Raw genomic sequence first — 57671 nt, forward strand, 5'->3', positions numbered from 1 at the left:
GTGATAACTACCAAATCAAAGTTTGGTAACCACTCTCTTTTTTTTAACAGCCTTGGCTTTAACAAACAATGCCATCGACTCTAAATGCCCCGTCTGTGGAAACATATCTAACATTCCAAGACGTTCCAACTGATAACCTTTTTTCAGTAATACCTGACTATCTCGTGCGAGCGTAGCCGGGTTACATGATACATATACTACCCTTTCAGGCTTAAGCTTCACTACGTGCTCCATCACACCTGCAGCACCTGCACGTGCGGGATCCAATAATATTTTATTGAACGGTTCTCGAGCCCATGCAAGCTTTGTAACGTCTTCATCTAGATTCGCTTGATAAAACGCAGCATTACTCTGCTTGTTGCACATGGCGTTCTCTGATGCACGATGAACCATTTCATCGATGCCTTCAACTCCAACCACTGCTTTTGCGTGTTTTGCGAGCGGTAAACTAAAATTACCTAGCCCACAAAATAAATCCAACACACGGTCGTTAGGCTGAAGATCGAGCCAATCTGTCGCTTGTTCTACCATTTTCTTATTCACATCACGATTGACTTGAATAAAGTCTTTCGGTGAAAAATATAATGTTAAATCATCTAAGCGATAGTACGGGGTTTCGCCATGAATCAACTCAGCGTCATCTGAGGTTGGCGCTAAGAATAGGATAACATTTTGCTCTTGGGCAAAATTAAGAATCAGCGTCATATCTTTGTCAGAAAAAGGCTTTAGATGTCGAATCAATACAACACGGCCATTATCGGCTTCAATAAGCTCAATATGACCAAGATGCCTTTGTCCTTTCAATGTAGATAACAGACTACGTAAAGGGGGTAAAAGTTCATTCAATGACTCGGCAAGCACTGGGCACTGCTTCACATCAACAATGTCTTTGCTCTGTTTTTTACGAAAGCCAAATTGTAACTGGCCGTCTTTACCTAGCAGAACACTAAATCGAGCGCAGCGACGATAATGATGCTCAGCCGCTATAATAGGAGTAACTTGCTCGACAGCCGTCGTTTGTTGGTCACCAGCAAATTTTACCATCAGGTCGCTTAATGCCTGCTGTTTAGCAAGTACTTGACCTTGATGCGATAAATGTTGCAAGTTACAACCGCCACACTGGTCATAGATCGGACAATGCGGTTTAATACGCGCTGGACTGTCGATAAGCCGTTTTATGACTTTAGCACGCGCATACTGCTTTTTATCATCAGTGACCTGAACCAATGCTTTTTCACCCGGCAACAAACCGTCAACGAAAATAGATTTATTGTTTAGATGACCAATACCAGCACCCAGATGATCTAATCGATTAATAACGATTTCTTTGTGCTTAGTATCAGTAATTTTACGTTTTTGAGGCTTAAAAAAGCGTGCCATAGTGTTTTGACTCACGAAAAGACATTGGTTTATTGTCGAATAGCCCTAGTTTCTTTAAGCTAGGGCCACAAATGGACCACAATTCTCCCACAGAATCGCATTCTTGTAATTAAGAGAACAATGAGCAGATACGGACTTCGTGCCAGGGTCTTCACCCTGACATTAGCACCAACACTAATTATAGGCCTATTATTGAGTGCCTTCTTCACGATGAGCCGCTATCGAGATCTTGAGCACCAGCTGATTTCTACGGGTTCTAGTATCATCGAACCTTTAGCTATTTCATCTGAATATGGGATGACAGACAAGAACCGTGAAGCAGTGCGCCGTCTGATCAGCTACACCCACAGAAAGAACTCTCAAATAATTCGAAGCATTGCGGTTTTTGATGCAGATAATCAGTTATTTGTGACCTCTAATTTTCATCGTAATTTTGAAGCCTTGATGTACCCCACGGGTCAACCTATTCCATTATTACTTGAAACACGATTAAGTGATAACTCACTGATATTAAGAGCTCCGATATTAGCCGAAGGGCAGTTTGGCAGTAACAACTCGATCAGCTACCAAGGTAAAGCATTGGGCTATATCGCCCTAGAGTTAGACCTTAGCGCCTTGCGCCTACAACAGTATCAAGAAGTCTTCACGGCTTTGATGGTATTACTATTTGGACTTACGCTGTCTTCATTATTTGCGTACCGCTTGATGCAAGATGTGACCCGCCCTATTTCGCATATGGTGAGTGTCGTCGATAGAATTCGACGAGGGCATCTCGACATTCGAATTGAAGGGCAACTGCTTGGTGAGCTGGATACGCTTAAAAATGGTATCAATGCCATGGCTATCTCGCTGTCTGAGTACCATATCGAAATGCAACAAAGCATCGATCAGGCCACTTCTGATTTACGAGAAACGCTTGAACAGTTGGAAATTCAAAACGTTGAACTGGATATTGCAAAAAAACGCGCTCAAGAAGCAGCACGTGTAAAATCGGAATTTTTAGCCAATATGTCGCACGAATTACGAACACCACTCAACGGTGTTATTGGTTTTACCCGTCAGATGCTAAAAACGCGATTGAGTTCAAGCCAGCACGACTATTTGCTCACCATTGAAAAATCGGCCAATAACCTCTTAACCATCATTAATGACATCCTCGACTTCTCTAAATTGGAAGCGGGCAAGTTATTACTTGAAAATATTCCATTCGACTTCACTGAATCACTTGATGAGGTAATGCGTTTACTGGCACCAAGCGCACACGAAAAAGGGCTTGAGCTAACACTTAAAGTTGATCATCGTATTCCTGCTGGCTTAATTGGCGATCCGTTGCGTATTCAGCAAGTTGTCACAAATTTGATCGGTAATGCAGTGAAATTTACCGAACGAGGCAACATTGATGTGTCGGTTGAATTAAAAGCCAGTAAAGATGAAAACATCGAGCTGCAGTTTACCGTTCGCGATACTGGTATTGGTATTTCAGAGCGCCAACAAGCCCAGTTATTCCAAGCCTTTAGCCAAGCAGATGCCAGTATATCCCGCCGCTATGGCGGTACAGGTTTAGGGCTTGTTATTACCCAGAAATTAGTCACGCAGATGGGCGGAGAAATCAGCCTAACCAGTCGCTTACACCAAGGATCAACATTCTGGTTCTCGTTAAAAATGCTAAAAACCGATCTTCCGGTCTCTCAACCAATCGATACTACCTCGTTGGTAGGTCAGAAGGTATTGTTGATCGAACCAAACATGCAGGCGGCATCAGTAGTACAACAACGCCTTATTAGAGCTGGTATGTTTGTGACTTATCGTTCCACGATGCCTGAAGAGGTAGAGCATCATCACTTTGCCTTAATTTGTCTACCTCCCGGTCAACAGCCACCGATCGCGATACTCTTGGATCGCGTATTCAAAGCAGAACAAGTTACTGATAAAGTTATCGTCAGCCTGCCAACGACTGAATTAGCCTTATCTGAACGCCTGATCAATGCTGGGGTATCAGCTTGTTTAGGTAAGCCTCTTTCACACCGTAAACTGTTTGAAGTGCTGAATAATGAGCCTGATGACATCTTAGAACCTGAGTTATTATCATTACCAGAACCTGCTCAAAAAATTGAGCCTCTCACTGTAATGGCCGTTGATGATAACCCTGCTAACTTGAAGCTAATCTCAGCATTATTAAGTGAACGAGTCGAAACGGTTATTACCGCAACAGGTGGTAGAAAAGCGGTTGAATACGCGCATCAAAAAGCATTTGATCTGATCTTCATGGATATTCAAATGCCTGAAATGGACGGTGTAACGGCATGTGAAGCGATTCACAAAACGGAGTTAAACCATTCAACACCCGTCATAGCGGTAACAGCACATGCTATGCCTGGCGAGCGTGAGCGCTTAATTAATGCAGGTATGGATGATTACTTAACCAAACCTATCGAAGAGCATATTCTTCAGCAAATTTTGGCGAAGTGGAATCAACATCCAGAGAATGAATATAACCAAAATACGATTATTGATATTGAACCCGAAGTGGTTTCAATGCAGCAACAGCCGGCTCAAAACAGCAAAGATATCAGCTGGGATTGGGATTTAGCACTGAAGCAAGCTGCAGGAAAAGAAGATCTCGCCAAAGATATGCTGCAAATGCTGCTCGATTTCATGCCAGAGGTTGAAATGCTGGTCAATGAAGCACTGGATGGAAAAGATATTGAGTTATGGCCACCGATTCACAAACTACATGGTAGCTGTGCATACAGTGGTGTACCTCGATTGAAGAGCTTATGTTATACCATCGAAACACAGCTTAAGGCCAATGCAACAGTCGAAGATATCGAACCTGAGCTCTTTGAGTTAATGGATGAGATGAACCTCGTTGTAAAAGCCTCGAAGGCATTTAGAAACAAATAAAGCATTTGCTTAAACAGGTACTACATAAGATAAAAAAGCGCCGACGGTAATGACCATCGGCGCTTTTTTAATAGAAGACTTTTACTTAGTCGGATTCTCGCAATTCAGCTAGCTTTCAAGAATAACAGTTGCAACGGCATACCGTTTTTCATCGGCTAAAGTCAGGTGCACATGTTTCACACCCATGCTCTCTGCCAGTTCTGCTGCCTTGCCCGATAAGGAGAGTAAAGGCTTACCGCGTTCATCATTACTGACGATAAAATCTTGAAAGGATACGCCACACGCAATGCCAGTGCCCAAGGCTTTCGACGCCGCTTCTTTGACCGCAAATCGCTTGGCTAAGTAACGGGCTTTCAACTTGAGGCTGTGGTAAATCTCCAACTCGGAGGGCGCAAGAATACGTTCAGCAAAAGTATCACCAGAACGGGCAAAAACTCTCTCTACCCGTTCAATATCAGCAATGTCTGTACCCAATCCGATAATCGCCATTAACGACGCGCGTCCAGCACTTCTACTTTCATGTCTGCTACAGCTTTGTTCAAGCCATCGAAAGCTGCACGGCCAATGATCGAATGACCAATATTCAATTCGTACAGTTCAGGCAGTGCCGCTATTGGCTTCACATTGTGGTACGTCAGGCCATGACCCGCGTTCACTTTGATACCTAAACCATGTGCGTAAGTCGCTGCTGAAGCAATTTTGTCTAGCTCAGCTTGCTGGGCTTCTTCTGTTTCAGCATCGGCATAATGACCAGTATGCAGCTCAACAAATGGGGCGCCACACGCCAAAGTTGCGTCAATTTGCGCGCGGTCTGCATCGATGAACAACGACACCTTAATACCTGCAGCAGTCAGCTTTTGCGTTGCCGCTTTAATTTTTTCTAACTGACCAGCAACGTCTAAACCACCTTCAGTGGTCAACTCTTCACGTTTTTCTGGCACTAAACATACGAATTCTGGCTTAGTGTCTAATGCGATGCTTACCATCTCATCAGTCACTGCCATTTCTAAATTCATACGCGTTTGAATAGTTTCTTTCAGAATACGAACGTCACGATCATTGATATGACGACGGTCTTCACGTAGATGAACCGTAATACCATCTGCACCTGCACGTTCTGCAACTTCAGCTGCATGCACAGGATCAGGGTAACGCGTACCACGAGCATTACGTAATGTTGCAATATGATCGATATTGACGCCAAGAAGTATGTTGTTCATTTTCCGCTATTCCTTGTTCGAGGGATAAACAACTCCCTACTTTTTAATGGTTTCCCGCCAAGATACGGCTTTAAGGCTATCCGTGTAAAGCGTTTTGCAGCCCTGAGCTGATCTGGAGTTTCAAAGCGTCGAGCAGCAATTGCCAATAATTGATTACCGGTAAAAGTGAGGTGCCCAGTCATCATTGATGCGATGAAGCCTTTTTGCTCTCGATAGTTATACGTCATAAGATCATCAACGGGTAAACCACTACCTGCACAATGAAGAAAATCAATGCCGTAACCTAGGTGATGCAATAAGGCTAATTCGAAACGTCGTAATGCAGGCTCTGGGTTATCCGCTTGCACTAACTCACGTAATGCATTCAAATAATCCATAAACAGCACAGGATAAGGGGTGTCGTTTTCAAGTACTCGGGCCAATACTTCGTTAAGGTAAAATGCCGAATAGAGAATGTAGCCGCGCATGGGCAGACTAATACTGATAGGCTCGGCGTGGGTCAATGTTTTCATTGAGCCACGGCCGGTCCATTTCATAAACAGAGGGGTAAAAGGCTGAAGGGTGCCTTTTAGATTGGAACGCTTTCGTCGTGCACCTTTCGACAAAATAGTAAGACGGCCATAATCCTCGCTGAAAACATCAAGGATCAGACTCGTCTCACTATATGGACGAGAGTGAAGGACAAAACAACGCTGTAGCCCCTCCATTGTGTTCCTTATAGGTCGTCGATGTAACCTAGGCTGCGCAATGCACGTTCGTCATCTGCCCATCCTGATTTCACTTTAACCCATAGCTCTAGGTACACTTTACGTTCAAACAAGTCTTCCATATCAATACGGGCTTCACGACCGATGACTTTCATCTTCTCGCCGTTTTTACCAATAACCATTTTCTTCTGGCCTTTACGCTCAACCAAAATCAAACCGTTGATATCAAAACCATCCATCTTAGGGTTGTAATCAAAACGCTCGATTTCAACCGTAACAGAATAAGGAAGTTCTTCGCCTAAGAAACGCATTAGTTTTTCACGAATGATTTCAGATGCCATAAAGCGTTGTGAACGGTCTGTCACATAATCTTCAGGGAAGTAATATTCACCTTCAGGAATGTGAGCACGTACAATCTTTTCTACCGCATCAACATTAGTACCGCTTTTCGCAGAAATTGGCACAACATCCACAAAGTCCATCTTCTTCGATAGAGCATCTAAATGCGGAAATAAATCGCCTTTTTCTTTAACGTTATCAACTTTGTTGATCAACAATACTGTAGGTAGCCCACTTTTCTTAAGCTTATTCAGCACCATTTCGTCATCAGCAGTCCACACTGTACCGTCGACCAAGAACAATACTAGTTCAACATCAGTCAATGAGCTGCTTGCGGCACGGTTCATCAAACGGTTGATCGTACGTTTTTCTTCAATGTGAAGACCAGGAGTATCGATAAACACCGCTTGATAACCATCACGGGTATCTACACCCATAATACGGTGACGAGTGGTTTGTGGTTTACGTGAAGTGATCGAAAGCTTCTGCCCAACCAAACGGTTAAGTAGAGTTGATTTACCAACGTTAGGTCGGCCTACGATGGCTATAAAGCCGCAATGTTGCTTCTCTGTCATGATTCCAACTGCTTAAGCGCAAGTTCTGCTGCTGCCTGCTCTGCCTTGCGCCGACTGCTGCCTTTACCAATAACAGGCTTATCCAAGCCTGTCACTTCACATTGCACCGTGAACTCTTGATTATGAGCTTCACCATGCACCTTAGTTACAGTATATGCTGGAAGTGCTAAACGACGACCTTGTAAACACTCTTGCAGACGTGTTTTTGGATCTTTCTGGTTAATACCAGGCTGAATCGTTTCAAGACGAGACTGATACCAAGATAAAATAACCTTGCGTACCTGTTCCGTATCACTATCCAGATAAATTGCACCGATAATCGCTTCTACGCAATCTGCTAAAATTGAATCGCGACGGAATCCGCCACTTTTCAGCTCTCCTGGACCCAGTAATAAATAATCACCAAGTTCAAATTCACGGCCCAATTCAGCTAACGTTTTGCCACGAACAAGCGTTGCTCGCATACGGCTCATATCACCTTCATCCACATGAGGAAAACGGTGATATAAGTCATCGGCAATAACAAAGCTTAAGATCGAATCGCCTAAAAACTCTAAGCGTTCGTTATGCGTTCCATTAGCACTGCGGTGTGTCAGTGATAATGTCATCAACTCAGTACTATTAAATTGATACCCCAGCTTACGCTGGAGTCTATTCGCAGGAGATGTCATTTTATCTCAATCAGTTTATGCTACCAATGCGGTTAAAACGCACATCAGTAGGAATCCAAGATGGTAGTACGCTATCAGTACTTCGTTCAAACTCAAAGCTGATCCAGATCGCGACCGCCTTTCCGACTAAATTCGCTTCTGGAACAAAACCCCAGTAACGACTGTCTGCACTATTATCGCGATTATCACCCATCATAAAATATTCACCTTCAGGCACAACCCACTCAGTGATTCCCGGACGAGGCTGGTAAGCCAATGTACGGTCACGTTTTAATGGATTCACTAAAATTTGATGATCTACATCACCCAACTTTTCATTAAATCTCACTAAACGTGTCATATTTTGAGTGAATTCACTGTCAGTCATATTGCTTAACGGCACGACCTTACAATCTGTAGTGCCTTTCGGCGCAATACAAATTTGCTTATCGGCGCTGTAACGAACAGTGTCGCCAGGCATACCAACTACACGTTTTATGTAATCAATATTCGGTTGAGGTGGGTATTTAAATACCACAACATCGCCACGTTCAGGTTCACTTGTTTCAATCAACTTATGACGGAAAACAGGATCGCGCAAACCGTATGCGAATTTCTCAACCAAGATGAAATCACCAATAAGTAGCGTTGGCATCATCGAGCCGGATGGGATCTGGAACGGCTCATAAATAAATGAGCGAAATACCATTATAAGCGCAATCACCGGAAACATAGAGCTAGTTGATTCTATCCAGCTCGGTTGCGGTGCTACGGTTTCTAGGGTTTTAACATCTACTTGATCGCCAGCATTTGCAGCTGCCGCATCAATTTTCAATTGACGCTTTGGCGCCCAGACAAACCTATCTAGAGCCCAAATGAGCCCGGTAAATAATGTCGCAAGTACCAAAATTAACGAAAAAGTATTAGCCATTGTATTCCCTAATCAATGTAACAGTTCAGCTTTATATCGCTGATCTACTCAAAAATATGTTTACGCATTAAATGAAAATGCTGATTTAATTATTATAAATCAGCATTTAAGGTATTAATATAAACACACAGGTAAATAAGCTATCTACTTATTTTTTACCTACATGCAAAATAGCTAAGAACGCTTCTTGAGGCAGCTCGACATTACCGATTTGCTTCATACGTTTTTTACCATCTTTCTGCTTCTGTAGCAGTTTCTTCTTACGACTGATATCGCCACCGTAACACTTAGCAATAACGTTTTTACGTAACTGCTTAACGGTTGCACGGGCAATGATCATACCGCCAATCGCCGCTTGAATCGCAATATCAAACATCTGACGAGGAATGAATTCCTTCATCTTGTCGACTAAATCACGACCGCGACCATTCGCATTATCTTTGTGCGTAATGATAGCAAGTGCATCAACACGATCGCCGTTAATCATTACATCAACACGTACCATGTTTGATGGTTGGTAACGCTGGAAGTTATAATCTAGCGATGCGTAACCACGTGATGTCGATTTCAAACGGTCGAAGAAATCCAAGACCACTTCTGACATCGGAATATCATATGTCAGCGCAACTTGGTTACCGTGATAAACCATATCGACTTGCATACCACGTTTTTCGATACACAAGGTAATTACATTACCTAGGTATTCTGATGGTACCAAGATATTACAACGTGCAATTGGCTCACCAATAACGGCAATATCATTCACTGCTGGTAACTTTGATGGGCTATCAACATAAATGGTGTCGCCACGTGTAGTTTCAACTTCATAAACTACGGTTGGTGCCGTGGTAATAAGCGCCAGATCGTATTCACGTTCCAAGCGTTCTTGAATGATTTCCATGTGCAGCATGCCAAGGAAACCACAACGGAAACCAAAACCAAGTGCAGAAGAACTTTCTGGTTCATAGAACAAAGATGCATCATTTAGGCTTAATTTACCCAGTGCATCACGGAAGTTCTCGTAATCATCAGAAGATACAGGGAACAGACCGGCATAAACCTGAGGTTTCACTTTCTGGAAACCAGGTAATGGTGATTCACAACCATCTTTAGCTGTAGTGATCGTATCACCAACAGGTGCACCTAAGATGTCTTTAATACCACAAACAACCCAACCTACTTCACCAGTGTTCAGCTCTGTCGTGTCGATTTGCTTCGGTGTAAAGATACCTAAACGGTCAATATTCCAAACCTGACCAGTACTCATCATCTTAATTTTTGCATTTTTCTTTAGTGAGCCATTTTTAACTCGAACCAAAGATACTATGCCTAAATAATTATCGAACCATGAGTCAATGATCAAGGCTTGTAACGGACCTTCAGGATCACCTTCTGGTGGTGGAATAGCAGCAACAATGTTTTCAAGAACATCATCAACGCCTAAACCTGTTTTAGCAGAACAACGTGTTGCATCTACTGCATCGATACCTACGATGTCTTCTATTTCTTCCGCTACACGCTCTGGATCAGCAGCTGGTAAGTCGATTTTATTCAAAATCGGCACCACTTCTAGGTCCATTTCCATCGCTGTATAACAGTTGGCTAATGTCTGAGCTTCTACGCCCTGACCGGCATCAACCACCAGCAAAGCCCCTTCACAGGCTGCTAATGAACGCGATACTTCGTATGAGAAGTCAACGTGTCCTGGTGTATCGATGAAATTAAGCTGATAAGTTTCACCATCTTTAGCCGTATAGTCGAGTGTTACACTCTGGGCTTTGATAGTGATACCGCGTTCGCGTTCAAGATCCATGGAATCTAAAACCTGCGCAGACATTTCACGGTTGGAAAGGCCACCACAGACTTGAATTAGACGGTCGGATAAGGTCGACTTACCATGGTCGATATGTGCAATAATCGAAAAGTTACGAATGTGCTTCATGAATGGCGTGACTAGCTCGTGATTTAAATGAATGGGATCTTTTGATCAAGTTGACGGATTCTACCGAATTTCAGGGCTACTCGCTATCTTTCGATGCAGCATTTATCATCTTATCTGATGATAATGGTTGCCCCAACACTCGAATCAGGCTCGGTTCATAGTCCGAATTGCCGTCTAAACGCTTAGCATATTGCCGCGCAAGTAGCAGCCCAATGGCTGCACTGATCATAGATGTAATAATAACGCCGAGTTCACTAGAGCCTGCTAAATCAACAAACCACCACTGCCCTACCACTGCACCCGCAACTAAAAATAGCAGCGGAACAATGTACACCAGCAGTGCAGAACTCAGCATACTTTTTTCTGATAATCCAATTTCAACAACTTCACCAATCTTTAGCGACTTGTCCGTCGCTAACATCACTTGGTGTGCTCGCCCAGGTATTGCTTTGGTCACAATACCTGTTCCACAGTTATCACGTGACGCACAATGACCACAACTGGTTTGTTGCTGACAACTAACAGTGACATTACCTTGCTCTACGGCGATTACCGTTGCCAGCGTACGCATCATGGTTTTGTACCCTCAACAGCCGGACTAACAGCAGGAGAATCCACAAAAGAAATAGACTCAGCAATACGTCGTGCAGTGGCTGGCGGAATATCACCAACGACAGTCACTTCTTTATCACCAAGTACATGGCTATGTAAAGTACGACGACCTTGCCTTACAAGCTGCTCACGTACAGTATAGTTGTCAGCATCAGAAACGTAGATAGAAAGGCTAAATAGCCCATCACTGTACATTTTACTTTCAACAGGGCGCTCTGTTAACACCAAGCGGTGGCGATTACGTGAAACAGACTCAAAACCTTGAGGTAACCAATTCACCGACCAGCCAAGATCAGCTTGAGGCTGTGGTGGTAGTTGTACAACAGCTGGCAAATCAACCGTACTTAAATTTTTAAGCACTTCACCGACTTTAGGGTTTACCACATAAGAAACGGCGCGATACTGCTCTAATGGTTCACCGTCACGATCCAGTAAATCAGCACGCATCACTAAATGGCTACGTGTATCTACCCACAATAAGTAGGAGTAACGTGTCCCATCTTTGGGAGCAACACGTATAACATCACAAGCCACACCGGCTTCACGTGCACGCCCCATCGATATGAAATCATAGAAATCCGACAATTCATGAATATTTGTTTTCATGACTGGAGGCAACGGTGCCACCATTTTATTGCTATCGATGGTGAACGGATCTAACCCCGGTTCAAAATAACTGACTTCACGACCACGCTGAATCACCTCACGTGGTGGACCACTAAGGTAAATAAGATGTGCATACGTTTTACCATCTTCTACAGCATGGCGATAACGCAACGGTTCAATACTATTTTTCTTAATTAGTATGTAAGAGAGCTCATAACTGAGGTCTCTACTAGCCTCATCCATTTGATGCAACAAAGCCTCTGCTGAAGCTATAGGTTCTTCAGCAGAGGCTTGTATTGGCATCAACAATAGGCTGACCAGTGTCACGGCACCGACCAGAATTTTTATCATTAATCCGCCACAGATGAATTTGCTTCTAATAATGTTCTATCAATACTGCCATCTTCAGCATTAAAGCGAAGTTGCAATTCATAATCTTGCAGCATCGCGTTAATACGGCGACGTTGCTCCATTAATTGCGCTTCACTTGGTGCACTATTGTGCGCACCAGTACGGACAGAATCACGCGTTAAGCTGACAGGTTCAGCTTTTCCTCCAAACGGAATGGTTTGAAGTACTGGTAATTGTGAATTCGTTGCATCTGCAACCAATGCATCATCACCGCCATTGTATTGTTGAACACCAACAATAACAGCTAATGATACTGACGCTGCAATCGCCACTTGACCAAACTGAGTCATCCAAGCAGGTAAAGTACGCTTAGCCTGACGCGGTGTAGGCTGAGATTCAGTTTTTTGTGCAGTTCTGATATCAATAACAGGGGTATCAACAACAGGAACAATTACATCAGGTTCTACACTAAAATCGGTTAACCCTACATGAGCAGGTTCATTATCCAACGCTAACGCAACGCTTCCAGCAATATTCCATTCTTTGCATTGCGGGGCGTCACCTCGGATAACATCACCAATAAGGTTGAAGTCATGCCAAGATTGTTCGCTTTCTTTGTCTACGGTCAGCGCATTAATAATACTCTGATCGAGCTCTTCGCCATCAACTAGCGCCGAAATCTTTTCTTTATCAGCCATTTCTCTTCACCGTTTGGCTTAACATTATCGCTGCATAAGAGGACGTATGCGTTTTTCAACCGCCTCTCGAGCACGGAATATGCGTGATCTTACAGTACCTACAGGGCAATCCATTATTTCTGCAATATCTTCATAGCTTAAACCATCCAGTTCGCGCAATGAGATCGCAGTTTTAAGATCTTCCGGCAATGATTCTATGGTACCAAAGACAACCCGCTTTAATTCTTCAGACAACATTTGGTTCTCAGGGTTCGAAATTTCTTTCAATGCACCGCCAGTTTCGTAATATTCTGCATCTTCTGCATCAACATCGGAAGCGGGTGGACGACGTCCCTGAGCCACTAAATAATTCTTCGCAGTATTAACAGCAATACGGTATAGCCATGTATAGAAAGCACTTTCACCACGAAATGTAGGTAAAGCTCTATACGCCTTAATAAAGGCTTCTTGTGCAACATCAGGGACATCGCCTGAGTTACTGACATACCGCGCAACGAGATTACAAACTTTATTTTGATATTTTATTACCAAAAGATTAAACGCTTGCTTATCTCCTCGTTGGACTCGCTCTATTAATACCTGATCAGTTTGCTGCTCGCTCATTCGAGCGTGTACTCCTATATCTGTCTTGCACTCGGATTCGTACTATTACAGGCCAATGTTACGTTAATAACTAATTTATGCCGTATTAACCACTTACCTGTTCAAGTGTTTTATGCAGACTAAGATTGCTAAAAAAACGTCTGTAAACACTCAGCTAAAACACAGTAGTATGAAAACATTTATGAGCGTGAGCACTATGTATGACTCGAGAAAAACGGCAAAGTTCCTAGCCGAAAGAAATAATTTCTTAGTAATAGTGCGCGATTTTTTTATCACTATGACGCATTATACAACGATAAGTGCTTCATATGTTACACCAACTGTGCATGCTAGCGAGACAAATCAATGTCAAAAAAATGCATTTATTTGATGGGGTCTTCGCTTTTAACTTTAATAAGTAAACCACACGAACACGATATAAAACAATAATGTGGATACTTCACTTTGCTAAAGTAATTATTTAACTTTTGCTGATGTACATACTCGATGACGAGCAATAAGGATTTGATGGTCACTATGACCATTCAGGATGGATTTTGGTAATATATGGCGGATTGCCACAGGGATATGATATCGATATGAACAAAAATCGTGAACATCATTGCGATGTTTTAGTCATTGGTAGCGGTGCTGCCGGTTTAACATTAGCACTTCGTTTAGCACCTTTAAGTAAAGTTGTTGTTGTCAGTAAAGGTACACGCAGTGAAGGAGCAACATACTACGCACAAGGTGGTATTGCTGCAGTTTTTGATGAATCAGACAGTATTGAATCACATATAGAAGACACCCAAATTGCAGGTGCACATTTATGTGATGATAATGTTGTTCGCTTTATTGCGGAGAATGCCAAAGAATCGGTTCAATGGCTGATTGATGGCGGTGTACCCTTTGATCGTGAAGAACAAGATAATGATGATGAAACCCCTCGTTATCATTTAACGCGTGAAGGTGGCCATAGTCACCGACGTATATTGCATGCCGCCGATGCCACAGGCATGGCAATGCAAAACTCACTGCAAGATAACGTTCATAACCACCCTAATATCGAAGTATTAGAGCGTCATAATGCGCTTGATCTTATTACTCATCAGAAACTAGGTAACGACGATACGCCAAACCGTGTATTAGGTGCTTATGTCTGGAACCGTAATAAAGAAGTGGTTGAAACAGTACATGCCAAATTTGTTGTACTCGCAACAGGTGGCGCTTCAAAGGTATACCAGTACACATCAAACCCAGATGTATCTTCTGGCGATGGTATTGCCATGGCATGGCGTGCAGGGTGTCGAGTAGCTAACCTTGAATTTAACCAATTTCACCCAACATGCTTGTTCCACCCTGACGCACGAAACTACCTCTTAACCGAAGCATTACGTGGTGAAGGGGCATATTTACGTCGCCCTGACGGTAGCCGTTTCATGAGCGATTTCGATGAACGCGGTGAGCTTGCGCCACGCGATGTCGTCGCCCGCGCTATCGACTTCGAGATGAAGCGTTTGGGGGCCGATTGTATGTTTCTGGATATCAGCCATAAGTCTGATGATTTTATTACGAAACATTTCCCAACAATTTATGAAAAACTATTAACGTTCAACATTGATATCACCCAAGAGCCAATCCCAATCGTGCCAGCTGCGCACTATACCTGTGGTGGTGTAATGGTCGATACCAAAGGTCAAACAGATTTAGACGGTTTATATGCGATAGGCGAAGTCAGTTACACTGGCTTGCACGGTGCAAACCGCATGGCTTCTAACTCATTATTAGAGTGTGTCGTATATGCAAGTTCAGCCGCTGAAAGCATCAGTTCGAAATTAGATAGCATCGGTATGCCTGATCCTCTTCCCCATTGGGATGAAAGCCAAGTTAACTGTTCAGATGAAGAAGTCGTCATCCAACACAACTGGCATGAACTGCGTCTGTTTATGTGGGATTACGTCGGCATTGTACGTTCAACCAAACGTTTAGAACGCGCAATGCGTCGAATTCAGCTGCTTAAACAAGAAATTGATGAATACTACGGTAACTTCCGCGTGTCTAACAACCTGCTTGAACTACGTAATTTAGTCCAAGTCGCAGAGCTAATTGTTCGATGTGCGCTAGAACGAAAAGAAAGCCGAGGTTTACACTTCACCTTAGATTACCCTGAGCTGAAAGAAAACTCAGGACCAACCATTCAAACGCCGGATCAGCCTTGTTAAGCTGCCAACGTTGTTAGCAATGCTATTTAATCTAAGTGTCTTTCTTAAAATCCCAGCTTTGGTTGGGATTTTTTTGATCATTATTCAATGAGCAACGTATCTCGTATGAATTCTGCATCACTCTACAATCTCGCCATATGACACAGCATTGCCAATGCTCGGTACTCTTCATCCTTGCAGGCATCATGACTAACACATACCCAACTTACCTCTTGTGCATGTTGCATTCGAAATAAGATAAACCAACGGGTAACAACTTTTATTTTATTAATTTGCCACTTCTGTTGTTGCCAATTAACCGCACCAGAAACCGTAATACTGAGGTTCCCTTGCTGATGACAATAATGTTGGTAGCGTTCAAGCCACTCAATCCATAAACATTCCAAAAGAAATATAACAACGATCTGCGGTAGCCATGACATAAAAAGAGATGCGAAAAGAGCAATTGCTACACCAAGATATAAAGTACTTAGTGCAGCAAGGATTTTTTGCGAAGGGTGTAGACGAAGATTAACGAAGCTTGCTGTTATTGTGAGCAACAATTTTGTCTACCATTGCAGCATGAGCAGGGTTTTCACTGCGACCATGGCCCATCATCCAAGTAAACAAATCTGGATCATCGCTGGTCAATAACGACACGAAATCACGTTGCTCTTGATCGGGTAAGTCGTCTAAGCACTCTTCAAAAAAAGGCATGATGATTACATCCAGTTCAAGCATACCACGTCGACATGCCCATTTTAGGCGTGCTCTTTCATCTGAACTCAACATATACAACCTCGTTATCTAATCTGAATATTCCTAGCGGTAGCAAAACATTATTGTACTACCCTAAAATTTGCCACCAATATTAGCAGCCACTTATTTCCTCTACCATGCGCAAAAACAAGCAAACACTGAAGATGAGACATATGATCAATAATAGTCTGATGTTTTACTCAAGTATTCACACGATAATCGGTTCGCAAAGCTGACAAATGGTAATAAGCAATTTAACATGGTGGTCAAACTTACCATTTATTTGTAATGGCTCACATAACGCGGTTAGTTAAACAATCGCAGTATTGTCTTTTGAGTCGTGGTTACAATGTTAACTATGGAATATCCAATGAGCATCGAGTTTAACGCACTGAATTTCAAAAAAGTCGCATTAACAGCACAAGATAAACTGCCTGAATTGGCACTCATCAACCTCGATGATTGGGGATTAATCACTCTAATTGGTGACGACAAGAAATCTTACCTACAAGGTCAAGTAACCTGTGATGTGGTATCACTGCCAGTCAACTCATCGACCTTAGGTGCTCATTGTGATGCCAAAGGTAAAATGCGCACCATTTTTCGCTTGTTTAATCACAATGAAGGCTATGGATTTTTACAGCGTAAAAGCGTTATGGACACACAATTACCTGAATTGAAAAAGTACGCTGTATTTTCAAAAGTCGACATCGATGCAAGCAATGATGTTTTACTGGGTCTTTCTGGTGAACAAGCACAAGCCGTTATTGATCAACACTTCCCTGGCAACGGTGATGTACGTGTCATTACCGCTGGCACCGCCATTAAAGTTAACGATGATCGTTGGTTGTTCGCCATTGCACCAGAACAAGCTGAACAACTCATTAATACCCTTGTAGAAACACACAATAGCATGCAGCTATCTGATAGCACATTATGGGATCTCTACGATGTACTGTATGCCATTCCCCGCGTGGATGCAGTAACCGCACTAGAGTTCATTCCTCAAGCTGTCAATCTACAAGCAGTTGACGGAATCAGCTTTAAAAAAGGCTGTTATACAGGACAAGAAACGGTAGCACGTGCGAAATACCGTGGTATCAACAAGCGTGCTATGTATATCGTTACTGGGGAAGCGACACAATGCCCACTTACTGGTGACGCATTAGAACGTAGCGTGGGTGATAACTGGCGTAAAGGTGGTACCTTATTAGCGAGCTACCTGTATGCCGATGATCAAGCTATTGCCTTGGTTGTATTACCGAACGATCTTGACGAAGGTACGCAATTTCGTCTTGCTGAACAGCCGGAAGCTATCTGGACACAACTTGATTTACCTTACTCGTTAGACGATAAATAAGATGCAAACCTCTGTTATACATTTTCTGGATAATGAGGGGGTCGATTACCGTCTACTCCCGCATTCAAAACCTGCAAAAACAATAGAAGAAGCAGCCAAAGAGCGAGGCGTTGCACCTGAACAAATGGTGAAATCGATCTTGCTCCGCGATATGAGTGGCTTTCATGTTTTAGCGTGTGTACCTGGGCCTGCACAAGTCGATCCAACCAAAGTACGCGCTATGTTTGGCTGTCGTCGTATGACCTGCGCAGACGCAGCCGATGTAGAAAAGATCACCGGATTAGTCATTGGTACGGTTGCCCCTGTCGGATTAAAGCAACCATTGCCGCTGATCTTTGATCATTCCATCAAAGCGCATGAAAGAGTCAATATTAGCAGTGGGGATCGGATGGCTGGCATTGAGCTGGAAACCGACGACCTTTTACTGCTTTGCGATCCTATGTTTGCCGATATTTGTCGCTAATATTGGAATAAAAATATAGCCACTATCAAGAATTAACATTCATCATTAAAACGTCCGAATAAAAGCGGCTTACTTAAGTCGTTTTTATTTCATTTGCTTAATTTGCATAATATATACATGCCGTTACATAAAAGCTGTGGCGTATTTAATAAATTTTCAGTAAACATCTTTTGCATAGTTTTTCATCAATGTAGAATGGTTTTTCAATAAATATTGTTTATTGAGAGAGAGTTTTGCAATGTCACACCCCCAAACACAGATAGCTTCATCACATTCCCACCACGCGATTTCATGCAACCACTGTGACTATCATGTCTCGAATATACAGCCTCAAGCTTATGTTATTGATCCTAATGGCAAGCGAATTAGCACTGACTCTATTAGCCAAAGCATGACAGCTTTATATGGTATTAATCAGCAGCTTGTTGAAGCTGTAATGACAGGGGAAAATGAAGATGATAATGCCAAAGCATTACATCAAATGGTACTGGCGCTCAGTGGAAAGCTCTATCGCCATAACTGCCAACAGTGTGCAAACCAATTTTCGCTCAACCCTCAAAAAGACAACCATGCTTGCCCACACTGCTGGTCTCAAAATATTGTGCAAATGAACGGTGGTGAACAATGTCCAAAGTGCCAACAAGGTGAATTAAATTAGATCATTGAACGAATAAATACATACTAAGGCGTAGCCAAAACTCAGCATTTTGGTTACCCAACTCCCTTTCCTTTATCACATCCCTTTCCCCGCCTTCTGCAGCAGTGTATAACAACTAACGAAGTGAGCTATGTGGGGTAAATAATGGAAAGTAAAAGCAAAGATATTAACTGGCGAGGCGTCGATCTCAACCTACTTGTTGCTTTTTCAGCACTAATGGAAACACGTAGCGTGACAAAAGCAGCCGCCAAATTATCGATTGGTCAATCAGCAATGAGTCACAATTTATCTCGGCTTCGTTTATTGCTGAACGACCCACTGTTTGAGCGCCAAGGGCATCAAATGATCGCGACTCAACGCGCGATTGAACTGTCATCAACCATTGAAAATATCCTCAACCTGGTAATGACACAGGTTTTACGACCAGATGACTTTGATTCGCAGCATTATCAAGGCACGTTTCGTATCGGCTTAACCGACTACGCTGAATTACTGTTTGCTCCAGCCCTGTTTGATGCCATTTCACGACTGGCACCTAAATGCCAGCTCAGCTTTTGCAATGTCGATAGGCATAACTACATCAACAGCTTCAACGATAAAAACCTCGATGTGGTGATTGGCTCCATGACTGATTTGCCCAAAGAACTTGAAAGCCAATATTTATACACCGAAGATCATGTGTGCTTATTCGATCAATCGGCTACAGGCTTAACAATACCTGTCAGCTTGGCACGCTACATCATTACACCGCAAGCATTGGTATCACCCGATGGAAAACTCGCAAGCCCTATTGATAACCAATTACAAGAACAAGGCTTTAAACGTCATATCGCATTAGGATCGAGTAATTTTATGACGATTAGACACCTTTTAAAAGATCGTAATCTATTGTGTGTGGTATCACGATTAATGGCCAAAATTGATATTTTTAATGACAGCCTAACCCAATGCAACCCCCCTGTTGATATTCCTGATTTTCATATCAATATGCTGTGGTTACGTCGAAATAGCACCCATCAAAGAATGGAATGGTTACGCCAGATTGTGAGTGAAACCGTGACTGAACGCGTCGCGTCCCTGCGAGGAAAAAGTGAAGCAAGATGACGCGGTGAGGTAAATACAATATAGATTGGGCAACTTGGCACAAGCTCAGTATTGAATAAGTTTAACAGCCAGAGAGGCGATATCAACAGTGCCTCTCTTCTGCTTGTATGTGCTTAAGAAACAACATTTACTTAAGCAGACATGCTAATTACTATTTAACACTCGGTTCTTGGATTTGATAAAGCTTATGTGTGTCGCAAGGCTCATCACAATCACATTCTTTATCTACACCCACGTTTGCTAAACCACCACAGCTTCCACTGATCGTTTTCTTTTTCACAACCCAGCCAATTGCCATTGCCGCGATCACTAATAAGAAAACAGCTATTGTTAATACAAATGTCATAACGTAAACCCTCCTATCTTAGTTAGACCTTGGATTGTCGACTTTCTATTCATCGTGGTGCCAATTTTTATCGGCACCGGTTTCTTCTTGCCAGCACATCCGCAGCCACAATCGCCTTTATCTCGCTTGCATGGCCGACCTTGTTCTGCTGTTGTCAGGGCTTCTTTTTCTACTTTCCCCGTCATAACAGCATCAATAGAGCTACGTTGAGGCACTTTTATGACACTGAAGCCCGCATTCAGTAAACGCCCTAAAGAGCGTTGACCAACATTGCCTAGCACAATTTCTTTAACACCTAATTCACTCAGTCGACGTTGAATAACTTTCTTATGCTTACAACCTAGCTCTTTACTGCCTGTATTTTCAATGCGCTCTATAAATTGTCCTTGCGAGTCATAAACCATAAAGGCAGCTGCCTTACCAAAGTGCCCTGCAACTTGAGAGCGAAGAGTGATTGCTATTGCGATACACATATCAGTGTTCCTCTGTTTCAGTCTCAACGATTTCTACGTTTTTAGGCTGAGTGATAGATGATGAAAAAACCGTCTTTGCCTGACGTTGAGCTTGAGGTAAATGGGTACCTTGCAAGTCGATTGCTTGCCCCGTCACTAAAGCTTGCGCCACTTTTTGACGAGCACGAGACACAATACTACCCAACGTCTGACGAGATACTCCTAACTCGTGAGCTGCCGCCAATTGCTGCATACCATTCATATCAACTAAACGCAGCGCTTCCAACTCATCATCGGCCAGCACTATTGAGGTCAATTCAGTCATTGGAATACCATTCGGCTTAAAACATGAATATGCGGGACGGCAATTAATCTTTCGCTGGATCTTTGGTCTACCCATAAACCCCTCACTTTGGTTAAAAATATATCAACACACATTATTGGCGTATGCCAAAAACCACGTATTGATCCAACACAGCTAAACACTAAAAAAATAATAGCGATTATTTGAACATTGAGTTTCAGAAGAAAATGCTGTGAACCATGACGAGGTGACTGCGGAATCACATAATAAAAAGACATACTGAAGAGGTATAGCGAATCAAGCTGGTCTCATAATATGCAGCAAAAAACGCATAAAACCATATAAAACAGCCACTAAAAACACCTAAACACTCAATTAGAGCGTCATTAAATTAAATCTAACAAGGTATATCCAGAAGTAACCATTAGCATATTATGCTAAAAGCAAATATTGGTGACTAATGATGGTCTGCTCAATTTAATTTAACATTATTATTATGCTGATAAAGTCACATCTTCGTAATGCAAATAGTTTTATAATACGCCCCGTTGAAAAGACGAAATCAAGGTTAAAATTTATATGCGCATGTTCAAACGCTACCTGCCCAAGCTTATCGCTAAGCATGTAAGCCGTTTATTTAGTGGAAGAATATATATTGATGGCCGAGGAGGCTATCAGTTCGACAAAGGAATGTTACTTGTGCCCGTAAAAGCCCAAGAGCGACATTATAAAACCGTGAACGAGGTTAATCTCGAAATCAAACGCTTAAAAGAAGTCTATTGACGACGCTGTTTATTATCTTATTCTAAAAAGCTCACCGAGTACTTATGAGTAATAAAGTACTTCGATGAGCTTTTTTACTTTTTAGTGCAGAGTCATTATGACTCTTATCGACTCAACTATTCAGTCTCATCGATGAGGCTTTGATAACCTTCAGGATCAAGCAAATCATCAAATTCACCGTCATCTTCTGCTTTAATTTGAAATAACCAGCCATCACCATATGGATCACTGTTTACCAGTTCTGGGGAATCACTCAGTTCTTCATTCACAGCAACCACAACTCCTGTAAGCGGCGCATAAATATCAGATGCTGCTTTCACCGATTCGGCAACAGCACAGTCTTCACCCACTTCGGTATCAGAATCAACGTCTGGTACATCAATAAAAACCATATCACCTAACAATGCCTGTGCATGGTCAGTAATACCGACAGTATAGATACCGTCACCTTCAGAACGTACCCATTCGTGGGTGTTAGAGAATCTCAATTCAGAGGGAACATAACTCATGGTGTAACTTCCTTATGAAATGACTGCTTTACTCGTGTTAGGTTCGATTGAAGCAGATGATGAAAACACATAAAACAATGTCAAATCAGATAGCTTGCATGAAATACGGGCTACCATTTTAGCGCTAACGCACACGACATTGATTTCTTGTATTTACTGTAGGAGAAAAAAACAATTTTGTGATCACTTTATGTTTTAAATTATCAAAAACAAAAAAAGGCCACCTCTATTGAGGTAGCCTTTTTATAATCACATCAGGTCTGTATGACGAAAAACAACAATATTTAGCGTTTAGCAAGATCCGGTAATTCACCCGATAATCCTAAAGCACGGCGCATGAATTCATCTTTCACACCCGGCGCTTTATCAGCAAATAACATGCCTAAGTCACGAACCAGTTTTTTAGCCGGATTACTGCCGTCGAACAAATCACGGAAACCCTGCATGGTAGTGATCATCTTCGCGGCTTCTGCTTTACGCCAACGTTCATAATGGCGAAGATTGCTCTTCTGACCAATATCTTGTTCTTGCAACCATAACGCTTTTAGCTCTTGCGCCAAGCTCGCTGCATCTAACAAACCCAGGTTGACTCCCTGACCAGCTAAGGGATGGATCGTATGAGCAGCATCACCGACTAACGCAACACGTTCACGCACAAAATCACGGGCATACCGCATCTTTAATGGGAATGCTTGACGCAACCCTTCCACCTTACATAAGCCTAATCGGTTATCAAATGCCGCTGTCAATGACTTATTAAATTCGCTATCAGACAACCCACATAGCTGTTCTGCTTCTTCTGGGGCTACCGACCATACGATAGAACACAAATCACTTTCAGCTAACGGCAAGAAAGCTAGCGGGCCTTGTGGACGAAAAACCTGACGAGCGGTTTTATCATGAGCCTCAGCACAGCGAATATTGGCCACAATAGCACTGTGCCCATAATCCCAATGCGTTAATGGGATATCTAATTGACGACGTACCCATGAGTTCGCACCATCAGCACCTACCACTAATTTTGCAGTTAAGCTCTTGCCTGATTCCATCGTTAACCATGCTTCGCTTTCACCAAAAGCAATGTTTTGGCATCGCTCTGGCGCCATTAGGGTGACGTTATTAAGCTGTTTAATACGATCGAGCAACGAAAGTTGAATAACACGATTTTCAACGATATGACCTAGATCTGGCTGCGATAACCTTTCGGCATCAAATTGAATCTTGGCAAAGCTATCTTGCTCCCATACTTCCATTCGGTTATACGGACTGAATCGGCGAGACTCGATGCCTTGCCAAGCGCCTACTCTACGTAAAATACGTTCACTCGCACGGCTTAAGGCTGACACTCGTACATCCGGTAATGAAGTCAATTCAGGATCAGGCAATTGTCCTTCAATAACAGCAACACGCAATTCCGTTTCAGCTAATGCAGCTGCAAGAGTTAAACCCACCATACCGCCACCAATAATGGCAACATCAACACTCTGCATCATGATTATCGTTCTACCTGTCCCATAGCACGCCTTAACAGCGGTGCTTTTAACGTATCAAAAAGATTCATAGCCATAAGCCCCGTGTTTCGACCAGCAACAAGAGGAAAACTATCATTCGCAAATACACTCACTAACCCTGCTGTCATCAATACGGTTGCTTGACGATCAGGCAGTCGACGTTGTCGATAACGGCTCAACACCGCCGCCTCACCAACATCTGCGTCTTGTTCAAAGCTATTAACCACTTCTTCGGCTAATGTCATTACATCACGTAAGCCTAAATTAAAGCCTTGGCCTGCAATCGGGTGTAACGTCTGTGCGGCATTACCCACCACAGCCACACGGTGTGATGTTAACGCTTCAGACTGACGAAGTAATAACGGGTACGCAACACGCTTACCTGTTTTCACTAACTCCCCCAGACGCCAACCAAATGTACTTTGTAATTCAGCTAAAAAGCGATCGTCATTCCAGCTCATCACCGTTGATTGGTACTCAGGTTTAATGCACCACACCAATGAACTCCGCCCTTCCGACATTGGCAATAACGCCACGGGACCATACGGCGTAAAACGTTCAAAAGCCCGGCCTTGATGCGCTTGTGCTGTGGTAATGTTGGCAATAATTGCGACTTGTTCAAAGTCATGCTCATGCCGCCCGATCCCTAAAAGATCACAGCAACTCGAGAGTGCACCGTCAGCAGTCACTAATAATTGCGTTTGGATTTGCTTGCCAGAATCAAGACAAAGCGTCACATTTTGCTGAGTACGAGAAATATCAACAATAGAATCAGGGCAATATAACTCTACGTTATCTAACTCATTTAACTGCTGGTGAAATAATTCCCCAGCATCAGCTAATTCAATAACATAGCCAAGCGCATCAATCGCTTGTTCTTCTGCATCTAATCGTACAATACCAGCATGACCACGATCAGAAACATGAATGTGAGCGATAGGCGTAGCAACCGACGATAGCGTAGACCACACACCAATTTTACTCAGTAAACGGCTCGAGCCGAATGACACGGCAATACTACGCGCATCATATCCTGGGTGTTGGCCTACATTCGGTGCAACAGCTTCAACTACAGCAACGCGTAATTGACGTTTAACGTCTCGTTTGTTACTAAGCTTGTTCAGTGCAATGGCAAGTGTCGCCCCCGCCATTGCCCCACCAGCAATCACTACATCATACTGCTTCACATTCACTTCCTTAATTCGCGCTGTGACTTTTTGCTATTGATGAATCTTCACTATCTATGAACCTAGTTATTTATGAAGCTAGCTATTAATGCAATGTCGGTTTGTCATCTTGTTCTTTTTGAGCAATATCTTCAGGTGTACCAGCAACCGTTGGCAGTTCAACAGAACTTGGACGTTCACCTAATTCAACCAAACAGGTCAAGACACACATAGGTACATGCTCAAGCACTTGCTCGAAAAATTCGGCTTGCTCGGCTAAGTCTTCATCTTCATCAATGCCCAGCAAAGCAATTTCTTGTAACTCTGCCAGTACTTCGTTCACTTCCGCTGAAAACTGCGTTTTATCTAGTCCCATTAAACCTAAACCAGAAATAAAACTGCTAACCCACTCTGTTAGGGCTTCAGCACGATCAACCAGATCAGTGTTCTCATCTGGGATCAGTAAAGTGAAGCTAAAGATGCTGTTCGTTAATTCAGATGCAGTCGAGGTAAAGACCGTGTGCGCCATGCCACTAAGTTCAGCTGTCGCTGCATCAAATACAGTACGTACAACGCCTTTAGCGCCATCAAGCAAGGGCTTGCCTTCATTAGCATAATCAGCAACAGGGCCTAACCAGTTGTCGTCTTCTACGTTCAGACCGCCAGAAATCATTCCCGTCAGCAAACCATGAAGTTCTGATGGTGACACAGAAAAACCGTGTGTTTTTAATTCACTTTCAATCGCTTCAAAGGTGGGTAACTTCTCTTCGTTCATGCGGCTTTTTACCTTATGTTCATTGACGTCATCTATAATATGGTATGCTACCACTTAGCCTTAAAACAGGCTAATACCCTTTATGTAAACCATCGACCCTGTTTGTTGTTGCATTAGTTTTCAGCAGACTGGTTAATATCTGAATAGTTGACCAATATTCATCATAAAGCGTGATTAACATGCTTGCATGTTGAAAGGGCTTTTTCTATATTGACCACCTATCGCAAGCAAAGTGTTGACGTTACAACATTTTGGCACGGAGCAGATTAGAATTTTATGAGTACTCAGGCAGTTGAAATTGAAGTTTTGGGCCGAACCTTAAAGGTTAACTGTCCAGCAGGTCAGGAAGATGCACTGCGTGAAGCCGCAGCGGATTTTGATCAACGTCTAAAAGATATGTCTGAGCGCACTAAAGTGACAAATCCCGAGCAACTTTTAATGTTTGCTGGGTTAAATGTGTGCAACGAGATGCACTCAGAAAGAAAAGAACATAAAGGCAACGCATCTAATTTTTCAAATAGAATCAACCTATTAACAGAAACTTTAGATAAAGCTTTGCAAAATCAACCAAAGCGTTGATAATAAATTGACCCTAGGGTGTACGTCAGTGTATCAACGTCCCCGAGCCGATAAGCAAATAACCCGGATCAGCTTTTATTAGCTATTGTGCAAGCTCAGCTAGACTGAGAAGCCTGCGGCTAATGTTGCTGAACCACCTTGAACATCTGGTTCAAGGGCCTAGATGCGCAACGGCACCTTGGGGCATACCGCCTTTTACTATGAGCTACGATCTGAGTGTCTTCACACTTAGTTGAGTTTACCCTCTAGCATCGAACAACCTCAGTCATTGGATGACCCATGAGTTCACCTGTTCAGCAAATCACATCACCTCGACAACAGATACGTCAACAAATTAGACAAGCTCGCCGCGCATTATCAAAAAATGAACAACACACAGCAAGCCAACAACTTTTGTCGCAATTCAAACAATTGCCTTACGTATCGTCAGCACAACACATCGCTTTATATCTCGCTAACGACGGCGAAATAGATACGACCCCATTAATACAATGGTTATGGCAACAACAAAAATCGGTCTACTTACCGGTACTCCACCCTTTCAGCCAAGGGCATTTATTGTTTTTGCATTACACCGCTCAAACCCGCATGACGACGAATAAATACAAGATTAAAGAACCCGTGCTCGATGTCCGGCTTGTAAAACCAGTTCCTGTACTTGATATTATTTTTACCCCTTTGGTCGCATTCGATAAAACAGGGCAACGACTTGGCATGGGCGGAGGATATTATGATCGTACTCTTTCTTCTTGGCATAACCACAAAACGGGACCTCGCCCTATTGGCTTGGCACACAATTGCCAGCAGGTAAACTGCCTACCTCATGAAGCTTGGGATGTCCCTTTACCTGATATCATTACGCCATCCGGCCATTTTAATTGGTAACTGTTTCTTTCAAATCTGTCGGAAAAATCACCACAAACAAAAATTCCCCCTTTCCTTCAGACAAAAAAGCCAACACAACGCAAACGTTTGGCTTTTTATGTGCCACAACTGATGCGCTAAATATTTGTTATTCATGGGTTTATGTTTTTTGTTTTTAAAAACAAAGATCTCAGTCAAAAAAATCTCCTGACGAGCCATATACTCTTCGCTATAATCAGCGCTCTGATTGGATCAGATAACTGTTCAGTTTGGTATTACTAGGAGAAAGGCATGACACAAGATGAAATGAAGAAAGCTGCTGGCTGGGCTGCACTGGAATACGTGACTAAAGGTAGCATTGTGGGTGTGGGTACAGGCTCAACTGTTAATCACTTCATCGATGCACTAGAAACACGTAAAGAAGAAATCAAAGGTGCTGTTTCAAGTTCTGTTGCTTCTACTGAACGTCTAGAAAAACTGGGCATTACTGTATTTGATGCAAACGAAGTTGCTGGGTTAGATATCTATGTCGATGGCGCTGATGAAATCAACGCTGAATACGACATGATCAAAGGTGGCGGTGCCGCTTTAACGCGTGAAAAAATCGTGGCAGCCATTTCTGATAAGTTCATTTGTATTGTTGATGACACTAAACAAGTTGATGTTTTAGGTCAGTTCCCATTACCAGTTGAAGTCATTCCAATGGCACGTTCTTTCATCGGTCGCGAGCTTGTAAAGCTTGGCGGTGACCCTGAATACCGTCAAGGTGTGGTCACTGATAATGGCAATATCATCATTGATGTACACAACATGGCTATCACTGATGCAAAAGACATTGAAAAGAAAATCAATGCCCTACCAGGCGTTGTGACTGTTGGTCTATTTGCTGCCCGTGGCGCTGACGTTCTATTGGTTGGTGCACCTGAAGGTGTAAGAAAATTTGAGAAATAATTGCGTATAGTTAAACACTAACGTTATTTCCTTACAAAGCGGCATAATATATGCCGTTTTTTATTATCTATTTCGTAATATTCTTACCCTTATTGCTCATTTTTTGATACTTTAATAAACAGTATGTAGCACTTTTTTGAGTGTAAGCTCAAGCTACTGGTGTGCAGGAAAGGGATATCCGCAACCGCTATAAGCCACAACTCCCTTTCACTTAATCAGTACGCTTTGATCCCTTACTCATGTTTTTAAGGAAGAGAACCAATGGCTAAAGTTTCACTGGATAAAGAAAAGATTAAAGTTCTTTTATTAGAAGGTCTACACCCTTCTAGTTTAGAGGTTTTACAGCAAGCTGGTTATACCAATATTGAGTACCATAAAGGCTCACTTGCAGGTGAAGAACTGCTTGAAGCAATCAAAGATGCACATTTCGTTGGTATTCGTTCCCGTACTCAGCTTACTGAAGAAGTCTTTAACGCTGCCAAAAAACTCAATGCTGTTGGTTGTTTCTGTATTGGTACAAACCAAGTTGACCTTACTGCGGCCAGTAAGCGCGGTATCCCTGTCTTTAATGCTCCCTTCTCAAATACACGAAGTGTTGCTGAGTTAGTTCTTGGTGAAATACTTTTACTTGTTCGTGGTATTCCAGAGAAAAATGCCAAAGCACACCGTGGCGAGTGGCAGAAATCAGCAGATAACTCTTTCGAAGCACGCGGAAAGCGTCTAGGTATCGTGGGTTATGGTCATATTGGTACCCAGCTGGGTATTTTGGCTGAAAACCTCGGCATGCGTGTGTACTACTACGATATTGAAAACAAGCTATCACTGGGAAATGCTACCCAAATTGGCACAATGTCTGAGCTACTGAATAAGTGTGATGTAATCAGCTTACATGTACCTGAAACATCTGATACACAAGATATGATGGGCGCAGAAGAGTTCGCGCGTATGAAGCCAGGTTCGATTTTCATTAACGCTGCTCGTGGTACGGTTGTTGATATTGATGCTTTATGTGGTGCATTAGAAAGCAAACACCTCGCTGGTGCTGCTATTGATGTATTCCCGACCGAGCCAAAAACCAATAGCGATCCATTTTATTCGCCACTAGCCCAATTCGATAATGTTCTGCTTACACCGCACATTGGTGGTTCAACACAAGAAGCACAAGAAAATATCGGTGTTGAAGTTGCAGGTAAGATTGTGAAGTACTCAGATAATGGCTCTACCTTATCTGCTGTTGGCTTCCCTGAAGTATCATTACCTGAGCACCGTAACTGTTCTCGTTTATTACACATTCACGAAAACCGTCCGGGTATTTTGAACCAAATAACGACTATTTTTGCATCTGAAGGAATCAACATTGCTGCTCAATACCTACAAACAGGTGCTGAGGTTGGTTATGTGGTTATTGATGTTGAAATTGAACGAGCAGAAGAAGCACTAGAAAAGTTAAAAGCGATCCAGGGAACTATTCGTGCACGTATTTTGCACTAAGTTCAGAGTAAATCGGTATCTGCTGATATTCTAATTTCAGGATAATCAGACACTAAAAAGGAGAACATGATGTTCTCCTTTTTATTTAATACCATTCTAGATAAGCAAATGGTCAGAGGCTTGTGGAGATTGGTATAAGTATTACTCTTCAAGCCTAAAGACCACTTCAACACGATCTCGAATGGTGATCTGAGAATCTTGATAAGACGCTTCAGTATTCGCTCCAGAGTCCATAGCCATTGCACGCATCATTACAGGGCGTACCATTGATGGCTGATAGTTAATCTTCCATACCCCATCGATTTTTTCACCAAAGCCCGCAGCTAAAGATTTCGCTTTCGCTTGCGCATCTTTAATTGCAGCAAGACGTGCTTGTTCAGCAAACTCTGCTTCATTACTCACTTTAAGCTGAATATTATTGATCCCATTAATACCATCACCTAGTGCACCGTCTAGATACGTATTAAGATTTTCTAACTTTTTTACTGTCACGGTTACATTGCGGCTAGCACGGTAACCCGTTAATTCAGGCTTTTGATCTTTCGGGTAATGATATTGTGGGTTAAGACGAATGTTAGCACTTTCAATATCATTACGTTCTACACCCGCTTTCTTTAAGCGCTCATTAAATGCTGTTACCGCTTTATCTACCGCTTGTTTGGCTTCTTTAGCGGTTGGACGAGTTTCTGTTACTTCAACAGAAAACACAGCCATATCAGGTTGAGCAATCACTTCGCCTACACCTGTTGTTTCAAGGTGTGGAAAACTGACATCAGCAGCCACCGCGCCTGCAGAAATGAATGAACTCGTGCCTAAAACAACTGCCAGTAAATGCTTCTTCATTCTGATTTCCTATTGATTAATTTACGCTTCAATTATTTGTTCTTGTGTATTCGACAACAAGATAGCTAAAAAAATCCCGACAGATTATATTTTTATGTACACTGTTTCATTTGTAAATTAGTGTCAATACAATCGTTTAAAAATAGGTCTAAGTAATGACTGACTTTTCATCATTCACTAGCCCTCCATGCCTCTCGATTAAGCTGTCACTATTGCGGTAAAACCTGTCGGGCATACTGAATTAAACGTTCCGATAGTTCGGTTAACACACCACTTTCTAATGCCCAATGATGCCAATACAGATTACGTATCAAAGAAAGTCCAGGTGTAACATTGACGAGTTCTCCGCGCTCAAGTTCTCTTTGGATCTGTACTTCAGGGATCAAACAATATGCGATCCCTTCCGTGGCGATCCGCACAAATGCTTCAGAGGATCTTACGGTGTGTTTCATTACACTACCGATTGGTAAATTAAAATATTGCTGCACAAATACTTCATGCATATCATCATGATGATCAAACACGACCCCTGGGGCTGATATTAAGTTAGTTTGGGTAACACCATTCGAAAAATATTTTTGCTGAAAATCTGGGCTTGCGACACATAAGTAATTCATTCGTCCAAGATAATCAGCCACGCATCCAGCTATTACCCCTGCCTCCATACTGATCGCCCCAACAACTTCTCCACTACGCAGCTTGTCTAAGGTGCGAGCTTCATCTTCGACCAGTAAGTTCAGTTCGATAAAGCGTGATTTTAATAGTGGGCTTAATGCCGGTAATAACCATGTTGCCAAGCTATCAGCATTTGTCGCCAATGCGACCGATAGTGGTTGGCTAATATCATCTGGTGTGATTTCTGGCAGGACTTCTTGTTCTAATAACCTAACCCGACGATATAAACCCAATAGCTTCTGCCCTGCCGCCGTCGGTCTGGGTGGTTGCTCTCTGACTAACAGAGGTTGTGCCATCAGCTTCTCAAGTTGCTTAATGCGCTGAGACACTGCCGATTGGGTAATACATAGCTTCTCTGCTGCTCGCTCAAAACCACGCAGGGCAATCACAGCATCCAACGCTGCTACCCAACGATAATCGACTCCTCGCATAGTCATCGCTCCTTTTTTAATATCATGACTCAACATCAAAACTATCATATTAGAAACTCTAATAATCTATAAGTTTTATTAGTTGTACTTAACATAAAGCCAGAGGGTAAACTTTCACCATCAAATATTACTCAACGACACAATTTAAAGGCAACCTAATATGAATGTTTGGGTTTTATTGCAAGGGTTTGGATTAGGCGCAAGCATGATCATTCCAATAGGCGCACAGAATGCCTATGTACTAAATCAAGGTATTAAGCGTAATCATCATTTAACAACGGCGACAATTTGCAGTGTATGTGATGTGTTGTTTATTAGTTTAGGGATATTTGGCGGTGGTGCGCTGCTAGCAAGTAATGAAGTCTTGCTTTTTACTGTCACCATTGGCGGTATTTTGTTTTTACTCTTTTATGGCTGCATGTCTTTAAAAAGTGCACGACAAAATACACAACCAGAAAAGCAACATACACAAGCAATCCCTCGCGGGCGTCGTGCCGTTATTCTTGGCGCATTAGCCGTTACGGTATTAAACCCACATTTATATTTAGATACTGTTGTTATTCTGGGTTCTATTGGTGGACAGTTCGAAGGCAGTGATCGTATCGCATTTGCGGTTGGTACGATATTAGCGTCTTTCGTATGGTTTTATAGCTTATCCGTGGGCGCCTCAAAGCTCGCCCCAACACTTTCAAAACCAAAAGTAAAAGCAGGTATTGATATTGCAGTTGCTGCCATGATGTTTTTCATCGCAGGACATTTGATTACAGAATTATGGAGTAACTATGTTGTTAAGTAATGAACGAGTAGAAGCTCGTTTACCAAATAAAGTAGAGCACATTTATCAAGTAAATATCGACTTGTTCACTCAATCCGGTGTGCATTATCAAGAATGGCAGCACGAGCCGATTTTTGATTTCGCTACTGACCAGCGTATCAGTGATGAACTCGGCATTACAGCTGCACCAACAAAAAGCTTATTCATGAAGTTAAAAGGTGGTGGTCATTGTTTATTATTGACCCATCGTGACAACCGCCTTGATAGCAAGTTGGTGAAATCCTTAGTGGGTAAACGCGTATCAATATGTAGCAATGAAGAAATGATTGCCGCGATTGGCTGTGAACCAGGTGCCGTATGTCCGTTTGGTTTGCCCGAAAATATTACGCTGATCATAGATCCTGTACTGTATGGCTTTGACGAAATTATGTACACCCCAGGTAAGCCAACGTCTACATTTTCTTTCGCTGGTGCAGATCTAGATTCATTACTAGCATTGTTACCAAATCCACAAATTCAGTTACCAGTACAGCAATAATGATGAAATGAAGGGAGACACAGACATAAAAATGGAGCCAGTCGGCTCCATTTATCTTTGTCTATTTTAAACTAGATTAACCTTCCAGCTTATTTAAATGTACATCCATTTGTGGGAATGGAATACCAATATCTTCTTTATCAAGCTCTTCTTTAATCGCTTGAAGAAGATCAAAATATACCGCCCAGTAATCACCTGTTTCAACCCACGGGCGAACCACAAAGTTAACTGATGAATCAGCTAATGCGACAACACCAATAGTCGGAGCTGGATCTTTTAATACGCGGGGATCAGCTTCAACAACACGCGTCAGCACTTCTTTCGTTTTTTTCAAATCAGCGTTATAAGAAACACCAATCACGTAATCAATACGACGAGTCTCATGACGAGAGTAGTTAGTAATTGCACTACCAATTACTGCACCGTTGGGTACAACGACCATTTTATTATCAGGTGTTGTTAGAATAGTTTGGAAAATTTGGATTGATTCAACAGAACCTGCCACCCCACCAATCTCTACATAGTCACCAGACTTAAATGGACGGAAGGCAACAATCAATACGCCAGCAGCAAAGTTAGATAACGACCCTTGCAGTGCTAAACCAATCGCTAAACCAGCGGCACCAATTACCGCAACCACAGAGGCAGTTTGAACACCTAAACGGCCTAAAGCGGCAATAAGAACAATGACGAATAACAAGTAACGAACTAATGAGTGTAAGAACTCAACAACGGCTTCGTCCATGTCTTTCTTACGCAGCACTTTCGCTACGCCATTGGCAATGCTTTTTACAATGATATTACCAATAAATAATATCAATACTGCCGAAATAAGATTCACAGCATATTGCAGTAATAACTCTTGGTTATCAGCCACCCAATTACCGGCACTTAACATCGTTTCTGTTAATTCATTATCTGTAATTGTATCGACAACCTTGTCAGTAACGCTCTCAGTCATTATAAGTCTCTCTAATTATTAGTCCCGTAACCACCAACTATTATTTTTACGCAGCGCATTCTCAGATATGTTGCGTAGAAGAGTCATAATATCGGGTCAAACTTGTCTATTAATATAACAGCGTTTTTATAATTTGCTGCCAAAGATTTACTAAAGTCAGAATTATTAAGTAAATTATTGCTGTTAGGGTAATAAAAAATATCTAACAAAAATAAATAATCATAAATAAAATCGAAGAAATAATATCTAAAGATCTAACGTATTGTTTCAATACAAAAAAAACCCGCTAAATGCGGGCTTTAATAATCTCAATGTCCAACGCCTAAGCGTGGATTATTCTGTAATAAATTACAGTACGTCGATTGCGTTAAGGTCAGAGAATGCTTTCTCTAGACGCGTAACCATTGACGCTTGACCAGCACGTAACCAAACGCGTGGATCGTAGTATTTTTTGTTTGGCGCAGATTCGCCAGTTGGGTTACCGATTTGACCTTGTAGGAAATCACGGTTTTCAGCTTCGTAAGTACGAACGCCATCCCATGAAGCCCACTGAGTATCAGTATCGATGTTCATTTTGATAACACCGTAACCGATAGACTCTTGGATTTCTGCTTCAGAAGAACCAGAACCACCGTGGAATACGAAATTTAGTGCGTTAGGTGCGATACCGAACTTCTCTGCACAGTATGCTTGAGAATCACGTAGGATAGTTGGAGTAAGAACAACGTTACCCGCTTGGTAAACACCGTGTACGTTACCGAAAGAAGCAGCGATAGTGAAACGTGGGCTAATAGCGTTTAGTTTCTCGTATGCGTAAGCTACATCTTCAGGAGAAGTGTAAAGCTCAGACGCATCCATATCAGAGTTATCAACGCCATCTTCTTCGCCACCAGTACAACCTAGTTCGATTTCTAGAGTCATACCCATCTTAGCCATACGCTCTAGGTACTGACCACAGATTTCGATATTTTCTTCTAGAGACTCTTCAGAAAGGTCGATCATGTGAGAAGAGAAAAGAGGCTTACCAGTTTGTGCGAAGAACTCTTCACCAGCGTCTAGTAGACCGTCGATCCATGGAAGAAGTTTCTTCGCAGCGTGGTCAGTATGAAGAATAACTGGAACACCGTAAGATGCAGCTACAGCGTGAACGTATTTTGCACCAGCAACAGCACCAAGGATTTGTGCACCTTGACCTTCAAGTTTAACGCCTTTACCAGCGAAGAAACCAGCACCGCCGTTAGAGAACTGAACAACAACAGGCGCTTTAACTTTAGAAGCTGCTTCTAGAACACCATTGATAGTGTCAGTGTTAACAACGTTAACAGCTGGAAGAGCAAATTTGTTTTCTTTTGCTACTGCAAATACTTTCTGAACGTCGTCGCCAGAAATTACGCCAGGTTTTACAAAATCGAAGATCTTAGACATAACAATTAGTCCTATTAACTTACGTAGTCGGTGTTAAATATTAAACGAAATTTTGCAAACGTTTGCTTCTGGTCAGCATTCTATAAAAAGTTGATCAGATTCACAAACATTAAAAGAAGGGAGCATTCACTCCCTTCCTATTTAATTATGCTTTTGCACGTTCTTCTAGCATAGCAACTGCAGGTAATACTTTACCTTCAACGAACTCAAGGAACGCGCCGCCGCCAGTAGAAATGTAAGAAACGTCAGCCTTGATACCGAACTTGTCGATAGCCGCTAATGTGTCACCGCCGCCTGCAACAGAGAAACCTTCAGAATCTGCAATTGCTTTAGAAATACCAGCAGTACCCGCTTCAAAGTTTTTGAATTCAAATACGCCAACAGGGCCATTCCAAAGAATTGTCTTTGCATTGCTGATGATTTCAGCAAGAGCGGCTGTTGAATCTGGACCTAGGTCGAAGATCATGTCGTCGTCTTGAACTTCAGAAACGTGCTTGATTTCAGCTTCTGCGTTCTCATCGAATGCTTTTGCACATGCAACGTCAGTTGCAACAGGAATCGCACAGTCTTTCATTAGCTTTTTAGCTGTTTCAACTAAATCTGCTTCATACAGTGATTTACCAACGTTGTGGCCTTCAGCTGCAATGAATGTGTTCGCGATACCACCACCAACAACAAGTTGGTCAGCAATTTTAGATAGCGACTCAAGAACAGTCAGCTTAGTTGATACTTTAGAACCACCAACGATTGCAACAAGTGGACGAGCAGGATTGTCCATTGCTTTGCCAAGTGCTTCAAGTTCAGCAGCTAGTAGAGGACCAGCACACGCGATAGGTGCGTTCATGCCAACACCATGAGTAGATGCTTGTGCACGGTGAGCCGTACCGAATGCATCCATTACGAAGATGTCACATAGTGCTGCGTATTTCTTAGAAAGCTCTTCTTCGTTCTTCTTTTCGCCTTTGTTAAAGCGAACGTTTTCAAGAACAACTAGCTCACCAGCGTTTAGTTCAAGACCATCTAGGTAATCTTTCGCTAGTTTAACGTCACAATCTAGTGCGTCATTTAAGTAGTTAACTACAGGCGCTAGAGAAAACTCTTCGTTGTACTCGCCTTCCGTTGGACGACCAAGGTGAGAAGTAACCATTACTTTAGCGCCAGCTTCTAGGCAACGCTTAATTGTAGGTAGAGATGCAAGGATACGTGCATCAGAAGTAACTTTACCTTCTTTAACTGGTACGTTTAGATCTGCACGAATAAATACGCGCTTACCAGCAAGTTCCAGATCAGTCATCTTGATTACAGACATTGTTCGTCCTCTCAACAGTGTTAAAAATAAAAATTAAAGTTTGTACGAGTCCAGCACGCTTGATGCTAAGCCCTAATAATTCTTTATTGCGGTTTAGCTTCGCTATGTTGTGCAGCATCAGAAGCATGCATTGCCAACGCCGTATCTAACATACGATTTGCGAATCCCCATTCATTATCACACCACACAAGCAACTTGATTAAATGCTTATTACTGACACGAGTTTGTGTGCCATCGACTATCGCGCTATGGGGATCGTGATTAAAGTCAATAGAGACCAAAGGTGCTTCGGTGTAATCCACTATGCTTTCTAATGTACAACGAGACACGTCAGACAATGCTTGATTTACGTCATTAACTTTCACATTTGTCTGAACTGTGACACTTAAATCCATCGCAGTGACGTTAATTGTAGGAACTCTGACCGAAATCGCTTCAAATTTGTCAGCAAATTTCGGAAATATACGTCCAATTCCAAGATGCAGTTTTGTATCAACAGGGATAATAGACTGACTCGCGGCACGCGTTCGGCGTAAATCTGAATGATAACCATCAATTACTTGTTGATCATTCATCGCAGAGTGAATGGTTGTGATAGTGCCAGATTCAATGCCAAAAGCTTCATCAATAACTTTAATAACAGGTACGATACAATTCGTCGTACATGAACCATTAGAAACAATGCGGTGTTCTGATGTGAGTGTTTTGTGGTTAACACCATAGATAATGGTATTGTCGATATCATTCGCGGCAGGGTGAGAGAATAAAACTTTCTTGGCACCTGCTTTGATATGGGCAAGACCATCTTCGCGAGAACCATATACTCCAGTACAATCAAGCACTATATCGACATCTAAATCATGCCAAGGAAGGAGGTTTATATCGCTTTGATGCAAGATACGAATATCATCCCGTTCTCCATTTTCATGAGCAACAAACAAATGCTCCTGATCATGTGAGACAGGCTTAAAGAAACGTCCATGGCTAGAGTCATATTGTAATAAGTGAGCCATAGCTTCAGGCTCAGCCAATTCATTGACTGCCACAACTTTGATGTGGTGATGTTTGCCGCTCTCATACAATGCGCGAAGCACACTGCGTCCGATGCGACCAAATCCGTTAATTGCGACTTTTAGTGTCATATCCGTGCTACAAAAGTAATCAACAGCGCTAGTGTATAACAAGCTCCGCTTGGAATCACGATAATTGTGACAGCTCTCACTCAACACAAAGATAAAACAATGAAATCAACTAAGTAAGAACAAAAAACACTAATAACAAAGATGAAAACACTGAAAAACAGTCGTTTTAGTTCACATTTATCAATAAAAAAGGCTCCCATCGGAAGCCTTTTTTTTACACTGCGAAATAAATCACCTTAAAATGGAGAAATACCATTCAAGGGATCATCAACAATTAAGCTAGCAGCTCTTTTGCTGTATCAACAACGTTTTCAACCGTAAAGCCAAACATCTTGAATAGCTCGCCTGCAGGTGCAGACTCACCGAATGTTGTCATACCGATGATGCGACCGTCGAAGCCAACATACTTGTACCAGAAATCAGCAATACCCGCTTCAACTGCGATACGTGCAGTCACATCAGACGGTAATACAGACTCACGGTAAGCAGCATCTTGCTTATCGAATGTATCTGTTGCTGGCATAGAAACAACGCGAACCTTACGGCCATCAGCAGTTAGCTGGGCGTAAGCTTCTGTTACTAGCTCAACTTCAGAACCTGTTGCGATAAGGATAAGCTCAGGCTTGCCTTCACAATCTTTCAGGATGTAACCACCCTTCGCGATATCAGCAACTTGTGCGTCAGTACGTGCTTGTTGTGCCAAATTCTGACGCGAGAAGATTAGCGCTGTAGGGCCATCTTTACGCTCGATTGCCAGTTTCCAAGCAACAGCAGATTCAACCTGATCACATGGACGCCATGTGCTCATGTTCGGCGTTAGGCGCAGTGAAGCAATTTGCTCTACTGGCTGGTGCGTTGGACCATCTTCACCCAGGCCGATTGAGTCGTGCGTGTACACTTGGATGTTCTGAATTTTCATCAGGGCAGCCATACGCATTGCGTTACGTGCGTATTCCATGAACATCAGGAATGTTGCACCGTAAGGTACGAAACCGCCGTGTAGTGCCATGCCGTTGATGATAGCGGTCATTGCGAATTCACGTACACCATAGTGGATGTAGTTACCGCTAAAGTCGCCAGCTTCTAGTGCTTTTGAACCCGACCACATCGTTAAGTTAGACGGTGCAAGGTCAGCAGAGCCGCCCATGAATTCAGGAACAAGCTTACCGAATGCTTCCAGTGCGTTTTGAGACGCTTTACGTGAAGCAATGTTTGCTGGGTTCGCTTGAAGATCTGCGATGATTTGGTTTGTTTCAGCTTCCCAGTTAGCAGGAAGGTCACCAACCGTACGACGTTTGAATTCAGCCGCTAATTCAGGGTGAGCCGCTGCGTATGCTGCAAACTTTTCATCCCAAGCTGATTCTTTTGCAGAGCCAGCTTCTTTCGCATCCCACTCTGCTGCAATGTCAGTAGGGATTTCGAAAGGACCGTGGTTCCAGCCAAGGAATTCACGTGCCGCTGCAATTTCTTCAGCACCTAATGGCGCACCGTGACAATCGTGCGTACCCGCTTTGTTTGGCGAACCAAAACCGATAACAGTCTTAGTACAAATAAGCGTAGGCTTACCTGTTTCCGCTTTTGCAGCTTCGATCGCTGCATTGATTGCGTCAGCATCGTGCCCGTCAACAGCAGGAATAACATGCCAACCGTACGCTTCAAAACGCTTAGGTGTATCGTCAGTGAACCAACCTTCTACTTCACCATCGATAGAAATACCGTTGTCATCCCAGAAAGCAACCAGCTTACCCAGACCCAGCGTACCCGCTAAAGAACATGCTTCATGAGAAATACCTTCCATCATGCAGCCATCACCCATAAAGGTGTAAGTGAAGTGATCAACGATATCGTGACCATCACGGTTGAACTGGTCTGCCATTGCTTTTTCAGCAATCGCCATACCTACTGCGTTGGTAATACCTTGACCCAGTGGACCCGTCGTTGTTTCAACACCCGGTGCATAACCGTATTCAGGGTGACCCGGAGTTTTAGAGTGAAGCTGACGGAAATTTTTCAAGTCGCTAATCGACAGATCGTAACCTGTTAGGTGAAGCAGAGAATAAATTAGCATTGAACCGTGGCCGTTTGACAAAATAAAACGGTCGCGATCAGCCCACTGTGGGTTTTGTGGGTTGTGGTTCATGTGGCTACGCCACAGTACTTCAGCGATATCAGCCATACCCATTGGTGCACCAGGGTGACCAGAGTTAGCTTGTTGAACACCGTCCATGCTTAGGGCACGGATTGCATTTGCAAGTTCTTTACGTGAAGACATGTCTGCTCCAGAAATTCGTAGACTGTATATTTTAAGTTATCGGTCAGCACAAATGCGACCAATTAACCATGATTCGGCGGGCGGGTATTGTCGCAAAGTCCGCCCCCTTACTGCAATCGTTTTCCTGAAGAAAATTAGCCTATTTTCAATAGGCTGAAAATAAGCACTACTAAGCTACTGTAAATAAAAGCAGTTAAGGGAAACGTTTGCTTCCTCTTTAAAAGATGACCTTACTCTTCGTGCTGTTGATTTTATAACTACTTAGAGTATTATAGCCGTCTAGACGGAGGTAGCTCTATACATACAAACGTATATCCGTGTATGCCTTGTAATGATTTACAAGCAAGTATTCACCAGAGCTATCGCTTATCAATCAATGTTAATGAAGTGAGAATACTCATGGCAAAACACCTGTTTACTTCTGAGTCCGTATCAGAAGGTCATCCGGATAAAATTGCAGACCAAATCTCAGATGCTGTCTTGGATGCAATTTTAGAGCAAGACCCAAAAGCACGTGTTGCTTGTGAGACTTACGTAAAAACCGGCATGGTAATGGTTGGCGGTGAAATCACCACTTCGGCATGGGTTGATATCGAAGAAATTACACGTGAGACGGTTCGCGAAATCGGTTACGTAAACTCTGAAATGGGTTTTGACGCAAACTCTTGTGCTGTACTAAGTGCAATAGGTAAGCAGTCTCCAGACATCAACCAAGGTGTTGACCGTGAAGATCCGCGCGAACTAGGCGCTGGTGACCAGGGCATCATGTTTGGTTACGCATCAGACGAAACAGACGTGCTAATGCCAGCCCCTGTTACGTATGCGCACCGTTTAGTTGAGCGTCAAGCTAAAGTACGTAAAAACGGTACACTTCCTTGGTTACGCCCAGATGCAAAAAGCCAGGTAACATTCGCATATGACCAAGGTAAAATTGTTGGTATCGATGCTGTAGTTCTTTCAACTCAGCACAGCGACTGTATTGATCTGCCAGTATTGCAAGAAGCAGTAATGGAAGAAATCATCAAGCCTGTTCTACCTGCAGAATGGTTGACTAAAGAAACTAAATTCTTCATTAACCCAACCGGCCGTTTTGTTATTGGTGGCCCTATGGGTGACTGTGGTCTTACAGGTCGTAAGATTATTGTTGATACATACGGCGGTGCAGCACGTCACGGTGGCGGTGCATTCTCTGGTAAAGATCCATCAAAAGTTGACCGTTCAGCAGCTTACGCAGCACGTTATGTTGCTAAAAACATTGTTGCTGCAGGTTTAGCTGCGCGTTGTGAAATTCAACTTTCATACGCTATTGGTGTTGCAGATCCAACATCTATCATGGTTGAAACGTTTGGTACTGAAAAAGTATCTCATGACATCATTGTTGATGCTGTCCGTCAAAACTTCGACTTACGCCCATACGGCCTAATCGAAATGCTTGACCTGCTTCAGCCAATCTACAAGAAAACAGCAGCATACGGCCACTTTGGTCGTGAAGAATTCCCTTGGGAAGCGACTGATAAAGTTGAAATGCTGCGCGACTTCGCTAACTTTAAGTAAGCGAAGCGGTACAACTGTTAATAAAAAGGAAGCCTTGGCTTCCTTTTTTAATATATAAAAATTAGCGTACAATCTTTAAAACCGTCGACTCATTACCAACGAAAGAAAAGTACATGACTCCTCTTCACACTCAAGTTATTAATAAAACACGCGATTGTATTGCTCTCGCTGAAAAAAAATTAAACCAGTCATTGGATATGCCCGTTGTTAGCTTTAAACAACGTGGAAAAATTGCAGGCAGTGCTCGCTATTCACAATGGGAAGTACGTTTTAATCCAGTGTTGCTCGCTGAAAATCCAGAAGCATTCATTAATGAAGTAGTGCCTCATGAAGTCGCCCATTTACTCACTTTTAAACTGTTTGGACGTGTTCGACCACATGGTAAAGAGTGGCAAACGATGATGACTCAAGTCTTTGGTATCCCTGCTCGCACCACCCACAGTTTTGATATTTCATCAGTACGCGGTTCAACGTTTCTTTATCGCTGTGGCTGCCGCGATCATCATCTGAGTATTCGTCGCCATAATAAAATTGTCCGCCAACAAACCCTTTATCACTGCACCCTGTGCCGCCAAGCATTGTCGCCAAAGGTATAATACCAATCTAGAATGGTATAAACGACCTAACATAAAATACATAAATCTCGTGCTTATACCTGTAATTCTTGTTCAAGAAATGTAATTAACAATAATAAAAACAGTGAAGTGCTTCTAAAATAATTGGATATTGATAAGCTTGTTTGACTGATTTTCAGCGCAGGATATCCAATGAACAAACCATTCACATGGCTAATACTCTTACTATTGCCAACAACGGCCCTTGCCGCTCCCCCTTCTTCATTCAGTAAAGCTAAACGTCTCGCCGTTGAGATCTATCAAGATCACCCCACCAGCTTCTATTGCGGCTGTGCTATTACATGGCAAGGGAAAAAAGGACTGCCTGATCTTGCGAGTTGTGGTTATGAAGTTCGTAAACAAGAAAAGCGGGCTAACCGAATAGAGTGGGAACACGTGGTACCGGCCGAAAACTTTGGCCGAGCGTTTGTCGAATGGCGTGAAGGTCACCCTCAATGTGTGAACAGTAAAGGCAAAGCCTATAAAGGCCGATCTTGCGCCACGAAAATGAATCCAGCCTATCGTTCTATGCAGGCCGATCTTCATAATTTAACGCCAGCGGTTGGTGAGGTGAACGGCGATCGTTCTAACTACGCATTCTTACCATGGAATGGTAAGAACGGCGCTTTTTATGGTCAGTGTGACATGAAAATTGATTTCAAAAATCGCCGCGCCGATCCACCTGAGCAATCACGCGGGGCCATTGCACGTACCTATCTGTACATGAACCAAGAATATAAAATGGCGCTATCTAGTCAACAACGTCAGTTAATGGAAGCATGGAACCGACAATATCCAGTCAGTACATGGGAATGTGAACGTGACCGTCGGATTGCTAACATTCAAGATAATCACAACAGCTTTGTGCTTCAAGCCTGTAAAAAATCAGGTTACTAGTCTTTGCATGACATGACTAACGAGAGAAATCTCTCGTTAGTCAATATCCATTATGTATCGATACTTTCATTTTCACTCAACCTTGTAATTCGCTCTTCTCGCATCCATGTTAATATTCACGCAAGAACATTAAATTATTACAGGTTATCAACCTCGCCATGAGAATCCCCCGAATTTACCACCATGAGCTATTACCTTCACAAGGCAAGGTAATGTTAAGCGATGACGCTGCCAATCACGTTGGTCGTGTTATGCGTATGCAAGTGGGTCAGGAAGTGCTGTTGTTCGATGGTAGCAATGCTGAATTCCCAGCAGTTATCAGTGCAGCCAGCAAGAAAAATGTTGAAGTTGATATTCAGTGCCGTAATGAAAATAGCATTGAATCTCCGCTTAATATCCACCTAGGGCAGGTGATTTCTCGTGGTGAGAAAATGGAATTTACCATCCAGAAATCCGTTGAACTGGGCGTTATGACGATCACACCGCTGATTTCAGAACGTTGTGGCGTAAAACTCAATGCCGAGCGTTTTGAGAAGAAACTATCACAATGGCAAAAAATCGTGATCGCAGCCTGTGAGCAATGTGGCCGTAATGTGATTCCTGAAATCCGCCCAGTAATGAAACTAGAAGACTGGTGTGCTGAAGAGTACGATGGCCTAAAACTGAATTTACACCCTCGAGCAAACTACTCAATCAATACTTTGCCTGAACCTGTATCAAAAGTACGCTTACTTATTGGTCCGGAAGGCGGTTTGTCTGCTGAAGAAATTAGCATGACAGAGCAATACAAGTTCGATGAAATCTTGCTTGGTCCGCGTGTTCTTCGTACCGAAACAACAGCAATGACAGCGATTACAGCACTTCAAGTACGCTTTGGTGATTTAGGTTAACCAAGCCAACGACAGATTAGGAGATACAAATGATCAAACTGGGCATCGTGATGGACCCAATCGAGTCTATCAACATTAAAAAAGATTCCAGCTTTGCCATGATGATGGAAGCACAGCGTCGCGGCTGGGAAATCCACTATATGGAAATGAACGACTTGTCTTTAGAACAAGGCAAAGCCGTTGCTCGCACTCGTGTTGTTAGCTTAAAAGAAGATCCAAACGGTTGGTTTGAATTCCAAAGTGAACAAGAAATCGCATTATCAGATTTAGACGCAGTACTAATGCGTAAAGATCCTCCATTCGATACAGAATACATTTATGCGACTTATATTCTTGAGCGTGCAGAAAACGAAGGCGCACTGATCGTAAATAAACCTCAGAGCCTACGTGATTGTAATGAAAAATTATTTACAGCATGGTTCCCAGAGCTAACCCCGACAACAATGGTTACTCGTCGTGCTGATAAACTAAAAGCATTCCACCAAGAACACGGTGATGTGATCCTAAAACCTTTAGATGGCATGGGCGGTTCTTCTATCTTCCGTGTAATGAAGGGCGATCCGAATGTATCTGTGATTATTGAAACCCTTACAGCAATGGGCACCACCTACTGTATGGCGCAAACATTCGTACCTGATATCAGCAATGGTGATAAGCGTATTCTGGTGGTAGATGGCGAGCCAATGCCATATTGCTTAGCACGTATTCCCGCTAAAGGTGAGACGCGCGGTAACCTGGCTGCTGGCGGTCGTGGTGAAGCACGCCCTATCAGTGAAACCGATCGTATGATTGCAGAAACCGTTGCACCGGTATTGAAAGAGAAAGGTCTGATCTTCGTTGGGCTGGATGTTATCGGTGACAAACTAACAGAAATCAACGTAACAAGCCCAACGTGTATTCGTGAAATCGAAGCTGCTTTCGATATTTCTATTACAGGTAAGCTAATGGATGCAATCGAGCGTCGATTAGAGAAATAAAGCAGTGTGATTAGAGCTCATTGATCTTTCAGCAGAGCCCATAACACATTGAATCTCTGCTCTTATTTGAATAAGAGCAGAGATCATACAACCACCTTCATTTTTACTTTTGCATTAACAACGTAGATGTTTAAAGATGGCAAGACTGCGTTCCTCTAATAAGCATAATTAGGCTAAATCAACCTCTCTCTTCGTACCTTGTCTGAAGAATTTTTACTCTTTAATCACGACAATATTGCAAGATCAACAACCCCTAATACCAATTCCCTAAAATACTCTGCATACTGTAGGTAGAGAATCATATTTTTCAATTAGCTGTCGGTGTGATCTATGAATTTAACTAACCATTTTCTAGTCGCTATGCCTAGCATGCAAGACCCACATTTTAAACGTGGGGTTGTGTATGTTTGTGAGCACAATGAAGAAGGTGCTATGGGCTTAGTCATCAATTTGCCGATTGAAATATCTGTCGGCAATATGCTTGAACAGATTGAAGTCGAGCGTGATCTTCCCTTGAATAACCCCGATAGCCTAACGCAATCGGTATTAAACGGTGGACCGGTTTCTGAAGATCGAGGCTTTGTTTTGCATCAGCCCAAAGGTCAGTTTGATTCGAGTATCAGCATTAACGACGAGCTATCGGTAACAACATCACAAGATATTTTACCGTTATTGGGTACTAGCGAAGCCCCGGAAAAATTCATCGTCGCATTAGGTTATGCAGGATGGTCTGCAGGGCAATTAGAGCAAGAGCTAGCCGAAAATAGCTGGTTAACGATGGAAGCCGACGCTGAAGTGATTTTTGAAACCCCTATAAATGAGCGATGGGATACCGCCGTCGCCCGCTTAGGTATAAACCCGGCCAACCTTTCGATCGAAAAAGGACATGCATGAGTAACTCACGCAGTGTATTAGCATTTGATTACGGCACAAAAAGTATTGGTGTTGCAATCGGTCAAGAACTAACAGGTACAGCAAACCCTTTAGCTGCACTTAAAGCAAAAGATGGCATTCCCAACTGGGATGACATTGGTAAAATATTAAAAGAATGGCAGCCCGATTTAGTCGTTGTTGGCCTACCTCTCGACTTAGAAGGTGGAGAGCTTGAAAGTATTACCCCTCGCGCAAAAAAATTCGCCAATCGTATTCACGGTCGGTTCGGTTGTGTTGTTGAGCTACACGACGAACGATTAAGTACTGTTGAAGCAAAAGCAGACTTATTTGAACGTGGTGGATACCGTTCATTAAGTAAAGGTAATATCGATTCACAATCAGCAGTGGTTATTTTAGAAAGCTGGTTTGAACGCCAATACGGTTAAATAGATACGAGTATCGAATTGCATTTCGGTACTCGTATCTTCCTCGTCATTTTCCCGATACATACACACTTTTCTGCCAGCACTCCTATCTTGATCATCATCGTTATAAATCCGCTTAAATACAGCAAATGATCATCTTGTACAGCTTTTTGAACAAAAAACAGCACCAACCTACCTCACCTGCCTAGTTATTTATGAACTGAAGATAAAGATCCAGTATTTACCTTGCTTGATCAGCTTGTACAGCTTTTGGACTACTATAACTCCAAAGCTATACAAGCTGTACATCAGGATCTTGCTACTTAATTTAAGTGTTAAATTATAGATAGTTACAACAATGAGCAGCATTTATAGCTTTAGGATCATAGCTACTCTAAAACTGCCAATCACAATTCAACGGTTACGCCATCTAACGCACTGCCGCCCATCTTATTTTGAGCCCCTACCTTGATCATCAAGCGTAGATCGTTCGCAGAATCTGCATGGTGGAGTGCATCTTGTTCAGTGATCTTTCCTTCACTAAATAATTGATAAAGTGATTGATCAAACGTCATCATGCCGGATTCACCTGACTTCGCCATTACATCTTTGATCTCATGCAATTCGCCACGACGAATAAGATCCGCCACGCGTGGCGTATTCAGCAATAATTCAAATGTCGCATGCCGACCAATACCATGTGCATCAGGGATCAACTGTTGTGCCAAAATACATTTAAGGTTTAAAGACAGATCAAACAAAAACTGATCTCGGCGTTCTTTCGGCACTAAGTGCAGAATTCTCTCCAGTGCCTGATTGGCATTATTGGCATGTAGCGTCGCCATGCACAGATGCCCGGTTTCAGCAAAGTTCATTGCGTATTCCATGGTTTCAGGCGTGCGTATCTCACCAATTAAAATCATATCTGGTGCTTGGCGTAGCGAGTTCTTTAGTGCAACTTCATAGCTCTCAGTATCTAGCCCCACTTCACGCTGTGTAACGATGCAGCGATCATGTTTATGCACAAACTCAATGGGATCTTCTACCGTTAAAATATGACCACTACGGTTTTTATTTCGAAAGCCAGTCATAGCCGCCATTGAGGTCGATTTACCCGATCCTGTCGCACCGACAATGAGCACTAAACCACGCTTTGCTAACGCCATTCTTTGCATATCAATGGGCAAATTAAGATCAGTCAAATCAGGAATATTAGTTTCAATTCGACGAATGACCATACCCGGTAATTCACGCTGCCAGAATGCACTCACTCTAAAACGCATATCACCACGAACTAATGCAAAGTTGGCTTCACGTGTCGTGACAAATTCTTGATATAACGCCCGATCCATCGCTTCATCAAACAGTGCATCAACCCCTTTACGTGTTAATTCTTCACCTAATGCATGCAGATGACCATCAACACGTAATAAACAAGGTGAATCAACGGTAATATATAAATCCGATGCTTTTTTGCTGACGACTTCATTGAGAATATCTTGCAGCTTCATTCTCGTTCCTTCGTTTAAAATTCCTATAGAAAAGGTTTATTCACGTCGATAAACCTCACACAATATAAGCCAATAATGTCTGTTTACATGATTGATGATGCACCATCGACTATGCGGCGTCCTTCTTCAGACTCAACGGCACCTTGTGCCACCAGCATTTTGACGCTTTGCTCCATGGTTTGCATACCCATAGACGATCCCGTTTGGATCATTGAGTACATTTGCGCGATTTTACTTTCTCGGATCAAGTTTCTAATTGCGGGGGTGGCAATCATCACTTCATGCGCGGCAACTCGCCCACCATTCACACTTTTAAGCAGACTTTGTGATACCACTGCACGTAATGATTCAGACAACATTGAACGTACCATGGCCTTATCATTACCAGGAAATACATCAATAATACGATCGACGGTTTTAGCTGCAGAGCTGGTGTGCAAAGTACCTAATACTAAATGCCCTGTTTCAGCAGCGGTCAGTGCCAAGCTAATAGTTTCTTGATCGCGTAATTCCCCCACAACAATCACATCAGGATCTTCACGTAAGGCAGATCGTAATGCATTATGAAAACTGTGCGTATCACGGTGTACTTCACGCTGATTGATCAAACAACGCTTACTGGTATGAACAAATTCCACCGGATCTTCAATAGTTAATATATGGCTATTAGTATTTTCATTAATGTAATCCACTAAGGCCGCAATCGTGGTGGACTTACCTGAACCAGTCGCCCCTGTTACCAAGACTAAACCACGCTGACATTGCGCGATTTTATAAAAAACATCGGGCACATTAAGTGATTCAAGGGTGGGAATAGCGACAGGAATCGTTCTAAATACTGCAGCGCCACCACGAGATTGATGAAACGCATTCACACGAAAGCGACCTACATTAGGTAATTCAAATGAAAAATCGACTTCAAGCCTTTCTTCGTATTCACGGCGCTGTGCATCGTTCATAATGTCGAACACTAAACGGTGCACTTCTGAATGGTCTAAAGCTGGTAGGCTGAGTTTTCTAACATCACCATCAACACGGATCATTGGTGGTACACCCGCAGAAAGGTGCAGATCTGACGCATTATGCTTTACACTAAAGTCCAGTAGTTCTGTGATATCCATAACTTTTCCTCAAGAATCAATTATGAGTAGTATCAAACAAAATATTGAACAGGTCATCAGCCAGATAACTTCTGCGACCGAAAAATGCGGTCGAACAACAGATTCCGTGCAACTCTTGGCGGTAAGTAAAACAAAACCAATCGCGGAAATTGATGATGCAATTGCCGCGGGTCAGCGTGCATTTGGTGAAAACTACGTGCAGGAAGGCGTTGAAAAAGTGCAGCATTTTGCAAATCATGCACAAACTGAAGAAATTTTTTGGCACTTTATTGGTCCAATACAATCCAATAAAACACGCCCAATTGCAGAGCATTTCGATTGGGTGCATTCAGTTGATCGTATTAAAACGGCACGAAGACTCAATGAACAACGTCCATCAAGTATGGCGCCTCTGAATATATTGCTACAGGTTAATACCAGCGGTGAAGAGAGTAAATCAGGCGTTAATATTAACGACTTAGCTGCTTTAGCGGATGAGATTGCAACCATGCCCAATTTGGTCTTGCGTGGATTGATGTCGATCCCACAAAAAGCCGACAGTTATGACAGTCAATATGCGGCCTTTAAATTACTGGCGGATGCACAACAACAATTACACATAAAATACCCACAGATCGACACATTATCTATGGGTATGAGCGGTGATATGGACGCAGCCATCGCAGCAGGCAGTACAATAGTACGCATTGGTACTGCGATTTTCGGCGCACGTGATTACACGTAGACAGAGACGAGAAATTCGCCTCCTCTCTACTTATTTAATAAGGATTTTTCATGGAACAACGCTCGATCACCTTCATTGGCGCAGGCAATATGGCGCGTTCAATCATTGCAGGGTTAGTTGCAAGTGGCTACCCAGCCAATAAGATTACCGCAACGGCCCCTAGCGAAGCGCGTCGTGAACCTTTAGCGCGTGATTATGGTATTCATACCGATGCCGATAACCTACGCGCTGCGCAGCAAGCTGATGTCATTGTGCTTGCGGTTAAGCCCCAGTTAATGGAAAGCGTTTGTAATGCACTGCAAGATATCGACTTCTCAAATAAATTAGTCATTTCAATTGCAGCAGGTATCTCTGCTTCTCGTTTAAATGAAATGCTAAATACCGAGCTTAATCTTGTTCGAGTGATGCCTAATACGCCATCATTGATCGGTAAAGGCATGAGTGGTCTATTCGCATCACAAAGTGTATCTGTAAATGATAAAGTCTATGCAGAACAACTAATGCAAGCAGTGGGTGAAGCCTGTTGGGTGCAACAAGAATCAGGAATTAACGGTGTGATCGCTGCAGCAGGTAGTGCACCGGCTTATTTCTTTCTCTTTATGGAAGCAATGCAAAAAGAAGCGATTAAACAAGGTTTCGATGCCGATACAGCACGTTTACTCGTTCAGCAATCCGCATTAGGGGCAGCAGAACTAGTAAAGGCGAATCCCGAGACTGAATTATCGACCTTGCGCGAGCAAGTAACATCAAAAGGTGGAACAACGGCAGAAGCCATTCGCACATTTAACGAACACCAACTTAGTGATATCGTAGCCAAAGCAATGCGTGCTGCGGTATCTCGCGCTGAAGAAATGGAAAAACTGTTTTAAGGTTAATATATGAACTCTCTTGGTTTTTTAGTAAGTACTGTTTTCGACCTCTACATTATGGTCGTGTTAATTAGAATATGGCTACAATGGGCTCGTGCTGATTTCTACAACCCGTTCTCTCAGTTTGTAGTGAAAGCAACACAACCTATTGTTGCCCCCCTTCGCCGTATAATTCCGCCTATCGGTGGTTTTGATTTAGCAACATTAATTTTCGCTTACGTGCTAAGTATTGGTAAGTTTTTAACACTACAATTAGCACTCAATGGCGGCATTGTATTTAGCCCTGATTTCTTATGGATTGGTGCACTATCTCTGCTAAAAGCTGCTGGTGGCCTTCTATTTTGGATTCTACTGCTTCGTGCCATCCTTAGCTGGGTAAGCCAAGGTCGTAACCCAATTGAATTCGTCATGCATCAACTAACAGAACCACTAACAGCGCCTATTCGTCGTGTTATTCCGGCAATGGGCGGTTTAGATTTAAGCGTATTAGTGCTATTTCTTGGCCTGCAGTTCGCTAACTTTCTGATGGGTGATTTGATCGGTCCGGTTTGGTTCCAACTATGAGTCAAAGTGCTGTAAGTAAAACAGGCGATGATTTACTTATTCGCCTGTACATTCAACCGAAAGCAAGCCGCGATCAAATCGTTGGCTTGCACGGTGAAGAGCTAAAAATAGCAATTACAGCACCACCCGTTGATGGCAAAGCCAATGCACACTTAAGTAAATTTCTGGCAAAACAATTTCGCGTCGCTAAAAGCCAAGTGCTGATAGAGAAAGGAATGCAAGGCCGTCATAAACAAGTGCGCATTGAAAGTCCACGAGAAATCCCGCCAGTGATCGCAGAGTTGCTATAGGGCATTACAGCTATACTAAAGGAAGTTTGTAATACCCACCTAATAATTGCGGTCTTTTATTATCAGGTGGGTATCTAAAAGGATAATGTCATGATTCGTATTCTATGTTTATTGTCGGCAATGCTCTTTACCGCATTACCAGCTCAAGCAGAACAACTCAAAAATATCGGTGATCTTGAAGTGCATTATTCAAGCTTTCCATCGACATTTTTAACGCCAGAAGTTGCCAATACTTACCGTATTACACGTAGCCGATATTCAGCAGTTGTGAATGTAACCGTGCTTGATACATCAGCAACAGGCAAGCCAGCAGTGACGGCACAGCTATCTGGAAAGGCGCGGAATTTGCTAGGTACAGAAAAGAAATTAGCCTTTCGTGAAGTACGTGAAGGTCAGGCTATTTACTACATAGCTGAACTTAATCATGCCAATGAAGAGAGCTTCAAATTTACCATTGATGTATTCCAAAATGGGACTAATGGTGAAATTAAATTTGATCAAACCTTCTACGTTGATTAAACGCTAGCACAGAAAAAATAGTGCAATCGTATAACAACCTATATCAAGGAGCTGCGGCTCCTTTTTTATTTCCTACCATAACTTAATCTTCACTTTATCTCTGCTAATAAATTTCTATTGAAACTCGCATCTGTAAGCCGCTTAGGTATATCATGTCGCCCTTATTTTTCGTTTCATTAAGCATCGTAGAGGCACACCGATGAGCAAACTCGTATTAGCAACAGGCAACCAAGGTAAAGTGAAAGAAATGGCTAGCTTGCTGGCTGATTTTGGTTTTGATGTTGTTGCACAAAGTGATTTCAATGTGTCTTCGGTTGCTGAAACTGGCACCACGTTTATCGAAAACGCAATCATCAAAGCGCGCCATGCCGCTAAAGAAACGGGCTTACCAGCGATTGCTGATGATTCTGGTCTTGAAGTCGATTTCCTACAAGGTGCGCCGGGTATTTATTCTGCTCGCTTTGCGGGTGAAGATGCCACCGATCAGCAAAACCTTGAGAAGCTATTGGCAGATATGGAAGGCGTGCCAGCAGAGCAACGTACTGCCCGTTTTCACTGTGTATTAGTAATGATGCGCCATGAAAACGATCCAACACCTTTAGTATGTCATGGTAGCTGGGAAGGCAGTATCTTAATGGAAGCTCAAGGTGAAAATGGCTTCGGCTATGACCCTGTATTCTGGGTACCTGAAGATCAATGCGCTTCAGCACAACTAGAATCAACACGTAAGAAAGAATTATCTCATCGTGGCAAGGCGCTACAAAAACTCTTTGCTGCCCTGAAGGACGCATAATGTTAGTACCACCACCTCTAAGCCTGTATGTGCATATTCCTTGGTGTGTTCAAAAATGCCCATATTGCGATTTTAATTCGCATGCATTAAAAGCCGAGATCCCAGAGCTTGATTATATCGATGCCCTACTCGAAGATTTAGACATTGATCTAGCAAAATATCAGCTAGAGGCTGGAGTTCGTCCGTTACACTCCATCTTTATTGGCGGTGGTACACCTAGCTTAATATCTCCACCAGAAATCGGGCGTTTGCTTAAAGGCATTGAAGCAAGAATTCCATTTAGCCACGATATCGAAATCACCATGGAAGCCAACCCTGGTACCGTTGAAGCAGGACGTTTTGTTGCTTACCAAGAAGTTGGTATTAATCGAATATCTATTGGTGTACAAAGTTTTCAAGATGAAAAACTAACCCGCCTTGGTCGTATCCATGGTAGCGATGAAGCACGAAAAGCCGCGAAGCTTGCAACAGAGGCTGGCTTAAACAGCTTTAATATCGATTTGATGCACGGTTTACCCGACCAATCCATTGATGATGCGATGTACGATCTCAAGCAAGCCATTGCGCTAAATCCGCCACACTTATCTTGGTATCAGCTGACTATAGAACCTAATACGATGTTCTATTCTAAGCCGCCAACGCTGCCTGATGATGACGATTTATGGGATATTTTTGAGCAAGGTCATCAGATACTGGCGGATGCAGGATATGTGCAATACGAAATATCTGGCTACAGTAAGCCCGGTTTACAATGCCGCCATAACCTCAATTATTGGCGCTTTGGTGATTACCTCGGTATTGGTTGTGGCGCACACGGTAAAGTCAGTTTTGCCGACGGCAACATAACTCGTACCGTAAAAGTTAAGCACCCAAGAGGCTACTTAAACCCAACTAAGCCGTACTTGGATAAAGAAACCCAAGTTGATGCCGCAGAACGTCCGTTTGAGTTCTTCATGAATCGATTCCGCTTACTTGAGGCATGTCCAAAGCAAGATTATATGGACCGAACAGGCCTATCACTCGATACTATCGACACAAATATTCAGTGGGCATTGGAACAAAAGTATCTGATTGATACTGGCGATACATGGCAGATAACCGAACACGGTAAACTGTTCTTGAATGATTTACTGGCAGCGTTTGTCGAGGATTAATAAAAAATAACGAGTATCTTACGCGTATTCTTAGTGCGCCAAGATACTCGTATTGTTAACTGTTTCGCTAACGACTTTACTAATAAACAGTCACACTTTTCCACGTTTTTAGCGCAGGGATCAGAGATTGGATCTCTGTTTCTTGGATTTGTCTTTTGACGACTCGCTGGCACAATTCATCATCGATGAGCTGAGAATGTGAAAGTTGGTAAGGTAAATCTTTCGTCAGAGTTTGGTGATATTTGACTAGCGCTTGTTGTTGAGCGGTATTTAATTGAACCTTATGCGCACCAAAATACAACTGACCATTCTGCTTCACTTTAAACAAACGTTGCCCATCATCTAGGGTTAACGCACCATCTTGTAAAATCACTACGTTATGCCACGTTAAGTTACATTGTGAAGCCCAAGCAGGCGTCAGCATGACAATAAAAGTGAGTATCAGCATTGTTAATGTCGGCGTCGCATTTCTAGCAAAGATCATATTCATGCCCATCCCTATACAACGTAGAGTCTGCGACATGAATAGACGCAGCTCTTTAAAAGATTGATCGCCCAATACGTTCAGCGAGTAATTCTAATGCTGCTGTGCCTGCCAACGAGTTACCAGAAGGATCCAGCTCAGGTGACCACACCGTTATCGACATTTCACCCGGCACGATAGCAACAATTCCGCCACCCACACCTGACTTGCCCGGCATACCCACACGATAAGCAAACTCACCTGCACCGTCATATAACCCACAGGTTGCAAGCAATGCATTCATTTGCTTACTCTGAGTCTGGCTGATAATAGTTTTTTTCGCGCCTAAAGGAAGCCCTTTATTTGCTAAGTAGCTGAATGTACGAGCTAAATCAACGCAACTCATTTTTAGTGAACAATAACTAAAATAATTGGTTAAAACAGGCATCACTTCATTTTCAAAATTACCGAAAGAACGCATTAAATACGCAATCGATGCATTGCGATCGCTGTGTTGCATTTCAGACGATGCGACCGCTTTGTCATACGTTAAATGGGGATTACAAGACAGCTTTCGAACGAGTTCTAGCATCCGATATTGCGGCGCCGCTAAACGGCTATGTAATAAATCGGATACCACTAGCGCCCCCGCATTGATAAATGGATTGCGTGGAATACCATTTTCCAGTTCTAACTGGATCATCGAATTAAATGCATGACCAGAAGGCTCTTTACCTACACGTCGCCAAATTTCTTCAGGTTCATATAAGCTCATGGCTAATGTGAGCGACATTACCTTAGAGATGGATTGAATAGAGAAACGTTCTTGGCAGTCTCCGGCTTGGATGATCTCACCGTCGTTATAGCACACGGCAATACCTAATTTATTGGCAGAAACATCGGCTAATGCAGGAATATAGTTAGCAACTTTTCCCTGACCGATTAACGGTCTCACTTCGTCCAAAATACCGGCGAGCAACTCTTTTGTTGGCTTCATTCTTATTCTCCAAGGGCAAAAAAGCCAACACGAGGTTGGCTTTAAACGCATGATGCAATTTATTCTATGTTTGCTTTAAGCACTGCATCTAACCATATCGGTCTCGACAAATAGTCTGGGCGATAGCGGAAAAGATTACAACCTTAGCAAAACTGAGACTACTCGGTACGTGCGTACTTCATGTCCCATACGCCGTGACCTAAACGGTGACCACGTGCTTCAAATTTGGTTAACGGACGATCTTCAGGGCGCGCAATATAGTCACCGTCTGTTGCCGTATTCTTGTAACCAGGTGCCGCATTCATCACTTCAACCATGTGCTCTGCGTAGTTTTCCCAATCTGTTGCCATATGGAAAACACCACCAATTTTCAGCTTCTTACGTAACATTTCAGCAAATGCAGGCTGAACGATACGACGCTTATGGTGACGCGTTTTATGCCATGGGTCAGGGAAGAACAGCTGAACAGTGTCTAGGCTGCCATCTGGAATCATGTAATCAAACACTTCAACAGCATCGTGACACATTACACGTAAGTTAGTTAGGGCTGCTTCTTCTGCCCCCATCAAACATGCACCCACACCAGGGCTGTGTACTTCGATACCAATAAAGTCTTTCTCTGGAGCATTCTTGGCCATTTCCACCAATGATGCGCCCATGCCAAAACCAATTTCTAGCACAACAGGTGCTTCACGGTTATAGACTTCTTTCCAGTCCAGCATTTGCTGAGCAAAGTCGATACCCATTGTTGACCAGTTGTTATCCATAGCCGATTCTTGGCCTTTGGTTAAACGGCCTTCACGACGAACAAAACTACGAATCTTTCGTACAAGTTTGCCGTCTTCGGTCAATTCAGTCACGGTTACATCGCCGGACTTTTTTGAAACTTCGCTCATGGTAAATACCTAAAACTAAAAATGAAGAAAAACTAAGCGGAACGGCATTATCCAAAGTTATGGCATAAGTGCAAGTCTATCGATTGCGACAACTGCAAGTTTATGGTGGAATCATGCCCATACAGGGCTCAATAATGCCCAGCGCTATACTACCAGAACCAATAAAAATCAGTGCCACCATATCAAACTCAATAATTATAATAGCGTCTATCAACGTTAAGCAAACAACAGTGAGTAAAGTCCGTGAGTAATACCTTCTCTGATGCCATTTTAACGTGGTACGATAAATTTGGTCGTAAGACACTGCCTTGGCAACAAAATAAAACACCTTATAAAGTATGGTTATCAGAAATCATGCTGCAGCAAACCCAAGTTGCCACAGTGATCCCTTATTTTGAACGTTTTATGGAACGTTTTCCGACGGTGCAAGATTTAGCCGCAGCCGAGCAAGATGAAGTACTGCATCTGTGGACAGGCCTTGGTTACTACGCTCGCGCTCGAAATCTTCATAAAGCTGCAAAAATTATCGTCTCGGAGCACAATGCTCTATTCCCAACCGATATTATTCAGGTGCAAGCCCTACCCGGTATAGGTCGATCCACCGCTGGAGCTGTTCTGTCATTATCGCTCAAGCAACATCACGCGATTTTAGATGGCAATGTAAAACGCACATTAGCGCGTTGCTATGCAGTGGAAGGTTGGCCCGGTAAAAAGCCGGTCGAAAATGCGTTGTGGGAAATTGCAGAAAAGAACACTCCTGATTCAGGGGTCGAGCGTTACAACCAGGCAATGATGGATATGGGTGCAATGATTTGTACCCGCAGTAAGCCTAAATGCGAACTGTGCCCAATTGAAGCTATGTGTGAAGCAAAAGCACAGCTTCGCCAAACCGATTTTCCGGGTAAAAAGCCAAAGAAAGTGATGCCAGAAAAGCAGACCTGGTTTGCTATTTTGCAACACGGTGACGAAGTATGGCTGGAACAGCGACCGCCAGTCGGAATATGGGGTGGCTTATGGTGCTTTCCACAGCATGACACCGATGATTTGAGTGCATTAGTCACACAGCGTATCGGCTCAGAAAGCCACATTGTCGAAGCAGAACAACTGCATGCTTTCCGCCATACCTTTAGTCACTACCACCTTGATATCGTGCCAATTCGAATGCGATTATCTACCCCGATGAATATGGTTCAAGAAAGCGGGAAAGGTCAATGGTATAGCTTAACTACGCCACCGAAAGTAGGGTTAGCTGCACCAGTACAGCAAATACTGGAAGGCCTGCGCTACGAGCTTAATCACCCTAAAACACTATAATAACCGCAGTACTTTAAAGGGCTTTCATCGCCCTTTTTATATAAGTTTTGCCTCTTCGCTGCCTTATCCTAGATGCTAGGGT

Annotated in this window: 61 protein-coding genes and 1 other RNA gene; 29 read left to right on the plus strand and 33 right to left on the minus strand. The window is 42.8% G+C overall.

Annotation, left to right across the window (positions count from 1 at the left end; all coding sequences use genetic code 11):
- Positions 1 to 15: 15 nt before the first annotated feature.
- A complete protein-coding gene (rlmD, locus tag C9J48_RS21285; RefSeq protein WP_006232575.1) occupies positions 16 to 1380 on the minus strand; it encodes a 23S rRNA (uracil(1939)-C(5))-methyltransferase RlmD in 1365 nt (454 codons plus the stop codon).
- Positions 1381 to 1500: 120 nt separating this feature from the next.
- Between rlmD and barA the strand changes: the two genes are divergently transcribed.
- Entirely contained in the window at positions 1501 to 4284 is a 2784-nt protein-coding gene (barA, locus tag C9J48_RS21290; RefSeq protein ID WP_036803977.1) for a two-component sensor histidine kinase BarA, read from the plus strand.
- 108 nt (positions 4285 to 4392) lie between these two features.
- Here barA and acpS read toward each other — a convergent pair whose 3' ends face one another.
- The 11 genes from acpS to rpoE form a co-directional block, all read right to left on the minus strand.
- The gene (acpS, locus tag C9J48_RS21295) at positions 4393 to 4773 is read right to left on the minus strand and encodes a holo-ACP synthase (RefSeq protein WP_006232573.1); all 381 of its coding nucleotides are present in this window, start codon (positions 4771 to 4773) and stop codon (positions 4393 to 4395) included.
- Positions 4773 to 5504, minus strand: a complete 732-nt coding sequence (pdxJ, locus tag C9J48_RS21300; protein ID WP_006232572.1) for a pyridoxine 5'-phosphate synthase — start codon at positions 5502 to 5504, stop codon at positions 4773 to 4775. The genes acpS and pdxJ overlap by 1 nt, the downstream gene beginning before the upstream one ends.
- Positions 5501 to 6211 (minus strand): DNA repair protein RecO, encoded by a 711-nt coding sequence (gene recO, locus C9J48_RS21305; RefSeq protein ID WP_006232571.1) that lies wholly within the window; start codon positions 6209 to 6211, stop codon positions 5501 to 5503. Before recO ends, pdxJ begins: the two co-directional genes overlap by 4 nt.
- A gap of 8 nt (positions 6212 to 6219) precedes the next feature.
- Entirely contained in the window at positions 6220 to 7125 is a 906-nt protein-coding gene (gene era / locus C9J48_RS21310) for a GTPase Era (RefSeq protein WP_006232570.1), read from the minus strand.
- A complete protein-coding gene (gene rnc, locus C9J48_RS21315; protein WP_006232569.1) occupies positions 7122 to 7796 on the minus strand; it encodes a ribonuclease III in 675 nt (224 codons plus the stop codon). Before rnc ends, era begins: the two co-directional genes overlap by 4 nt.
- 10 nt (positions 7797 to 7806) lie before the next feature.
- Complete coding sequence (lepB, locus tag C9J48_RS21320; RefSeq protein ID WP_006232568.1) at positions 7807 to 8706, minus strand: signal peptidase I; 900 nt, start codon at positions 8704 to 8706, stop codon at positions 7807 to 7809.
- 148 nt (positions 8707 to 8854) lie between these two features.
- A complete protein-coding gene (lepA, locus tag C9J48_RS21325; protein ID WP_006232567.1) occupies positions 8855 to 10648 on the minus strand; it encodes a translation elongation factor 4 in 1794 nt (597 codons plus the stop codon).
- Positions 10649 to 10724: 76 nt separating this feature from the next.
- Entirely contained in the window at positions 10725 to 11222 is a 498-nt protein-coding gene (locus C9J48_RS21330; RefSeq protein ID WP_006232566.1) for a SoxR reducing system RseC family protein, read from the minus strand.
- Entirely contained in the window at positions 11219 to 12217 is a 999-nt protein-coding gene (gene rseB / locus C9J48_RS21335) for a sigma-E factor regulatory protein RseB (RefSeq protein WP_006232565.1), read from the minus strand. The genes C9J48_RS21330 and rseB overlap by 4 nt, the downstream gene beginning before the upstream one ends.
- On the minus strand, positions 12217 to 12915 hold the full coding sequence (locus C9J48_RS21340; RefSeq protein WP_006232564.1) for an RseA family anti-sigma factor: 699 nt from the start codon (positions 12913 to 12915) through the stop codon (positions 12217 to 12219). Before C9J48_RS21340 ends, rseB begins: the two co-directional genes overlap by 1 nt.
- A gap of 24 nt (positions 12916 to 12939) precedes the next feature.
- Positions 12940 to 13518 (minus strand): RNA polymerase sigma factor RpoE, encoded by a 579-nt coding sequence (rpoE, locus tag C9J48_RS21345; protein ID WP_006232563.1) that lies wholly within the window; start codon positions 13516 to 13518, stop codon positions 12940 to 12942.
- A gap of 578 nt (positions 13519 to 14096) precedes the next feature.
- Between rpoE and nadB the strand changes: the two genes are divergently transcribed.
- Positions 14097 to 15719: an L-aspartate oxidase gene (nadB, locus tag C9J48_RS21355; RefSeq protein WP_006232561.1), complete on the plus strand. Its 1623-nt coding sequence runs from the start codon at positions 14097 to 14099 to the stop codon at positions 15717 to 15719.
- 122 nt (positions 15720 to 15841) lie between these two features.
- On the opposite strand, the gene C9J48_RS21360 is transcribed toward nadB, so the two are convergent.
- Positions 15842 to 16261: a protein YgfX gene (locus C9J48_RS21360; RefSeq protein ID WP_006232560.1), complete on the minus strand. Its 420-nt coding sequence runs from the start codon at positions 16259 to 16261 to the stop codon at positions 15842 to 15844.
- Positions 16230 to 16490, minus strand: coding sequence for an FAD assembly factor SdhE (locus C9J48_RS21365; RefSeq protein WP_006232559.1), 261 nt, complete (start codon positions 16488 to 16490; stop codon positions 16230 to 16232). The genes C9J48_RS21360 and C9J48_RS21365 overlap by 32 nt, the downstream gene beginning before the upstream one ends.
- 337 nt (positions 16491 to 16827) lie before the next feature.
- Between C9J48_RS21365 and ygfZ the strand changes: the two genes are divergently transcribed.
- From ygfZ to C9J48_RS21385, 4 genes are all read left to right on the plus strand, one after another.
- Positions 16828 to 17817, plus strand: a complete 990-nt coding sequence (gene ygfZ / locus C9J48_RS21370; protein WP_006232558.1) for a tRNA-modifying protein YgfZ — start codon at positions 16828 to 16830, stop codon at positions 17815 to 17817.
- A gap of 1 nt (position 17818) precedes the next feature.
- The gene (locus tag C9J48_RS21375; protein ID WP_006232557.1) at positions 17819 to 18280 is read left to right on the plus strand and encodes an aminoacyl-tRNA deacylase; all 462 of its coding nucleotides are present in this window, start codon (positions 17819 to 17821) and stop codon (positions 18278 to 18280) included.
- Between the two features lie 238 nt (positions 18281 to 18518).
- Positions 18519 to 18938 carry a hypothetical protein gene (locus C9J48_RS21380; RefSeq protein ID WP_006232556.1) on the plus strand — a complete coding sequence of 140 codons (420 nt, stop codon included), beginning with the start codon at positions 18519 to 18521 and terminating at the stop codon, positions 18936 to 18938.
- A 144-nt stretch (positions 18939 to 19082) separates the two neighbouring features.
- The gene (locus C9J48_RS21385) at positions 19083 to 20042 is read left to right on the plus strand and encodes a LysR substrate-binding domain-containing protein (RefSeq protein WP_006232555.1); all 960 of its coding nucleotides are present in this window, start codon (positions 19083 to 19085) and stop codon (positions 20040 to 20042) included.
- A 151-nt stretch (positions 20043 to 20193) separates the two neighbouring features.
- Here C9J48_RS21385 and nqrM read toward each other — a convergent pair whose 3' ends face one another.
- From nqrM to C9J48_RS21400, 3 genes are read right to left on the minus strand one after another with little or no spacing between them, the layout of a single operon-like run.
- The gene (gene nqrM, locus C9J48_RS21390) at positions 20194 to 20388 is read right to left on the minus strand and encodes a (Na+)-NQR maturation NqrM (RefSeq protein WP_006232554.1); all 195 of its coding nucleotides are present in this window, start codon (positions 20386 to 20388) and stop codon (positions 20194 to 20196) included.
- The gene (locus C9J48_RS21395; RefSeq protein WP_006232553.1) at positions 20385 to 20861 is read right to left on the minus strand and encodes a NifB/NifX family molybdenum-iron cluster-binding protein; all 477 of its coding nucleotides are present in this window, start codon (positions 20859 to 20861) and stop codon (positions 20385 to 20387) included. Before C9J48_RS21395 ends, nqrM begins: the two co-directional genes overlap by 4 nt.
- Position 20862: 1 nt before the next feature.
- Complete coding sequence (locus C9J48_RS21400; protein WP_006232552.1) at positions 20863 to 21240, minus strand: DUF134 domain-containing protein; 378 nt, start codon at positions 21238 to 21240, stop codon at positions 20863 to 20865.
- A gap of 483 nt (positions 21241 to 21723) precedes the next feature.
- Between C9J48_RS21400 and C9J48_RS21405 the strand changes: the two genes are divergently transcribed.
- Positions 21724 to 21927, plus strand: a complete 204-nt coding sequence (locus C9J48_RS21405) for a DUF1107 domain-containing protein (RefSeq protein ID WP_006232551.1) — start codon at positions 21724 to 21726, stop codon at positions 21925 to 21927.
- A gap of 116 nt (positions 21928 to 22043) precedes the next feature.
- Here C9J48_RS21405 and gcvH read toward each other — a convergent pair whose 3' ends face one another.
- The 4 genes from gcvH to C9J48_RS21425 all read right to left on the minus strand — a co-directional run bounded on the left by gcvH (position 22044) and on the right by C9J48_RS21425 (position 25888).
- Positions 22044 to 22436 (minus strand): glycine cleavage system protein GcvH, encoded by a 393-nt coding sequence (gene gcvH, locus C9J48_RS21410; protein ID WP_006232550.1) that lies wholly within the window; start codon positions 22434 to 22436, stop codon positions 22044 to 22046.
- Positions 22437 to 22720: 284 nt separating this feature from the next.
- Complete coding sequence (locus C9J48_RS21415; protein WP_036803972.1) at positions 22721 to 23929, minus strand: FAD-dependent 2-octaprenylphenol hydroxylase; 1209 nt, start codon at positions 23927 to 23929, stop codon at positions 22721 to 22723.
- 2 nt (positions 23930 to 23931) lie between these two features.
- Complete coding sequence (gene ubiH / locus C9J48_RS21420) at positions 23932 to 25134, minus strand: 2-octaprenyl-6-methoxyphenyl hydroxylase (protein WP_006232548.1); 1203 nt, start codon at positions 25132 to 25134, stop codon at positions 23932 to 23934.
- Between the two features lie 85 nt (positions 25135 to 25219).
- Positions 25220 to 25888: a YecA/YgfB family protein gene (locus C9J48_RS21425; RefSeq protein WP_006232547.1), complete on the minus strand. Its 669-nt coding sequence runs from the start codon at positions 25886 to 25888 to the stop codon at positions 25220 to 25222.
- A gap of 276 nt (positions 25889 to 26164) precedes the next feature.
- Between C9J48_RS21425 and zapA the strand changes: the two genes are divergently transcribed.
- The 5 genes from zapA to serA all read left to right on the plus strand — a co-directional run bounded on the left by zapA (position 26165) and on the right by serA (position 29773).
- A complete protein-coding gene (gene zapA, locus C9J48_RS21430; protein ID WP_006232546.1) occupies positions 26165 to 26467 on the plus strand; it encodes a cell division protein ZapA in 303 nt (100 codons plus the stop codon).
- 7 nt (positions 26468 to 26474) lie between these two features.
- A non-coding RNA gene (gene ssrS, locus C9J48_RS21435) (6S RNA) lies at positions 26475 to 26656 on the plus strand.
- A gap of 90 nt (positions 26657 to 26746) precedes the next feature.
- Positions 26747 to 27352, plus strand: a complete 606-nt coding sequence (locus tag C9J48_RS21440) for a 5-formyltetrahydrofolate cyclo-ligase (RefSeq protein WP_006232545.1) — start codon at positions 26747 to 26749, stop codon at positions 27350 to 27352.
- A 270-nt stretch (positions 27353 to 27622) separates the two neighbouring features.
- On the plus strand, positions 27623 to 28282 hold the full coding sequence (rpiA, locus tag C9J48_RS21445; protein ID WP_006232543.1) for a ribose-5-phosphate isomerase RpiA: 660 nt from the start codon (positions 27623 to 27625) through the stop codon (positions 28280 to 28282).
- 261 nt (positions 28283 to 28543) lie between these two features.
- Positions 28544 to 29773, plus strand: a complete 1230-nt coding sequence (gene serA / locus C9J48_RS21450) for a phosphoglycerate dehydrogenase (RefSeq protein WP_006232542.1) — start codon at positions 28544 to 28546, stop codon at positions 29771 to 29773.
- Positions 29774 to 29914: 141 nt separating this feature from the next.
- Here serA and C9J48_RS21455 read toward each other — a convergent pair whose 3' ends face one another.
- Entirely contained in the window at positions 29915 to 30616 is a 702-nt protein-coding gene (locus C9J48_RS21455; protein WP_006232541.1) for an oxidative stress defense protein, read from the minus strand.
- Positions 30617 to 30825: 209 nt separating this feature from the next.
- Positions 30826 to 31722, minus strand: coding sequence for a LysR family transcriptional regulator ArgP (locus C9J48_RS21460; protein WP_006232540.1), 897 nt, complete (start codon positions 31720 to 31722; stop codon positions 30826 to 30828).
- A 160-nt stretch (positions 31723 to 31882) separates the two neighbouring features.
- Here C9J48_RS21460 and C9J48_RS21465 point away from each other — a divergent pair, with 160 nt between their 5' ends.
- Together C9J48_RS21465 and C9J48_RS21470 are read left to right on the plus strand one after the other, a co-directional pair.
- Complete coding sequence (locus C9J48_RS21465) at positions 31883 to 32518, plus strand: LysE/ArgO family amino acid transporter (RefSeq protein WP_006232539.1); 636 nt, start codon at positions 31883 to 31885, stop codon at positions 32516 to 32518.
- Positions 32505 to 33035, plus strand: coding sequence for a YbaK/EbsC family protein (locus tag C9J48_RS21470; RefSeq protein ID WP_006232538.1), 531 nt, complete (start codon positions 32505 to 32507; stop codon positions 33033 to 33035). The genes C9J48_RS21465 and C9J48_RS21470 overlap by 14 nt, the downstream gene beginning before the upstream one ends.
- Before the next feature lie 76 nt (positions 33036 to 33111).
- Here C9J48_RS21470 and mscS read toward each other — a convergent pair whose 3' ends face one another.
- From mscS to tkt, 5 genes are all read right to left on the minus strand, one after another.
- Positions 33112 to 33996 (minus strand): small-conductance mechanosensitive channel MscS, encoded by an 885-nt coding sequence (mscS, locus tag C9J48_RS21475; protein WP_006232537.1) that lies wholly within the window; start codon positions 33994 to 33996, stop codon positions 33112 to 33114.
- Between the two features lie 348 nt (positions 33997 to 34344).
- The gene (fbaA, locus tag C9J48_RS21480; RefSeq protein ID WP_006232536.1) at positions 34345 to 35421 is read right to left on the minus strand and encodes a class II fructose-bisphosphate aldolase; all 1077 of its coding nucleotides are present in this window, start codon (positions 35419 to 35421) and stop codon (positions 34345 to 34347) included.
- Positions 35422 to 35566: 145 nt separating this feature from the next.
- Positions 35567 to 36730, minus strand: coding sequence for a phosphoglycerate kinase (locus C9J48_RS21485; RefSeq protein ID WP_006232535.1), 1164 nt, complete (start codon positions 36728 to 36730; stop codon positions 35567 to 35569).
- Between the two features lie 83 nt (positions 36731 to 36813).
- Positions 36814 to 37872 carry an erythrose-4-phosphate dehydrogenase gene (gene epd / locus C9J48_RS21490; RefSeq protein WP_006232534.1) on the minus strand — a complete coding sequence of 353 codons (1059 nt, stop codon included), beginning with the start codon at positions 37870 to 37872 and terminating at the stop codon, positions 36814 to 36816.
- Positions 37873 to 38146: 274 nt separating this feature from the next.
- Complete coding sequence (gene tkt, locus C9J48_RS21495) at positions 38147 to 40144, minus strand: transketolase (RefSeq protein WP_006232533.1); 1998 nt, start codon at positions 40142 to 40144, stop codon at positions 38147 to 38149.
- Positions 40145 to 40543: 399 nt separating this feature from the next.
- On the opposite strand from tkt, the gene metK reads away from it, so the two are divergent.
- The 7 genes from metK (at position 40544) to ruvX (ending at position 46395) form a co-directional block, all read left to right on the plus strand.
- Entirely contained in the window at positions 40544 to 41698 is a 1155-nt protein-coding gene (metK, locus tag C9J48_RS21500) for a methionine adenosyltransferase (RefSeq protein WP_006232532.1), read from the plus strand.
- Positions 41699 to 41811: 113 nt separating this feature from the next.
- Positions 41812 to 42294 (plus strand): SprT family zinc-dependent metalloprotease, encoded by a 483-nt coding sequence (locus tag C9J48_RS21505; RefSeq protein WP_006232531.1) that lies wholly within the window; start codon positions 41812 to 41814, stop codon positions 42292 to 42294.
- A 171-nt stretch (positions 42295 to 42465) separates the two neighbouring features.
- Positions 42466 to 43209, plus strand: coding sequence for an endonuclease (locus tag C9J48_RS21510; RefSeq protein WP_006232530.1), 744 nt, complete (start codon positions 42466 to 42468; stop codon positions 43207 to 43209).
- Between the two features lie 158 nt (positions 43210 to 43367).
- Positions 43368 to 44099: a 16S rRNA (uracil(1498)-N(3))-methyltransferase gene (rsmE, locus tag C9J48_RS21515; protein ID WP_036803965.1), complete on the plus strand. Its 732-nt coding sequence runs from the start codon at positions 43368 to 43370 to the stop codon at positions 44097 to 44099.
- A 29-nt stretch (positions 44100 to 44128) separates the two neighbouring features.
- Positions 44129 to 45076, plus strand: coding sequence for a glutathione synthase (gene gshB / locus C9J48_RS21520; RefSeq protein WP_006232528.1), 948 nt, complete (start codon positions 44129 to 44131; stop codon positions 45074 to 45076).
- Between the two features lie 330 nt (positions 45077 to 45406).
- Positions 45407 to 45970 (plus strand): YqgE/AlgH family protein, encoded by a 564-nt coding sequence (locus C9J48_RS21525; protein ID WP_006232527.1) that lies wholly within the window; start codon positions 45407 to 45409, stop codon positions 45968 to 45970.
- Positions 45967 to 46395, plus strand: a complete 429-nt coding sequence (gene ruvX, locus C9J48_RS21530) for a Holliday junction resolvase RuvX (RefSeq protein WP_006232526.1) — start codon at positions 45967 to 45969, stop codon at positions 46393 to 46395. Before C9J48_RS21525 ends, ruvX begins: the two co-directional genes overlap by 4 nt.
- Positions 46396 to 46781: 386 nt before the next feature.
- Here ruvX and C9J48_RS21535 read toward each other — a convergent pair whose 3' ends face one another.
- Positions 46782 to 47885 (minus strand): PilT/PilU family type 4a pilus ATPase, encoded by a 1104-nt coding sequence (locus C9J48_RS21535; protein WP_006232525.1) that lies wholly within the window; start codon positions 47883 to 47885, stop codon positions 46782 to 46784.
- Between the two features lie 83 nt (positions 47886 to 47968).
- On the minus strand, positions 47969 to 49006 hold the full coding sequence (locus tag C9J48_RS21540; protein WP_006232524.1) for a type IV pilus twitching motility protein PilT: 1038 nt from the start codon (positions 49004 to 49006) through the stop codon (positions 47969 to 47971).
- Positions 49007 to 49028: 22 nt separating this feature from the next.
- On the opposite strand from C9J48_RS21540, the gene C9J48_RS21545 reads away from it, so the two are divergent.
- The 7 genes from C9J48_RS21545 to hemW all read left to right on the plus strand — a co-directional run bounded on the left by C9J48_RS21545 (position 49029) and on the right by hemW (position 53919).
- Positions 49029 to 49730 (plus strand): YggS family pyridoxal phosphate-dependent enzyme, encoded by a 702-nt coding sequence (locus tag C9J48_RS21545; protein ID WP_006232523.1) that lies wholly within the window; start codon positions 49029 to 49031, stop codon positions 49728 to 49730.
- 50 nt (positions 49731 to 49780) lie between these two features.
- Entirely contained in the window at positions 49781 to 50599 is an 819-nt protein-coding gene (gene proC / locus C9J48_RS21550; RefSeq protein ID WP_006232522.1) for a pyrroline-5-carboxylate reductase, read from the plus strand.
- 9 nt (positions 50600 to 50608) lie between these two features.
- Positions 50609 to 51163: a YggT family protein gene (locus C9J48_RS21555; protein WP_006232521.1), complete on the plus strand. Its 555-nt coding sequence runs from the start codon at positions 50609 to 50611 to the stop codon at positions 51161 to 51163.
- Positions 51160 to 51453, plus strand: coding sequence for a DUF167 family protein YggU (gene yggU, locus C9J48_RS21560; protein WP_006232520.1), 294 nt, complete (start codon positions 51160 to 51162; stop codon positions 51451 to 51453). The genes C9J48_RS21555 and yggU overlap by 4 nt, the downstream gene beginning before the upstream one ends.
- Positions 51454 to 51543: 90 nt before the next feature.
- Positions 51544 to 51972 (plus strand): DUF4426 domain-containing protein, encoded by a 429-nt coding sequence (locus C9J48_RS21565; protein WP_006232519.1) that lies wholly within the window; start codon positions 51544 to 51546, stop codon positions 51970 to 51972.
- A gap of 199 nt (positions 51973 to 52171) precedes the next feature.
- Positions 52172 to 52765, plus strand: coding sequence for an XTP/dITP diphosphatase (locus C9J48_RS21570; RefSeq protein WP_006232518.1), 594 nt, complete (start codon positions 52172 to 52174; stop codon positions 52763 to 52765).
- The gene (gene hemW / locus C9J48_RS21575) at positions 52765 to 53919 is read left to right on the plus strand and encodes a radical SAM family heme chaperone HemW (RefSeq protein WP_006232517.1); all 1155 of its coding nucleotides are present in this window, start codon (positions 52765 to 52767) and stop codon (positions 53917 to 53919) included. The genes C9J48_RS21570 and hemW overlap by 1 nt, the downstream gene beginning before the upstream one ends.
- A 79-nt stretch (positions 53920 to 53998) precedes the next feature.
- On the opposite strand, the gene C9J48_RS21580 is transcribed toward hemW, so the two are convergent.
- The 3 genes from C9J48_RS21580 to trmB form a co-directional block, all read right to left on the minus strand.
- Positions 53999 to 54409, minus strand: coding sequence for a YggN family protein (locus C9J48_RS21580; protein WP_107281240.1), 411 nt, complete (start codon positions 54407 to 54409; stop codon positions 53999 to 54001).
- 49 nt (positions 54410 to 54458) lie between these two features.
- Positions 54459 to 55379, minus strand: a complete 921-nt coding sequence (glsB, locus tag C9J48_RS21585) for a glutaminase B (RefSeq protein WP_006232515.1) — start codon at positions 55377 to 55379, stop codon at positions 54459 to 54461.
- Positions 55380 to 55537: 158 nt separating this feature from the next.
- Positions 55538 to 56275, minus strand: a complete 738-nt coding sequence (gene trmB / locus C9J48_RS21590) for a tRNA (guanosine(46)-N7)-methyltransferase TrmB (RefSeq protein ID WP_006232514.1) — start codon at positions 56273 to 56275, stop codon at positions 55538 to 55540.
- A 243-nt stretch (positions 56276 to 56518) separates the two neighbouring features.
- On the opposite strand from trmB, the gene mutY reads away from it, so the two are divergent.
- A complete protein-coding gene (gene mutY, locus C9J48_RS21595) occupies positions 56519 to 57589 on the plus strand; it encodes an A/G-specific adenine glycosylase (RefSeq protein ID WP_006232513.1) in 1071 nt (356 codons plus the stop codon).
- Positions 57590 to 57671 lie beyond the last annotated feature (82 nt).

The sequence above is a fragment of the Photobacterium profundum genome (genome assembly GCF_003026285.1).
Lineage (GTDB): Bacteria > Pseudomonadota > Gammaproteobacteria > Enterobacterales > Vibrionaceae > Photobacterium > Photobacterium profundum.

What these genes read in the sequence shown, in the direction of transcription:
- rlmD (WP_006232575.1), bottom strand. Translation starts at nt 1,380, where the DNA reads ATGGCACGCTTTTTTAAGCCTCAAAAACGTAAAATTACTGATACTAAG.
- barA (WP_036803977.1), top strand. Translation starts at nt 1,501, where the DNA reads ATGAGCAGATACGGACTTCGTGCCAGGGTCTTCACCCTGACATTAGCA.
- acpS (WP_006232573.1), bottom strand. Translation starts at nt 4,773, where the DNA reads ATGGCGATTATCGGATTGGGTACAGACATTGCTGATATTGAACGGGTA.
- pdxJ (WP_006232572.1), bottom strand. Translation starts at nt 5,504, where the DNA reads ATGAACAACATACTTCTTGGCGTCAATATCGATCATATTGCAACATTA.
- recO (WP_006232571.1), bottom strand. Translation starts at nt 6,211, where the DNA reads ATGGAGGGGCTACAGCGTTGTTTTGTCCTTCACTCTCGTCCATATAGT.
- era (WP_006232570.1), bottom strand. Translation starts at nt 7,125, where the DNA reads ATGACAGAGAAGCAACATTGCGGCTTTATAGCCATCGTAGGCCGACCT.
- rnc (WP_006232569.1), bottom strand. Translation starts at nt 7,796, where the DNA reads ATGACATCTCCTGCGAATAGACTCCAGCGTAAGCTGGGGTATCAATTT.
- lepB (WP_006232568.1), bottom strand. Translation starts at nt 8,706, where the DNA reads ATGGCTAATACTTTTTCGTTAATTTTGGTACTTGCGACATTATTTACC.
- lepA (WP_006232567.1), bottom strand. Translation starts at nt 10,648, where the DNA reads ATGAAGCACATTCGTAACTTTTCGATTATTGCACATATCGACCATGGT.
- C9J48_RS21330 (WP_006232566.1), bottom strand. Translation starts at nt 11,222, where the DNA reads ATGATGCGTACGCTGGCAACGGTAATCGCCGTAGAGCAAGGTAATGTC.
- rseB (WP_006232565.1), bottom strand. Translation starts at nt 12,217, where the DNA reads ATGATAAAAATTCTGGTCGGTGCCGTGACACTGGTCAGCCTATTGTTG.
- C9J48_RS21340 (WP_006232564.1), bottom strand. Translation starts at nt 12,915, where the DNA reads ATGGCTGATAAAGAAAAGATTTCGGCGCTAGTTGATGGCGAAGAGCTC.
- rpoE (WP_006232563.1), bottom strand. Translation starts at nt 13,518, where the DNA reads ATGAGCGAGCAGCAAACTGATCAGGTATTAATAGAGCGAGTCCAACGA.
- nadB (WP_006232561.1), top strand. Translation starts at nt 14,097, where the DNA reads ATGAACAAAAATCGTGAACATCATTGCGATGTTTTAGTCATTGGTAGC.
- C9J48_RS21365 (WP_006232559.1), bottom strand. Translation starts at nt 16,490, where the DNA reads ATGTTGAGTTCAGATGAAAGAGCACGCCTAAAATGGGCATGTCGACGT.
- ygfZ (WP_006232558.1), top strand. Translation starts at nt 16,828, where the DNA reads ATGAGCATCGAGTTTAACGCACTGAATTTCAAAAAAGTCGCATTAACA.
- C9J48_RS21375 (WP_006232557.1), top strand. Translation starts at nt 17,819, where the DNA reads ATGCAAACCTCTGTTATACATTTTCTGGATAATGAGGGGGTCGATTAC.
- C9J48_RS21380 (WP_006232556.1), top strand. Translation starts at nt 18,519, where the DNA reads ATGTCACACCCCCAAACACAGATAGCTTCATCACATTCCCACCACGCG.
- C9J48_RS21385 (WP_006232555.1), top strand. Translation starts at nt 19,083, where the DNA reads ATGGAAAGTAAAAGCAAAGATATTAACTGGCGAGGCGTCGATCTCAAC.
- nqrM (WP_006232554.1), bottom strand. Translation starts at nt 20,388, where the DNA reads ATGACATTTGTATTAACAATAGCTGTTTTCTTATTAGTGATCGCGGCA.
- C9J48_RS21395 (WP_006232553.1), bottom strand. Translation starts at nt 20,861, where the DNA reads ATGTGTATCGCAATAGCAATCACTCTTCGCTCTCAAGTTGCAGGGCAC.
- C9J48_RS21400 (WP_006232552.1), bottom strand. Translation starts at nt 21,240, where the DNA reads ATGGGTAGACCAAAGATCCAGCGAAAGATTAATTGCCGTCCCGCATAT.
- C9J48_RS21405 (WP_006232551.1), top strand. Translation starts at nt 21,724, where the DNA reads ATGCGCATGTTCAAACGCTACCTGCCCAAGCTTATCGCTAAGCATGTA.
- gcvH (WP_006232550.1), bottom strand. Translation starts at nt 22,436, where the DNA reads ATGAGTTATGTTCCCTCTGAATTGAGATTCTCTAACACCCACGAATGG.
- C9J48_RS21415 (WP_036803972.1), bottom strand. Translation starts at nt 23,929, where the DNA reads ATGATGCAGAGTGTTGATGTTGCCATTATTGGTGGCGGTATGGTGGGT.
- C9J48_RS21425 (WP_006232547.1), bottom strand. Translation starts at nt 25,888, where the DNA reads ATGAACGAAGAGAAGTTACCCACCTTTGAAGCGATTGAAAGTGAATTA.
- zapA (WP_006232546.1), top strand. Translation starts at nt 26,165, where the DNA reads ATGAGTACTCAGGCAGTTGAAATTGAAGTTTTGGGCCGAACCTTAAAG.
- C9J48_RS21440 (WP_006232545.1), top strand. Translation starts at nt 26,747, where the DNA reads ATGAGTTCACCTGTTCAGCAAATCACATCACCTCGACAACAGATACGT.
- rpiA (WP_006232543.1), top strand. Translation starts at nt 27,623, where the DNA reads ATGACACAAGATGAAATGAAGAAAGCTGCTGGCTGGGCTGCACTGGAA.
- serA (WP_006232542.1), top strand. Translation starts at nt 28,544, where the DNA reads ATGGCTAAAGTTTCACTGGATAAAGAAAAGATTAAAGTTCTTTTATTA.
- C9J48_RS21455 (WP_006232541.1), bottom strand. Translation starts at nt 30,616, where the DNA reads ATGAAGAAGCATTTACTGGCAGTTGTTTTAGGCACGAGTTCATTCATT.
- C9J48_RS21460 (WP_006232540.1), bottom strand. Translation starts at nt 31,722, where the DNA reads ATGCGAGGAGTCGATTATCGTTGGGTAGCAGCGTTGGATGCTGTGATT.
- C9J48_RS21465 (WP_006232539.1), top strand. Translation starts at nt 31,883, where the DNA reads ATGAATGTTTGGGTTTTATTGCAAGGGTTTGGATTAGGCGCAAGCATG.
- C9J48_RS21470 (WP_006232538.1), top strand. Translation starts at nt 32,505, where the DNA reads ATGTTGTTAAGTAATGAACGAGTAGAAGCTCGTTTACCAAATAAAGTA.
- mscS (WP_006232537.1), bottom strand. Translation starts at nt 33,996, where the DNA reads ATGACTGAGAGCGTTACTGACAAGGTTGTCGATACAATTACAGATAAT.
- fbaA (WP_006232536.1), bottom strand. Translation starts at nt 35,421, where the DNA reads ATGTCTAAGATCTTCGATTTTGTAAAACCTGGCGTAATTTCTGGCGAC.
- C9J48_RS21485 (WP_006232535.1), bottom strand. Translation starts at nt 36,730, where the DNA reads ATGTCTGTAATCAAGATGACTGATCTGGAACTTGCTGGTAAGCGCGTA.
- epd (WP_006232534.1), bottom strand. Translation starts at nt 37,872, where the DNA reads ATGACACTAAAAGTCGCAATTAACGGATTTGGTCGCATCGGACGCAGT.
- tkt (WP_006232533.1), bottom strand. Translation starts at nt 40,144, where the DNA reads ATGTCTTCACGTAAAGAACTTGCAAATGCAATCCGTGCCCTAAGCATG.
- metK (WP_006232532.1), top strand. Translation starts at nt 40,544, where the DNA reads ATGGCAAAACACCTGTTTACTTCTGAGTCCGTATCAGAAGGTCATCCG.
- C9J48_RS21505 (WP_006232531.1), top strand. Translation starts at nt 41,812, where the DNA reads ATGACTCCTCTTCACACTCAAGTTATTAATAAAACACGCGATTGTATT.
- C9J48_RS21510 (WP_006232530.1), top strand. Translation starts at nt 42,466, where the DNA reads ATGAACAAACCATTCACATGGCTAATACTCTTACTATTGCCAACAACG.
- rsmE (WP_036803965.1), top strand. Translation starts at nt 43,368, where the DNA reads ATGAGAATCCCCCGAATTTACCACCATGAGCTATTACCTTCACAAGGC.
- gshB (WP_006232528.1), top strand. Translation starts at nt 44,129, where the DNA reads ATGATCAAACTGGGCATCGTGATGGACCCAATCGAGTCTATCAACATT.
- C9J48_RS21525 (WP_006232527.1), top strand. Translation starts at nt 45,407, where the DNA reads ATGAATTTAACTAACCATTTTCTAGTCGCTATGCCTAGCATGCAAGAC.
- ruvX (WP_006232526.1), top strand. Translation starts at nt 45,967, where the DNA reads ATGAGTAACTCACGCAGTGTATTAGCATTTGATTACGGCACAAAAAGT.
- C9J48_RS21535 (WP_006232525.1), bottom strand. Translation starts at nt 47,885, where the DNA reads ATGAAGCTGCAAGATATTCTCAATGAAGTCGTCAGCAAAAAAGCATCG.
- C9J48_RS21540 (WP_006232524.1), bottom strand. Translation starts at nt 49,006, where the DNA reads ATGGATATCACAGAACTACTGGACTTTAGTGTAAAGCATAATGCGTCA.
- C9J48_RS21545 (WP_006232523.1), top strand. Translation starts at nt 49,029, where the DNA reads ATGAGTAGTATCAAACAAAATATTGAACAGGTCATCAGCCAGATAACT.
- proC (WP_006232522.1), top strand. Translation starts at nt 49,781, where the DNA reads ATGGAACAACGCTCGATCACCTTCATTGGCGCAGGCAATATGGCGCGT.
- C9J48_RS21555 (WP_006232521.1), top strand. Translation starts at nt 50,609, where the DNA reads ATGAACTCTCTTGGTTTTTTAGTAAGTACTGTTTTCGACCTCTACATT.
- yggU (WP_006232520.1), top strand. Translation starts at nt 51,160, where the DNA reads ATGAGTCAAAGTGCTGTAAGTAAAACAGGCGATGATTTACTTATTCGC.
- C9J48_RS21565 (WP_006232519.1), top strand. Translation starts at nt 51,544, where the DNA reads ATGATTCGTATTCTATGTTTATTGTCGGCAATGCTCTTTACCGCATTA.
- C9J48_RS21570 (WP_006232518.1), top strand. Translation starts at nt 52,172, where the DNA reads ATGAGCAAACTCGTATTAGCAACAGGCAACCAAGGTAAAGTGAAAGAA.
- hemW (WP_006232517.1), top strand. Translation starts at nt 52,765, where the DNA reads ATGTTAGTACCACCACCTCTAAGCCTGTATGTGCATATTCCTTGGTGT.
- C9J48_RS21580 (WP_107281240.1), bottom strand. Translation starts at nt 54,409, where the DNA reads ATGAATATGATCTTTGCTAGAAATGCGACGCCGACATTAACAATGCTG.
- glsB (WP_006232515.1), bottom strand. Translation starts at nt 55,379, where the DNA reads ATGAAGCCAACAAAAGAGTTGCTCGCCGGTATTTTGGACGAAGTGAGA.
- trmB (WP_006232514.1), bottom strand. Translation starts at nt 56,275, where the DNA reads ATGAGCGAAGTTTCAAAAAAGTCCGGCGATGTAACCGTGACTGAATTG.